At 58.0% G+C, this 57,671-nt stretch carries 48 protein-coding genes and 2 riboswitches (2 of these 50 running past the window's edge); of the genes, 12 read left to right on the forward strand and 36 right to left on the reverse strand.

Going from position 1 to position 57,671, the window contains the following annotated elements:
* The 7 genes from FOI68_RS11255 to FOI68_RS11285 all read right to left on the reverse strand — a co-directional run.
* Positions 1-10, reverse strand: partial view of a 3-hydroxybutyrate dehydrogenase gene (locus tag FOI68_RS11255; protein ID WP_143863229.1) — the 5' end (the start) only. 776 nt of this gene lie to the left of the window's left edge; the window shows 10 of its 786 coding nt (coding positions 1-10); the start codon lies at positions 8-10; its stop codon lies beyond the left edge, outside the window.
* Positions 11-72: 62 nt separating this feature from the next.
* Positions 73-1,458: a GntP family permease gene (locus tag FOI68_RS11260; protein WP_029100473.1), complete on the reverse strand. Its 1,386-nt coding sequence runs from the start codon at positions 1,456-1,458 to the stop codon at positions 73-75.
* A gap of 51 nt (positions 1,459-1,509) precedes the next feature.
* Positions 1,510-2,175, reverse strand: a complete 666-nt coding sequence (locus FOI68_RS11265; RefSeq protein ID WP_029100474.1) for a CoA transferase subunit B — start codon at positions 2,173-2,175, stop codon at positions 1,510-1,512.
* A 12-nt stretch (positions 2,176-2,187) separates the two neighbouring features.
* Complete coding sequence (locus tag FOI68_RS11270) at positions 2,188-2,877, reverse strand: CoA transferase subunit A (protein WP_029100475.1); 690 nt, start codon at positions 2,875-2,877, stop codon at positions 2,188-2,190.
* A 331-nt stretch (positions 2,878-3,208) separates the two neighbouring features.
* Positions 3,209-4,141 carry an aldo/keto reductase gene (locus FOI68_RS11275; protein ID WP_044898541.1) on the reverse strand — a complete coding sequence of 311 codons (933 nt, stop codon included), beginning with the start codon at positions 4,139-4,141 and terminating at the stop codon, positions 3,209-3,211.
* A gap of 21 nt (positions 4,142-4,162) precedes the next feature.
* A complete protein-coding gene (locus FOI68_RS11280) occupies positions 4,163-5,137 on the reverse strand; it encodes a TIGR03571 family LLM class oxidoreductase (protein ID WP_221935118.1) in 975 nt (324 codons plus the stop codon).
* Between the two features lie 8 nt (positions 5,138-5,145).
* On the reverse strand, positions 5,146-6,372 hold the full coding sequence (locus FOI68_RS11285; RefSeq protein WP_255433435.1) for an MFS transporter: 1,227 nt from the start codon (positions 6,370-6,372) through the stop codon (positions 5,146-5,148).
* A gap of 266 nt (positions 6,373-6,638) precedes the next feature.
* On the opposite strand from FOI68_RS11285, the gene FOI68_RS11290 reads away from it, so the two are divergent.
* On the forward strand, positions 6,639-6,977 hold the full coding sequence (locus FOI68_RS11290; protein WP_029100479.1) for a winged helix-turn-helix transcriptional regulator: 339 nt from the start codon (positions 6,639-6,641) through the stop codon (positions 6,975-6,977).
* 111 nt (positions 6,978-7,088) lie between these two features.
* Here the strand turns inward: FOI68_RS11290 and FOI68_RS11295 are convergent, their stop codons facing one another.
* From FOI68_RS11295 to FOI68_RS11395, 21 genes are all read right to left on the reverse strand, one after another.
* On the reverse strand, positions 7,089-8,435 hold the full coding sequence (locus FOI68_RS11295; RefSeq protein ID WP_143863230.1) for a sigma-54 interaction domain-containing protein: 1,347 nt from the start codon (positions 8,433-8,435) through the stop codon (positions 7,089-7,091).
* Positions 8,436-8,703: 268 nt separating this feature from the next.
* The gene (locus tag FOI68_RS11300; RefSeq protein WP_143863231.1) at positions 8,704-10,137 is read right to left on the reverse strand and encodes an NAD(P)/FAD-dependent oxidoreductase; all 1,434 of its coding nucleotides are present in this window, start codon (positions 10,135-10,137) and stop codon (positions 8,704-8,706) included.
* An 88-nt stretch (positions 10,138-10,225) separates the two neighbouring features.
* Positions 10,226-10,325: riboswitch (purine riboswitch) on the reverse strand.
* A 215-nt stretch (positions 10,326-10,540) separates the two neighbouring features.
* The gene (locus FOI68_RS11305; protein ID WP_044897695.1) at positions 10,541-11,962 is read right to left on the reverse strand and encodes an alanine/glycine:cation symporter family protein; all 1,422 of its coding nucleotides are present in this window, start codon (positions 11,960-11,962) and stop codon (positions 10,541-10,543) included.
* A gap of 201 nt (positions 11,963-12,163) precedes the next feature.
* Entirely contained in the window at positions 12,164-13,105 is a 942-nt protein-coding gene (locus tag FOI68_RS11310; RefSeq protein ID WP_143863232.1) for an aminopeptidase, read from the reverse strand.
* 15 nt (positions 13,106-13,120) lie between these two features.
* Complete coding sequence (locus tag FOI68_RS11315; RefSeq protein ID WP_143863233.1) at positions 13,121-13,801, reverse strand: AroM family protein; 681 nt, start codon at positions 13,799-13,801, stop codon at positions 13,121-13,123.
* 41 nt (positions 13,802-13,842) lie between these two features.
* On the reverse strand, positions 13,843-14,775 hold the full coding sequence (locus FOI68_RS11320; protein WP_029100485.1) for a DUF1177 domain-containing protein: 933 nt from the start codon (positions 14,773-14,775) through the stop codon (positions 13,843-13,845).
* Between the two features lie 24 nt (positions 14,776-14,799).
* The gene (locus FOI68_RS11325; protein ID WP_143863234.1) at positions 14,800-15,861 is read right to left on the reverse strand and encodes an S-methyl thiohydantoin desulfurase family protein; all 1,062 of its coding nucleotides are present in this window, start codon (positions 15,859-15,861) and stop codon (positions 14,800-14,802) included.
* 12 nt (positions 15,862-15,873) lie between these two features.
* Positions 15,874-17,487: an OPT/YSL family transporter gene (locus FOI68_RS11330; protein WP_143863235.1), complete on the reverse strand. Its 1,614-nt coding sequence runs from the start codon at positions 17,485-17,487 to the stop codon at positions 15,874-15,876.
* Positions 17,488-17,513: 26 nt separating this feature from the next.
* Positions 17,514-18,263, reverse strand: a complete 750-nt coding sequence (locus FOI68_RS11335; protein WP_143863236.1) for an IclR family transcriptional regulator — start codon at positions 18,261-18,263, stop codon at positions 17,514-17,516.
* Between the two features lie 257 nt (positions 18,264-18,520).
* Positions 18,521-20,059, reverse strand: coding sequence for a PucR family transcriptional regulator (locus FOI68_RS11340; protein ID WP_143863237.1), 1,539 nt, complete (start codon positions 20,057-20,059; stop codon positions 18,521-18,523).
* A gap of 199 nt (positions 20,060-20,258) precedes the next feature.
* The gene (locus tag FOI68_RS11345) at positions 20,259-20,519 is read right to left on the reverse strand and encodes an HPr family phosphocarrier protein (protein WP_029100490.1); all 261 of its coding nucleotides are present in this window, start codon (positions 20,517-20,519) and stop codon (positions 20,259-20,261) included.
* A gap of 15 nt (positions 20,520-20,534) precedes the next feature.
* A complete protein-coding gene (gene ptsP / locus FOI68_RS11350) occupies positions 20,535-22,262 on the reverse strand; it encodes a phosphoenolpyruvate--protein phosphotransferase (RefSeq protein WP_143863238.1) in 1,728 nt (575 codons plus the stop codon).
* 16 nt (positions 22,263-22,278) lie between these two features.
* Positions 22,279-23,439 (reverse strand): mannitol-1-phosphate 5-dehydrogenase, encoded by a 1,161-nt coding sequence (locus FOI68_RS11355; protein ID WP_143863239.1) that lies wholly within the window; start codon positions 23,437-23,439, stop codon positions 22,279-22,281.
* 2 nt (positions 23,440-23,441) lie between these two features.
* Positions 23,442-23,879, reverse strand: a complete 438-nt coding sequence (locus FOI68_RS11360; protein WP_029100493.1) for a PTS mannitol transporter subunit IIA — start codon at positions 23,877-23,879, stop codon at positions 23,442-23,444.
* Between the two features lie 2 nt (positions 23,880-23,881).
* Entirely contained in the window at positions 23,882-25,990 is a 2,109-nt protein-coding gene (locus FOI68_RS11365) for a BglG family transcription antiterminator (protein WP_143863240.1), read from the reverse strand.
* A 60-nt stretch (positions 25,991-26,050) separates the two neighbouring features.
* Positions 26,051-27,445, reverse strand: coding sequence for a PTS mannitol transporter subunit IIBC (locus FOI68_RS11370; RefSeq protein WP_143863241.1), 1,395 nt, complete (start codon positions 27,443-27,445; stop codon positions 26,051-26,053).
* Between the two features lie 751 nt (positions 27,446-28,196).
* Complete coding sequence (locus FOI68_RS11375) at positions 28,197-28,574, reverse strand: PH domain-containing protein (RefSeq protein WP_143863267.1); 378 nt, start codon at positions 28,572-28,574, stop codon at positions 28,197-28,199.
* A 147-nt stretch (positions 28,575-28,721) separates the two neighbouring features.
* Positions 28,722-30,167: a degradosome RNA helicase CshA gene (cshA, locus tag FOI68_RS11380; RefSeq protein WP_081656602.1), complete on the reverse strand. Its 1,446-nt coding sequence runs from the start codon at positions 30,165-30,167 to the stop codon at positions 28,722-28,724.
* A 112-nt stretch (positions 30,168-30,279) separates the two neighbouring features.
* The gene (locus FOI68_RS11385) at positions 30,280-30,495 is read right to left on the reverse strand and encodes a cold shock domain-containing protein (protein ID WP_197058204.1); all 216 of its coding nucleotides are present in this window, start codon (positions 30,493-30,495) and stop codon (positions 30,280-30,282) included.
* A gap of 177 nt (positions 30,496-30,672) precedes the next feature.
* Positions 30,673-31,539: a transporter substrate-binding domain-containing protein gene (locus FOI68_RS11390; protein ID WP_044897677.1), complete on the reverse strand. Its 867-nt coding sequence runs from the start codon at positions 31,537-31,539 to the stop codon at positions 30,673-30,675.
* Between the two features lie 204 nt (positions 31,540-31,743).
* Positions 31,744-33,717 carry a methyl-accepting chemotaxis protein gene (locus FOI68_RS11395; protein WP_143863242.1) on the reverse strand — a complete coding sequence of 658 codons (1,974 nt, stop codon included), beginning with the start codon at positions 33,715-33,717 and terminating at the stop codon, positions 31,744-31,746.
* Between the two features lie 84 nt (positions 33,718-33,801).
* Positions 33,802-33,892, reverse strand: a riboswitch (cyclic di-GMP riboswitch).
* 295 nt (positions 33,893-34,187) lie between these two features.
* Between FOI68_RS11395 and FOI68_RS11400 the strand changes: the two genes are divergently transcribed.
* A complete protein-coding gene (locus tag FOI68_RS11400) occupies positions 34,188-34,880 on the forward strand; it encodes a response regulator transcription factor (protein ID WP_143863268.1) in 693 nt (230 codons plus the stop codon).
* Positions 34,858-37,038 (forward strand): sensor histidine kinase, encoded by a 2,181-nt coding sequence (locus tag FOI68_RS11405; protein WP_143863243.1) that lies wholly within the window; start codon positions 34,858-34,860, stop codon positions 37,036-37,038. Before FOI68_RS11400 ends, FOI68_RS11405 begins: the two co-directional genes overlap by 23 nt.
* A gap of 303 nt (positions 37,039-37,341) precedes the next feature.
* Here the strand turns inward: FOI68_RS11405 and fumC are convergent, their stop codons facing one another.
* Complete coding sequence (gene fumC / locus FOI68_RS11410; protein ID WP_143863244.1) at positions 37,342-38,730, reverse strand: class II fumarate hydratase; 1,389 nt, start codon at positions 38,728-38,730, stop codon at positions 37,342-37,344.
* Between the two features lie 179 nt (positions 38,731-38,909).
* Between fumC and FOI68_RS11415 the strand changes: the two genes are divergently transcribed.
* The 5 genes from FOI68_RS11415 (at position 38,910) to lplT (ending at position 44,945) form a co-directional block, all read left to right on the forward strand.
* Positions 38,910-39,332, forward strand: coding sequence for a DUF4275 family protein (locus FOI68_RS11415; protein ID WP_143863245.1), 423 nt, complete (start codon positions 38,910-38,912; stop codon positions 39,330-39,332).
* 118 nt (positions 39,333-39,450) lie between these two features.
* Positions 39,451-40,836 (forward strand): sensor histidine kinase, encoded by a 1,386-nt coding sequence (locus FOI68_RS11420; RefSeq protein WP_143863246.1) that lies wholly within the window; start codon positions 39,451-39,453, stop codon positions 40,834-40,836.
* Between the two features lie 12 nt (positions 40,837-40,848).
* The gene (locus tag FOI68_RS11425; protein ID WP_029100505.1) at positions 40,849-41,487 is read left to right on the forward strand and encodes a response regulator; all 639 of its coding nucleotides are present in this window, start codon (positions 40,849-40,851) and stop codon (positions 41,485-41,487) included.
* A gap of 129 nt (positions 41,488-41,616) precedes the next feature.
* The gene (locus tag FOI68_RS11430; RefSeq protein WP_143863247.1) at positions 41,617-43,731 is read left to right on the forward strand and encodes an AMP-binding protein; all 2,115 of its coding nucleotides are present in this window, start codon (positions 41,617-41,619) and stop codon (positions 43,729-43,731) included.
* Positions 43,728-44,945, forward strand: a complete 1,218-nt coding sequence (gene lplT, locus FOI68_RS11435; protein WP_044897672.1) for a lysophospholipid transporter LplT — start codon at positions 43,728-43,730, stop codon at positions 44,943-44,945. Before FOI68_RS11430 ends, lplT begins: the two co-directional genes overlap by 4 nt.
* Before the next feature lie 56 nt (positions 44,946-45,001).
* Here the strand turns inward: lplT and recQ are convergent, their stop codons facing one another.
* Both recQ and FOI68_RS11445 read right to left on the reverse strand, forming a co-directional pair.
* Complete coding sequence (recQ, locus tag FOI68_RS11440; RefSeq protein WP_143863248.1) at positions 45,002-46,783, reverse strand: DNA helicase RecQ; 1,782 nt, start codon at positions 46,781-46,783, stop codon at positions 45,002-45,004.
* Between the two features lie 107 nt (positions 46,784-46,890).
* Positions 46,891-48,243, reverse strand: coding sequence for an MATE family efflux transporter (locus FOI68_RS11445; protein ID WP_143863249.1), 1,353 nt, complete (start codon positions 48,241-48,243; stop codon positions 46,891-46,893).
* A 168-nt stretch (positions 48,244-48,411) separates the two neighbouring features.
* Between FOI68_RS11445 and FOI68_RS11450 the strand changes: the two genes are divergently transcribed.
* Positions 48,412-48,591, forward strand: a complete 180-nt coding sequence (locus FOI68_RS11450; RefSeq protein WP_029100510.1) for a small acid-soluble spore protein H — start codon at positions 48,412-48,414, stop codon at positions 48,589-48,591.
* A 69-nt stretch (positions 48,592-48,660) separates the two neighbouring features.
* Here the strand turns inward: FOI68_RS11450 and FOI68_RS11455 are convergent, their stop codons facing one another.
* Positions 48,661-49,434, reverse strand: a complete 774-nt coding sequence (locus FOI68_RS11455) for an ABC transporter substrate-binding protein (RefSeq protein ID WP_255433438.1) — start codon at positions 49,432-49,434, stop codon at positions 48,661-48,663.
* Positions 49,435-49,518: 84 nt separating this feature from the next.
* Between FOI68_RS11455 and FOI68_RS23955 the strand changes: the two genes are divergently transcribed.
* Positions 49,519-50,052, forward strand: a complete 534-nt coding sequence (locus FOI68_RS23955) for a hypothetical protein (RefSeq protein WP_255433439.1) — start codon at positions 49,519-49,521, stop codon at positions 50,050-50,052.
* A gap of 124 nt (positions 50,053-50,176) precedes the next feature.
* Here the strand turns inward: FOI68_RS23955 and FOI68_RS11465 are convergent, their stop codons facing one another.
* Together FOI68_RS11465 and FOI68_RS11470 are read right to left on the reverse strand one after the other, a co-directional pair.
* Positions 50,177-52,285 carry an ABC transporter ATP-binding protein gene (locus FOI68_RS11465; RefSeq protein WP_143863270.1) on the reverse strand — a complete coding sequence of 703 codons (2,109 nt, stop codon included), beginning with the start codon at positions 52,283-52,285 and terminating at the stop codon, positions 50,177-50,179.
* A gap of 14 nt (positions 52,286-52,299) precedes the next feature.
* On the reverse strand, positions 52,300-54,051 hold the full coding sequence (locus tag FOI68_RS11470; RefSeq protein ID WP_143863251.1) for an ABC transporter ATP-binding protein: 1,752 nt from the start codon (positions 54,049-54,051) through the stop codon (positions 52,300-52,302).
* Positions 54,052-54,535: 484 nt separating this feature from the next.
* Here FOI68_RS11470 and FOI68_RS11475 point away from each other — a divergent pair, with 484 nt between their 5' ends.
* On the forward strand, positions 54,536-55,120 hold the full coding sequence (locus FOI68_RS11475; protein ID WP_143863252.1) for a nitroreductase family protein: 585 nt from the start codon (positions 54,536-54,538) through the stop codon (positions 55,118-55,120).
* 14 nt (positions 55,121-55,134) lie between these two features.
* Positions 55,135-56,112 carry an ABC transporter substrate-binding protein gene (locus FOI68_RS11480; RefSeq protein ID WP_143863253.1) on the forward strand — a complete coding sequence of 326 codons (978 nt, stop codon included), beginning with the start codon at positions 55,135-55,137 and terminating at the stop codon, positions 56,110-56,112.
* 168 nt (positions 56,113-56,280) lie between these two features.
* Here the strand turns inward: FOI68_RS11480 and FOI68_RS11485 are convergent, their stop codons facing one another.
* Both FOI68_RS11485 and FOI68_RS11490 read right to left on the reverse strand, forming a co-directional pair.
* Complete coding sequence (locus tag FOI68_RS11485) at positions 56,281-57,105, reverse strand: ABC transporter ATP-binding protein (protein ID WP_044897668.1); 825 nt, start codon at positions 57,103-57,105, stop codon at positions 56,281-56,283.
* Between the two features lie 21 nt (positions 57,106-57,126).
* Positions 57,127-57,671, reverse strand: the 3' portion of a protein-coding gene (locus FOI68_RS11490; protein WP_370512125.1) for a FecCD family ABC transporter permease. Its footprint extends 475 nt past the window's final position; 545 of the gene's 1,020 nt are visible here — the last part of the coding sequence; its start codon lies beyond the right edge, outside the window; it ends in the stop codon at positions 57,127-57,129.

Here is a 57,671-nt window from a genome sequence, read left to right on the forward strand (position 1 = left end):
GCTTGTTCATGATGACACAACTCCTTTTTCCGATTGGTACCTCCGCCGCTTCGTCCCGGATGCGTTCTTGACCTAGACGAAGAGCGAAGCGGCGATTGCCAGAATAAAGACGGTCAGCGTTTTCAACACGGTGATCGCGAAAATGTCCTTGTAGGACTGGCGGTGCGTCAATCCCGTGATCGCCAGCAGGGTGATGACGGCTCCGTTATGCGGCAAGGTATCCATCCCGCCGGAAGCCATCGAGGCAATGCGGTGCAAGAGCTCCGGACTGATGCCGGCCGCCTGCGCCAGTTCCAGATACTGTTTCCCCATCACTTCCAGCGCAATGGACATGCCGCCGGAGGCCGATCCCGTAATCCCCGCGAGCACGTTGACGGCCACGGCTTCGGAGACCAGCGGATGGCTGCTTGCCCCGAGAATCCAGTCTTGAATCAGCTTGAAACCGGGCAGCGTTTTGACCACGTTGCCGAATCCCACCTCGGACGCCGTGTTGAAGATGGCCAGCAGGGCCCCCATCGCGGCGGCGGTCAAACCGGAGGCGAGCTTCGTTTTCACCTGGTTCAGATTGATCAGCACCGCAGCCAGGATGCCGATGCTCAACGCGATGATCAGCGCCCAGGAGGAGGCAACGTTCTTCACCTTGTCGATTTTGAAGCTGTCCTTCAGAAGCTGCGGGTCATACCAGGTTTCCACGGTCAGAAACCCTCTGCTGAACAGGTAGTTCGACACCAGGACCAGCGCCAACGGGAGCACGGCCAGCCAGATGTTCATGTAGGTTTGATCCCGGTTGAGCTCCGGTTCGTTGATGTGGCCTTCCCCGTACCCTTCGCCGGCCGCGGCTGCCTGTTTGCGCCTGCGCTCCAGCCAGAAGATGCCGCCGCAAAAGACCATGATGGCGCCGATAATCCCCACCAGCGGAGCGGCGTACGCATCTGTCCCAAAATAATTGGTGGGGATAATATTCTGAATCTGCGGCGAACCGGGAAGCGCATCCATCGTGTAGGTAAACGCGCCGAGGGCGATCGCGCCCGGAATCAGCCGTTTGGGAATGTTGGCCTCGCGAAAGATGGCGGCGGCAAACGGGTACACCGCAAACGCCACGACAAAGAGCGACACGCCGCCGTAGGTCAAAATGCTGCAGGCCAGCACGACGGCCAGGATCGCCCGGTTGGAGCCGAGCGCCTTTACGATCGACTGGGCGATGGAGGCGGCCGCTCCGTTCATTTCCATCACCTTGCCAAAGATTGCGCCCAACAGGAAGACGGGAAAGAACGATTTCACATAGTTGGCCGCGTTCGTCATGAACGTTTCGGTGTAGCTGGGCAGCAGCGCAAGTCCCGACAGAACGGCGGCCAACAGGGTAAAAATCGGCGCAAACACGATGACAGGGTAGCCGCGGTACGCAAAAAACATCAGCAGTCCCAACGAGACGAGAATCGCCAACACTTCGATTACCATAGAATTCTCCTTTCCTGCCCCTCGCCAAAAAGCTGAGCCCCGTCCGCCACGTTACAGCGCGGCGGACGACAGGACGCGCAGATTGGGGGAGATGATCAGCTCAGGCTCGGTACACGCTTGGATATCGGCCGGGGAATAGCCGTCCACGACTTCCACCAGTTCCAACCCCTGCGGCGTGACGTCAAGGACGGCGCGATCCGTAATGATGCGGTGAACCACCCCTTTGCCGGTCAGGGGGAGCCGGCAGGTTTTCAGGATTTTCGGCTCGCCGTACTTGTTTACATGCTCCATGATCACGACGATCTTCTTGGCCCCGTGCACCAGGTCCATGGCGCCGCCCATTCCCTTGACCATCTTTCCCGGAATCATCCAGTTCGCCAGGTCCCCCCGCTCGGAGACTTCCATCGCGCCCAGTATGGCGACGTCGATGTGGCCGCCGCGAATCATCGCGAACGATTCCGCGCTGTCGAACAGACAGGCGCCGGGAATCATCGTGATCGTCTCCTTGCCGGCGTTGATGCAGTCCGGGTCCACCTCGTCTTCCGTCGGGTACGGTCCGATCCCGAGCAGCCCGTTTTCCGACTGCAGCACGACCTGTTTGTCCGCCGGAATGTAGTTGGCGACCAGCGTGGGAATCCCGATTCCCAGGTTCACGTAGAAACCGTTTTCAATTTCCTGCGCGGCCCTTTTGGCAATCTGTTCTCTCGTTAACATCAGGACAGCTCCCTCCTAGCTTCTCACCGTACGTTTTTCGATGCGTTTCTGATAGTTCTCACAGCGGATGATCCGCTGCACGTAGATGCTGGGGGTATGAACCGCGTCCGGGTCCAGTTGGCCCACGTCCACCAGCTCTTCCACTTCGGCGATGGTGATCGCCCCGGCTGCGGCCATGATCGGATTGAAGTTTCGAGCCGTCTTGTTGTAGATGAGGTTGCCCAGCCGGTCTCCCTTCCAGGCTTTCACCAGGGCAAAATCGGCCCGCAACCCCGTTTCCAGCACGTATTCCTTGCCGTTGAACGTGCGGACTTCCTTGCCCTCCTGGATGGGGGTGCCGACGCCTGCCGGGGTGTAAAAGGCCGGAATGCCGGCTCCGCCCGCCCGGATTCGCTCCGCCAGCGTCCCTTGGGGAACCAGCTCCACTTCCAGCTCTCCGGACAGGAACTGCCGCTCAAACTCCTTGTTTTCTCCCACGTAGGACGCAATCATCTTCCTGATCTGCCTGTTTCGCAGGAGAATCCCCAGTCCCCAGTCATCCACGCCGCAGTTGTTCGAGATGACGGTGAGATTCTTTACCCCTTTTTCGTACAGGCCCATGATCAAATGTTCCGGGATGCCAACGAGGCCAAAGCCGCCCACCATGATGGTCGCCCCGTCCGTGATGCCGGCCAGGGCCTGTTCAATCGATTCGCACACGCTCACGTTTCGCACTCCTCCCAAGACGAGTATATGAAATCGCTTTCAACTTTATTGCAGGGATTGTGCCAAACTGTCGCACTTTTTGCAAAAACCTGTCGAGAGCCGGGTTTCTGCGCTCCACGGCCGTGACCGGCGCCCCCCATATTGACGGAATCATTCCACAATTGCGGAAAGTGACGTCCATGTTTTCGGAAACGCCCTCCGGAAAACGACGGGTTCCCGGCAGATGCCGTGATGGCGGCAGAATCTGCGTTTTCCACCACGACAAAACAAAATGGCTCCTGCTGAACACAGAAGCCATTTCGCACAAGCTGTTCGGTTTTTTTGGGGGGCGTTACCTCGTCATGGCATCCAACGCAGCGACGTCTTCGGGCAGCAGCTTCCATTCTGCCGCCGCCACATTCTGAATCACCTGCTCCTTGTTTTTGGCGCCGGTAATGACTGTGGCTACAGCCGGCTTTGCCAGAAGCCAGTTCACCGCGACTTGCGCCATCGGCTTGCCATAACGATCTGCGATGGTGCGGATTTTCTCTGCTTTCTCCACGTTTGCTTCGAATTCCCCGTCTTTGAAAAGCGGATTGAACTGGCGCCGAACGTCATGTTCGGGAATCTTCGTCTCTTTGGTGAACTTCCCTGTCAGCAGTCCCTGAGCCAGAGGGCTGTACGGAATGAATCCCATGCCGACACGCTCCACGTACGGATACTCGGCTTGCTCCACGCCGCGCTGGAGCAGGTTGTATTGGGATTGAAGCGAAACGACATGGGCGTATTTGCGCGCTTCTTCCATTTGTTCCACGGAGAAGTTGGATACGCCGATATAACGGATTTTTCCGCTTTGGACAAGTTCGTTCAGCGTTTCCATGGTTTCCTGGATCGGTGTCTTGTGATCCGGCCAGTGCACCTGATACAGATCAATGTAGTCGGTGCCCAAGTTTTTCAGGCTTTCATCAATTTCGCGCAGGATGTTTTTTCGGCTGACATCCATCACAAAGCCGCCCTTGTCATCCCAGACGATGCCAAACTTCGTGGCGATGATGACCTTGTCGCGCACCGGTTTGAGCGTTTTTCCCAGGATGCGTTCCGATTCCCCGTATCCGTAGAAAGGTGCCGTGTCAAAGAAGTTCACCCCCAGATCGTACGCGGTCTGGATCGCTTCCACGATCGCCCGTTCGTCAACATCGCCCCACCCCGTTTTTCCAGCGGCCCAGGCCCCAAATCCAATCACAGACGGAAACAGTTCGCTGTCTCCCAACCGTCTGTTTTCCATGATGATTCCTCCTCATTTTTCTTACTCGCGTTCGAACGCTGGCAGTACATATTCGGCCAACTCGTGCAGGACTTCCGGAATCGGACGCTGCGAGTGGCGGAAATGAAACGCGATATGCGCAACCCCAATCTCCTCAAGCCGTTTCAAGTGTCGAATGAGTTCGTTTCTTCCAATCGTGGCCCCGAACTTAAACGGCTCTGCCGGGTGATCCGGATCCTCGTGGAGATCCAGATGATACGCGGAAATATACGGTTTCCTCTCTGTGATGCCAAGATCGTCATGCGCTTTTATCCACTCGGCCATCTGCTGTTCGGTAGCCGCGATTCCTCGGGGATAGTTGAACCAGGCGTCCAGATGCTGAACAATCCAGTCCAGTGTTTGCGTGCCCCGACCCGCCATGACGAGTGGAATCGTTTCTTGAACCGGCTTGGGGAGCAGATCGAGCTGGTTGTCAACCAACATCTGTTCTTTGTTCCACGCGTCCCTGATCAGGCGGACGCTTTGGCGGAAGATTTCCCCTTTCCGTTCTGCTTCCACTCCGAACAGCGGAAACTCCACCGGGCGATCTCCGGTTGCAATCCCCATCACGAAACGCCCGCCGGACAGTTGATCAATGGTGGCGGCGGCTTTGGCGACATGATACGGATGGCGCAGCGGGAGGACAATGGCTCCCGTGGCCAGGATGACCTCATGCGTGATGGCAGCCAGATATCCCAAATACGCAAAGGGGTCAAACAGTTGAGCGGCATCGCCGAAACGATATGGATCAAAAATGGGCACATCCCGCAGCCACATGGATGTGAAGCCAAGCCGATCCACCAATCGGGCATACTCCGCATGGCGCTCCATGTTCGGGACACCGAAGGGACGTCCCTCTTGTTCCGCTTGTTTGAGTCCTGCCGGTGACCAGTCGGTATCCAGGGGAAGCTCGACGCCAAACGTCATGCGACGGGACGGAATCATTTTCTTCAATGCCGAGATACCCAGGCGAACCACCTCCTTTCTCATGCGATGGAATCAACGCGGCTGCTCCGCTCCAGAACCATGCTCCACCGGGATAGAACCACGGCCCCCGCCACCATCAAGGCGCCTACCCATGAAGTATGGAGAAGCCCCAGGGAATCCGTGACCATTCCACCCAGGTAGGACCCGATCGCAATGCCGGCATTGAACGCGGCAATATTGATGGCAGAAGCCACATCCACTGCAGACGGAACGTACTTCTCAGCCAACTGGACCACGTATAGCTGAAGTCCCGGAACGTTCATGAAGGCGAACAGTCCCATGAAAATGATCGTGACAAGCCCCATTACCTTAAAAGGCGCGGTAAACAGCAGGAGAAGCAGCACGATCGCCTGGACGATAAACATGTAGAACAGCGCCTGGATGGGATTGCGATTGGATGCTTTGCCTCCGATGATGTTTCCAATCGCGATCGCGACCCCGTAGACAAGCAGGATGATGCTTACCGTGCCGGCTTGAAATCCCGTAATTTCCTGCAGAATGGGAGAGAGATACGTAAAGACGACGAACGTCCCGCCATACCCCAGCGCCGTGATGATGAAGACAAGAAGCAAGCGGCCGTTTGTGACCAGTTTCAGTTGATCCGCAAATGTGGTGGGCGTTCCCTGACGGAGACGAGCGGGAACCAGAATGGCGTTGGCCAGCAGCGAAATCAGGCCAATCCCGGCAATGCCTGCAAAGGAATACCGCCAGCCGAACGTTTGCCCGATAAACGTACCAAACGGCACACCTGTCACCGTGGCCACCGTCAGACCGGTGAACATGAAGGCGATGGCGCTCGCTCGACGGTCCTCCGGAACCAGATCCGCGGCAATCGTCGACCCGATGGACATAAAGACACCGTGGGAAAAGGCCGAAATGACACGAGCGACGAGCAGGATCTCAAAGCCCGTGGCAGTGGCGGCGATACTGTTCCCGATCACAAAGACAATCATGATCCACATCAGCAGCGTCTTTTTGGACATCGATGACGTCAGGGACGTTAAAATAGGCGCTCCGAACGCCACTCCCAGGGCATAGAGGGACACCGTGAGTCCAGCGGTGGTGACGGGAACGTGCAAATCCTGCGAAATGGATGGCAGCAAGCCCACACTGATAAATTCCGTCGTTCCAATGGCAAAAGCGCTGATGGCCAACGCGAGCAGGGCAAAGAAGCTGTGGCGCTGCATCCCGCTGCCGTTTGCGCGATGGTCATTGTGTACGGCCATATGGCAACCTCCTCAATCAGAAAATATTGTATGTCGATAGGATAAATAGGAATTAATGAAAAGTCGTATAATGAAACCGGAGTCTCCCCTCCAATCTTTTGGCAGAATTTCTTATCGACAACGACAAAACGTATTATGTAACATATACGATTGAATAGAAAGTACGTACTTTTTTGTGCTATTGTTACTATTCAGTGCTATAGGAACCAATCAGTAATATAAACAACAAACAGAAACTGCGATGATGCAAGGAGAGGTGGAACGGCATGAAAAAAGCGGAAAAAACGTACAACATTCCGGTGGAAGCGACATTGGAAGTCATCGGGGGAAAGTGGAAAACGGTGATTCTTTGCCATTTGACCCGTGGGCCGATGCGAACGAGCGAACTGAAAAAAGCCATGCCCGCCATCACGCAAAAAATGCTGACGCAGCAGCTTCGCGAACTGGAGGAAGATGGCGTCATCAACCGCATTGTGTACCATCAGGTCCCGCCGAAAGTGGTCTATGAACTGAATGAGTTCGGGTGGTCGCTGAAGCCTGTCCTGGATCAGTTGTGCGCATGGGGAGAGGAGTACATCAAAAAGGAGCGAGCCAACAAGAAATAAGCAAAAAAAGCAGAGCGTCTGGGGCACGTCGTTTCCCGACACCTCTGCTTTCTTTTGTTTTGCTTCCAGCCCGTTCGGAAATCGGGCGTGCTTTTCCGATTTCCGGACCGCTTACACCGGTTTGTCCCGGTTGTATTTCTCCCATTTTTGATAGAAGCTGGACTTGCTGATCCCGAGGAGTTTCGCCGCTTCCAGCTTGTTTCCGGCAGCCGCCTCCATCGCCCGCATGATCGCCTCGCGTTCCGCCGCTTCCAGCGTCTCCTTCAAGGGGCGAACCGGTGAAACGGGGAGAGCCTTTCCCGATCCGGGCAGCCAGATGTGCTCCTTTTTCAGCACGTCCCCATCCATCAGATGTACCGCCCGCTCCAGGACATTGCGAAGTTCCCGCACGTTCCCCGGCCAGGAGTGGCTGCGCAGCACGTCCCACACCTCTTCGTCGATCTCCCGCACTTGAACTCCGGTTGTCTCGACGATCTGCTTGAGCAGGGTGGAAACGAGCTCCGGCAGATCCTCCAGCCGTTCCCGCAGCGGCGGAATGTTCAGGGACACCACGTTCAGCCGGTAGTACAGGTCCACCCGGAACGCCCCCTCGCGAATGCGGCTGGGCAGGTCCTGATTCGTGCAGGCGATCACCCGCACATCGATGGGAATCGGCCGGACCCCTCCTACCCGCTCCACTTCTTTTTCCTGAAGCACGCGCAGCAATTTTGCCTGCAGCGGCAGCGGCATGTCCCCAATCTCGTCCAGCAGAATCGTGCCGTGGTTGGCCAATTCAAACTTTCCTTTTTTCCCTTTGCGCGCCGCCCCGGTGAACGCCCCCTCTTCGTATCCAAACAGTTCGGACTCCAGCAGGGCATCCGGAATCGCGGCGCAGTTGACCCGGATAAACGGGCCCATTTTTCGCCGGCTCCCCGCGTGAATGGCGTGGGCAAACAGCTCTTTTCCCGTTCCGCTCTCCCCGGTGATCAACACGGTGGAATCGCTCTTCGCCACCTTTTGGCAAAAGGCTTTCAGCTCTTTCATCTTGGGGCTGCGTTCCACGATCTCGTCAAAGTGGTAAATCGCCCCCAGCCGCCGCTGCAGCTCCCGTTTGTAGTAGGTCAGCTCGTCCCGAAGCTGATCCACCACCGCGGCCAATCCCGACAATTCCTGCACGTCCTGAAACAGCACGGTGCCCAGCACGGCGATGACCTTCCCGCCTTCCATGATCGGAATGCGGTTGGCGATCATGTTTTGTCCCTTTATTCGCTGAATTTGCGCAATTTCAGGCCTGCCCTGCTGCGCCACGATGTGCATCCGCGTGTTCTCGATCACCTCGGTGACGTGGCGGCCGACCACGTTGTCCACGCCCAAAAACTCGCGGTAGCTTCGGTTCATGAGAAGGATCTTCCCGTCTCGATCCGTCACGACAATGGCTTCATGAGCATTCTCGAAGACGGCTTCCAGCAGTTCGCCCATGGTTGGGGGATTCTGTTCCGTAAAAGAGCCCTCCCTTCTCCCGATATGTGTCCACTACCAGCCATTATAGAGCAGGTGGCGGCACGGAAGATACTCCTTTTTCTGAGAACCGTTCGCCCCCTCTGATGAAAGAGGGACCCCCAGGGCACGCCGTTCGTGATCAAAAGCAGACGCCCTGTCATGTCGACCGGAACCCCAAACGAAAAGAGCCTGCCCCGTTTTCGACGAGGAAGGCTCAACGCGCTGCGGTGCTCAGGCAGCGGACGGCTTACGACAGCCGCTTGATGATGTTGCGGGCCATCCACACGCCAGCCGCGCCGGCCTGGGCCAATCCGCGGGTGATGCCCGCGCCGTCGCCGCCGCAGAACAGCCCCTTGATTTCCGTCTCAAATTCGTCCGTCAGCTTGGGACGGGCCGAGTAAAACTTCGCCTCGACCCCGTAGAACAGCGTGTGTTCCGACGCGATCCCCGGCGTTACCTTGTCCAGCGCTTCCACCATTTCGATCAGGCTTTTCATCGTGTTGTACGGCAGGACCAGACCGAGGTCGCCCGGCACCGCCTCTTTCAAGGTCGGCTCCAGGAAGCCTTCCTTGATCCGTGCTTCCGTGGAGCGGCGGCCGCGCAGGATGTCCCCGTACTTTTGCACGATGACGCCGCCGTTGGAGAGGTCGTTGGCCCGTTTGCAGATTTCGCGGGCGTACTCGTTCGGCTTGTCAAACGGCTCGGTAAACTTGTGGGACACCAGCAGCGCAAAATTGGTGTTGCTGGAGCCGAGCGCCGGATCTTTGTAGGAGTGGCCGTTGGCCGCCATCACCCCGCTGTGGTTTTCCACCACCACGTGGCCGGACGGGTTGCTGCAGAACGTGCGGACCCGCGTCCCCACCGACGTGTTGAAAATGAATTTTCCCTCGTACAGATGCTCGTTGATCTCCCGCATCACCACATCGGACGTCTCCACGCGCACGCCGACGTCCACCTGGTTGTTGTACATTTTCAGGCGGCGTTTTTTCAGGATGCTGGTCAGCCAGGCGGAACCGTCCCGCCCCGGTCCGATCACCACGTAGTCGCTGTGGTACTCGTCCCCGTTTTTCAGCACCACGCCGGTGACGCGGTACCCGTCCTCTTCCTTCACCGTCAGGATGTCCTCCACTTCCGTCTTGAACATCATGTCGATCCGCTCGTTCAGGTACTCGTAGATGGACTGCAGAATCTGCAGGTTTTGCTCCGTGCCCAGGTGGCGCACCCGCGCCCGCAGCAGCTTCAGCCCGGCGGCGTACGCGCGCTGCTCGATGCTCTTGATCGTCTCCGTGGTCGGGTCGGTGATCGTCGTCGTCGCGCCGTGCTTCAGGTTGATCTGGTCGACGTACGTGATCAGTTCCAGCACCTGGGACGGATTGAGGTAATCGGTCATCCAGCCGCCAAACTCGGTGGTAATGTTGAACTTCCCGTCGCTGTATGCGCCCGCTCCGCCAAAACCGCTGGTGATGGAGCAGGCGGGCAGACAGCCGGCGTACTCCTTTTTGCCGGCCGGCGGCGGACACAGCTTGATCTTCTCCTCCAGGATCGGGCATCGCCTGGAGTAGATGTCGTGCCCTTTATCAATCAACAGCACTTTGGCGCCCGGCGCCTTCAGCGTGAACTCATAGCTGGCGAAAATTCCCGCAGGGCCCGCCCCTACGACAATGACATCGTACTTGTTCATGATCGCAACCTCCTCCATGTCGGAACATCCCTTGGAAAATCCTGTTGACTGAACCGCTGCACAAAAAAATCCTGACCGACGAACGGGTATGTCAGTGACACCCATTCGTAGCCAGGAATTTACGGTTCCTTGTAGAGACCCCCAAACCCTATTATTGAGGATATACGAATCGTGCGAAATGTATGCGTATGTGGTTTGGCAACACTTTGCATAATAACGCACGATGTTAATTATGTCAACCACTTTGATCGATTTTATTCGTCTTTCACGAAAAACAGGCGAATAACATTTGAGAGATCAGTCGTCTGACAACTAAAATCCGAACATTAAAATCGACGCACTTGCTTCTGCCGAATAAAAAAAGCGGGATTGCTCCCGCTTTTTCCACCCGGCTATCCGGCTGTCACGACACCGCAGTGTTCTCCGCAGCTTCTTCCCGCCAGCACTCCACCTCAGGCAGTCCAGGAATGACGCTTGCACGGAAAACCGGATTTTGGCCGGCTTTCTTTTGCTTCGTATAATCTTTCAGCGCGGCGAAGGCGATTTTTCCCAACAACGCGATCGCAGCGAGATTCAACAGCGCCATCAACGCCATAAACAGGTCGGCCAGATCCCAGACGATGCTGATTTTCGCCACGGACCCGAACATCACCATGCCGACCACGGCCAGGCGGTAGAGTGTCAACCAGGTGTTGTCGGTCTTGATGAACTCGATGTTGGTCTCCCCGTAATAGTAGTTGCCGATGACCGAACTGAAGGCGAACAGGAACACGATCACGGCGATAAACACACTCGCCCATGCGCCCACATGGGAACTGAGCGCCGCCTGCGTCAGAGCGATGCCGTCCAGCCCTTCCGTCGTGTACATGCCGGACAGAAGCACGATAAACGCCGTCGCGCTGCAAACCAGCAGCGTGTCGACAAACACGCCCAGCGCTTGAATCAGCCCTTGTTTGGCCGGGTGGGTCACATCGGCGGTGGCCGCAGCGTTGGCCGCGCTCCCCATCCCCGCCTCGTTGGAGAAGAGACCGCGCTTGATTCCCTGCATCAGCGCAGCGCCCATCCCGCCGCCGGCAACCTGTTCCAGGCCGAACGCGGATTTGACGATCAGAAGCAGAATGCCCGGCAGTTGGGTGATGTTGGTCACGACCACGTACAGCGCGACCAAGACGTACGCGCCCGCCATGACCGGCACGAGGAATTCGGCGACCTTTGCCACGCGCTTGACGCCGCCGAAGACGATGAGGCCCGTGATGGCCGCCAGGATCAGCCCCATCGCGACAGGAGGAACTCCGTACGCCGTTTGAAACGCCTGCGAAATCGTGTTGGCCTGCACGGCATTGAAGACGAGACCAAAACTGAACGTGATCAGTATGGCGAACAGAACGCCCATCCAGCGCTTTTTCAGCCCCTTTTCCATGTAGTAGGCAGGGCCACCGCGGAAACTGTCTTTATCTTTCACTTTAAAAATTTGCGCCAGCGTGCTTTCCACAAAGGCGGACGCGGACCCGATCAGGGCGATCAGCCACATCCAGAACACCGCACCGGGACCGCCGACGGAAATCGCCATGGCCACACCAGCCAGATTCCCGGTCCCGACCCGGGATGCGGTGCTGATACAGAATGCCTGAAAGGACGAGATGCTCCCCTTTTTCTTGTCCGCTGCGCCTTCGCCGAGGAGACGGAACATTTCTCCCGCCAATCGGAACTGAACAAACTTTGTCCGCAACGTAAAATAGACGCCCAACACAATCAACAGGGCGATCAGAATCTTGGACCAGAGCAAATCGTTTGCCGCCGCCACAGCTTTCTCCAATAATCCCAAAAGGATCGACACTTGCCCACACACCCCCACAGCCTGAATATATCAAAAGGCAATACGCAAGATAGTTTATCACAAAACATTCAAAAAGAAACCCTGCCAACATGAATGTTCGCTGGAAGGAAAAAAGCCCCAAGCAGGAACAGCCAATCGAGGATGGCATAACAAAACCCGGTCCCATCCGGAACCGGGCAGCACCGTCCGCTAGAACAGCAGCTTTCCCCTTTTCATGATCAACTTGTCGTCCAGGTACACGTCCGGCTCCTTCACGACCAGATCGATGTGCACGCCTGCGGCAATCGTTCCGCCAAAGGTGTTGTTGCTGCCAAATGCCACGTGTATCGTGCCGTACACCTTTTCGTCTTCCAGGACCACACCAGTGATGCGGGCCTTGTCGTTGGTGCCAATGCCAAACTCGCCAAGCAGGCGGCCGTCTCCATCGCCGAGGGTTTGCAGCAGCCGTTCCGCTTCCGCTCCTGCCGCGTCGACGATGCGTCCCTGGCGAACGGTCAGCACGAGCGGGCTGTCGATTTTGCCGATGCCGGAAATCGAGCCGTCCACCACGATCTGCCCCTCAGCCGTTCCCTCCACCGGAGCCACATACGCTTCTCCGGACGGCAGGTTGCCCGACTCGCCTGGATTGACGTAGACACCGGTGCTGGCGATCCCGCTCCGCCCGGCGATGGAAAACGCGAGCGCCTTCCCTTCCTTTTCAATGCGCACCGTTTGCGCCCTGCTGAGCAGATCGGCCACTTTTTCTGTCAAGGCTTTCACCTGGCTGTAATCGGCCGTGATGGCTCCCTCCCGAAACATGTCCGGAGTGATCGCCGGCATCGTCGCCAAACGGGCTCCGTTCGCAACGGCCTCTTTGCGCGCCCGGGTATGGGTGAGGGAATGCTCCGTGACACAGACCACGACGTCGGAGCGCTTCATCGCCTCACTGACAGCCGCCGGGGGCTCCTGGCCGGATTTCTCCCGCTGGGTCATGACCATCAGCACCGCTTCCGCCCCCAACTGTCGGCCGGCTTCCCACAGCGCTTCTCCCAACTCCCGTTTGGCGTCGTCGGCGACTACCAAAAAGGATTCGCCCGGCTTGAGGGCCATGCAGTTGGTCAATAGTCCCTTGCTGATGTCGGTCAGCTTCACGTCTCATCATCCTTTTCAAATCATTTCCGATACGAGCTTGGCCATGATGGCGTTGGACAACATCACCGGAAGGCCCGTCTGTTCCGCCACCAGCCGGCGGGCCTCCTCCGTGTATCCCATGCAGTCGAGCAGGACGATGTCCGCCTTGTCCTTGAGCGCTTCGGACGCCGCGCGAAGCGATTCTTCGTCGCGATCGTACGGCGAAGCGACGGCAAACACGGGATCCAGGCCATGCGGAAGATACTTGGGCCGCAGCGCCTCGGCCTGCACCTTGAGCGGCACCATCACGCCCAGACGCCGTGATCGTACCATCGCCGCCACGGTCGGCGGGATCACGCGGTCCGGTTCGATCAAAAACGCCTTCTCTGCCGAGAGGCCGGGGAACACCCCGGTGCAGAACAGCAGGATCGTGCGGATGCCCGTCTCCTCCATCTCGTGGATCTTTCGCTGCAACATCGGTTGAATCCGCTCGCGCGATACGACGACCGCTTCCCCGTTGGCCATGCGGGAGGTCAGTACGTATTCGCCCGGACCGGGGGCCAGATGGGCCTCAATGTCTTGCTTCGTCATGCCGTCCAATACTCCTGCCTGCACCAGTTCCGCCCGACCGGCGAGATGCGTCTCCAGCATGGGAGCCGCATCGGGACGGGGGGCCTGCCCAATCGTGATCATTCCCAGACGTTTCACGGTGATCATCTCCCTTGGAAAAAATGACAGGGGGCCTCCCCCCTGCCTGTTTACCTGCCCATCGTCTGCAGCACTTTCATCGAACCGTAGAGCGACGTGATCCGCTCAAACTCGTCGGCGTCGTAGAAGCGGCAGGTGCCGTTGGTAAACTCCTTGGCCACCTCCACCGCGAACTTCACGGCCAGGGCGATGTCCGTCTCGTGGCTGGCCCCGGTACCGCAGCCGGGCACGGCCGACTGGGCGGTGATGGCCAGGCCGACCACCGGCGCGTCCGTCGCCACGCACGGCTGCAGGATGCTGTTGATGTGGTACAAGCCGTTTCCGTACGGCGTGATATCCTGTGTGGTGATCGGGAAGGTGACGGGGAGCTGTCCCGTGGTCATCTCCATAATGCGCAGCAGGTCATCGCTGACGCGCAGGATGTATCCTTCCTTGACCGTCGGGGAAATGGCAATGCCCTTGTGATTGATGACGCGATTCCCCTTGGTCGTGTCGATCGACAGGACCGCTTCCATCTCGGGAACGATCTCATGCCGGTTCATCGTCAGAATGTCGACCGGAGAGTCCATGAAGTCGACCGGTTCATGCGGCCGCGTGGGGGCGTTCGGGCAGATGTGCGTGGTCACGATGACGTCGCCGTTCAGCACATCCCCCTGCTGCTGCATGTCGGCCAGCTTGAGCGCGCTCGCCACGGCAGCCACGGCTCCGTCGGCATCCGATACCAGGCCGATCCTGCTTGGACGGGCGCCGATGCCGCCGAGGCGGCCGACGATCCCCAACGTGGGTGCCGTGCCTCCCCTGGACTTGCCGTTCCTGCCCGGAATGACGATTTTCACGAAATCGGTGCTGCCTTTTTCGCCCGATACGGTCTGCACGCTGACCTGAATCTCCGGATAGGCGGCAAACAGTTTGTTGATGGCTTCTCCGCTGACATACGCGCTGTCCATGGTTTCAAATACGGTGATCGTCTGCTTCAACGACATGAGTATCCCCTCCACACAATGTTGTCACGATTCGAGATAGGGCAGGATCGGCTTGCCGATGACGTCTTCAATCGGCTTCAGCAAGCTCCGGTTGCGCATGGTGGTGCTCAGGATCAGATTCCGGGCCGGCACGTGGATGACCGTGACCGCCTGTCCTTTTTCAATGGCTGCCGAGACAATCGGGCGGGCTGTCCGGGCGTCCAGCGTCATGATCAGGTCGGGGAATGTGGCCAGGCGTTCGCCGTCGTGTTCCAGCGTCATGTACTCGTTCCAGAACGTCAGCTCGCTATCGCCGATCACCACCCGGCCGACGTCAAACCCGCCGGTCGTTTCCAGCGTGTATTCACGGACGTCCCCTTCCACGACCACCCGGCCGCCGAGTGCGACACAGACGGCTTCGATCGCCGCTTCTCCCTTGTGGTCAAGCAGGGCCTCGCCCACTTTGATGGCCTGCCGGATCCCACCCGGCGCGCCGTTTTCCCTGGCGTATGCCACGGTCACCGGGTTGCGGGCCACGGCCACCAGTCCGCCCGCCTGAACCGAGACGCTGCGGATCAGCGAAGCGGCCTGTTCAATCGTGGACGAGACGCTCATCTCCACGTATCGGCTGCCTCGGCCGCCCACCGCCGCCTGATGCGAGACGTAGCCGGGCTGTTCGTGCAGATTCAACGAGCCCATCGTTCCCGTCGGGTGAGCCCGCCCGTTGCACGGCAGATCCACCACGGGAAGTCCGGTGACGGCGGCCTGAAACCAGCCGTTTACGGTGGTGCCCGCGCCGTTCTCGTTGGTATGGATGCCTTTCAACGGCTGCTTGACTGCTGCGGAGAGCAGCTCCAGCGCCCGCACGTAGTGAATCGGCTTGACGAATTTCTCTTTGGCGGCGGGAGCCCCGACCAGCGAGACCGTCACCAGCAGGTCGTCGTCCGCCAGTTCGTCCGGCGTGACGAGCCGCGGCTGCCCCACTTCCAGGGCGAGCCGGCCGATCTGCAGCCCGTCCTCAATCCACCCGCCACCGCCGCCGCCGAGAACGGCCCCGCCGTACACGGCGGCCTCCATCATCCGTCCGTCCAACAGGATTGTCGCCATATTCGCATCCCCTTACTTTTTGCTGAATTTGAATACGGAGGTAAAGAAGCTGTACAGCGCATCCCCGGCGATGAAGCCGGCCGCGAGAATGCTCATCGGCGTCTCCGCTTCCCTGCCTTTTACCTTCAGCACGATGGTGCGGATCAGAATCCCGGCAATGACCGCCCAGCCGGCCCCCGGGTTGAGAATCAGCAGGCCCGTCGCAAACAGGACACCCAACTGGCGGCTGGATCCGCCCAGGAACTGCAGGATGGCGCCGGGAATCGCCCAGAGAAAGAGCTGCTTCGCCACTTCCGGCGACGTCCCCGCTTCGATCGTCTTGACGTACACGGTGTCGACCGGCGGAACCAACCCTGCGGCAAAGTACCCTTTGTAGGTGAAGAGGACGGCGACCAGCGCCACGCCAAAGGCGATCATGCCGGTGATGTACTGCTGCTTGCGGCCGTGCAGCTCGAACTCCCTGTCTTTGCCGCCGCCGCGCAGGATGTGGCCGGTTTTCAGGTCGTAGCCCATATCGGCAAAGGCGGGGCCGGTCGCTGCGCTGAACCCGACCAGGAGGCCCAGCGCCACCGGCGGAAAGCCGATCAGCATCCCGATTATCAAGGTAATCAGGGCCACGGCAAAGGCCGGGAACCAGCCCGAGTGCATCGCCGCGATCCCGACGATCAGCTCGTGAACGTAGGCGGCAAAGGCGGCAAACAGCAGAAAGGCGACAAACATGCCGGCCGACATCTCGGTCATCAATCCGCCCAGCACGGCAAGAACCAGGGCGACGGCCAGGTAGGCGGCAAAGCCCAATCCCAGCGTCCGCGTCGTTTCCCGGTCGCTGCGGGTATAGGTCTCCTCCTCTGTGGTGGCCGTTCCGGACGAAGCCGGAGCCTCCTGTTTCTTGCGCTTCATGATGATCATCGTGACCTGGACGAGGGCGACCAGACCGGCGCCGATCATGAAGCCGTGCGGGATGAACATCTTGTTGACGTCAATCCCGAACAGCGGCACCGAGTACTGCCGCAGCAGAAGGCCGATGCCGAACATCGTCAGGGCCCAGATGTTTCCGATAAAGGCCACGCCAAAAGCGGACATCGAGACGCCCAGATAGGAACCGAGCAGACCGCCGGCGGCCCCCACTCCGAGCAGGGCTGCCCGCTTGCCCCCTCTGTCCCCGGCGATGATCGATTCGGCCGTAGCCACGCCGGGCGGCCACGTGCCCGAGGCGGGGAAAATCCGGGAGTCAAACAGTTTGTAGAGCAGTGCGGCGTCCACAAACATCGCCAGCGCCGCGCCGATCAGCATCGGCATGATCAGGTCCGTCTCTCCCATCACAAACGGAATGCCGATCGGGATCAGCAGGCTGTTGGCCGCCCCGAACGTAGCCGACGAGATGGAGGTCTGCACCAGATTTTGGCGGTGAATCGATTTGTACTTGGCAAACATCCTGATGGGAATGCGGGCGATCAGCATCGCCACCAGCGCGCCGATAATCGCCGTGTTGGGGGTAATCCCCAGTGTGGTTACGAGCTGCATGCCGATGACGGCGCCGATCACGGCGGTGGCGATGTTCAAGAACAAGGCAAACGGTTCAAAAATGGACGGATGTTTCTCCTTGTCCGTCTTGTGTTGCTGCATGATGAATACAACCCCCTTCTCCTGACTTACTGAATGCGCTGCAGCAGCGTCTGTATCTCCTGCTGCGCCTCTTTCAATGCGCGCAGCGCCGCCGGCACCGCGTCCGCCGGCATCCGGTAATCCGGTCCGGCAATCGTCAGCGAGGCGACGACCCGCTTGTCGTAAGCAAACAGCGGCACGGCGATGCCAAACACATTTTCCGTATACTCGCCCACGGAATACGCCCATCCCTCCGACCTGATGCGCGCCAGATCGCGCAGCAGCTCGTCCTTGTCGAGGATCGTCCTGTCCGTTTTCGGTTTCAGCCCTCTGGTTATGATCGCTTCCTGCACGTGGGGCGGCAGGTAGGCCATGATCACCTTGTTGGAGGCGCCGGCGTACAGCAGGGTCCGGCTTCCCACCGACATGGCGTATTTGACCCGCTGTGTGCTCTCCGCCATCTCCAGGCAGATCCCCTCCATCCCGTCGAGCCAGGTCAGGATGACGGATTCTCCCGTTGTTTCGGCCAGCCGTTTCATGACCGGATAGATGATTTGCGTAATGCTCAGATGGTCCCGCAAAATGGCCCCGTACTCCAAAAACGTAATCCCCAGTTCATACTTTTGCGTTTGTTCGTCCTGCCGCAGAAACCCGTGCCGCTCAAACGTCGCCAGCATCCGGTAGACGACAGGGTGGCTGATGTTCATCTCCCGGGCCAGCTCCCTGACGCCCCACTGCGGCCGCTCCCGCGTGAAATACCTGAGCAGGTGCAAAGCGTTGTCCAGCGTTTTCAGCACATTTCATCCGCCCTTTGTTTCGCATATCGAACCGGTGTTTCGTTTTACAGACGCAGCATGCGTACGGGGAAGCCTCGCGGGCAAGGGTAATCGCTGTGGATTCATCTGCTGGAAAGCCCTTCCCTCCCTTGGTTGGCAATCCATTTTTTATTATTTTGTTAATTGCCACTATAACAAAAACGGGTCATCTCCCCCTATGGGAAGCGACCCAAAAGTAAGCGCTTATTTTTTGGCGGCGTCACAAATCGTTCGGCCGCTCAAGCGCGAGCGGCCATCTTCCACGCCCTGATCGCCAGGTCCAGCCGCAAACGGGTTTCCGCATCGTTCAAGTCCACCCCGAGAATGCCCCGGATCCGCTCCAACCGGTACAGGACCGAATTGCGATGGATGTACAGCTCTTCACCTACCCGCTTGGTCTGACCGCCTGTCCGCAAAAACGATTCCAGCGTGGGCAGCAATTCTGTGCCGTACTCCCGATCGTACGCCGCGAGCGGTTCGATCAGCGTCTGCGTCAGCACGGCCAGGGACGGATGTCCGGTGGCGTCCTGCAGCAGGTCTTCCACCAGCACGTCGTGAAAGTGGACAATCCGCTCCCTGGGCCGCACGAGGCTGCCGATCCGAAGCGCTTTTTGGGCCTCGCGGTAGCTCTCGGTGATCTCCTCCAGGCGCTCGCGAACGCCTCCCACGCCACACACCAACCGCTTGCGATCGGCCGACTGTTTTCCCGATTGGGTCAGCGCCCGCAGATAGTCAACCGCTTCCTCGCGCTGCCGGGCCACATCCCGGTGCGCCGTGGTGCAGAGCAGGGCAATCTCGCCGCCGACCAGCACGCCCCTGCGCGTCGTTTTTTCGCCGGCCTGGATGTCCTTCAGCAGGTCGTGCAGCAGGTCGTCCATCGTTTCCCCCTGCCGCTCTTCCTCCCGGCACGGCCGAATCACCATCACGTACTGATGGGCACCGTGCGGAATCCCCAACTGCTTGGCCCGGTAGCGGAGCAGTTCCTCCTCGCCGGACGTGCCGGACAGCAGGTCGACGAGAAACGACTCCTGTTCCCGCTCCCGCTGCAATTGCAGCGACTGGCGAATGGTGAATTCGATCGCCAGGATCGTGACTGCCTGTTCCAGACACATGTGCGCAAACCGGTCCTGCTCCTCCAGCCTGCGGCTGATCGCCAGATAGCCGAGCACCCGGCTGCCCACCTGCACGCTGCGCTTCTCCGCGATTTCCCGCTCCGAAAAGCGTGACGTGCTGCTCTCCACGTTTCCCTCCTGATCGAGCACGGCCGCTTCGCAGTGCAGAAGCTGCCCGATCAAGACAACCAGTTCCGTCGTCCGCCGGTTCAGCACCAGGTTGGTGAACTGCTGGTTGACCTCCTGCACTTCCCGCAGCACGGCCGCCTGCCGGTTGACAAGCACCTCCATCACGGAGTGGGTCAGATCGATGGACGGAATCTCCGCCGGAATATCGATCAGCGGAATGCGGTACGCGTCGCTTTTGCGGAGCGCGTCCGCCGGGACATCCTGCAAAAAGCGTTTGGTCTTGATCGCAACAGCCGCCCCACCCACCCGATGCATCTCGTCCAGCAGGCGGCACAGCAGGAACGGCTCATGGCGGACCGAATACCCGGTAGTCACGATCAGTTCGTTGGGACGCAGCCACCCGGTCAAATCGGGAATCTCCATCGCATCCACGTAGTAGATTTCGTTTGTCAGCCCGCCGCTCCCGGCCAGCACCTTGGCTTGCCGGAAGACGGGCAGCTGCAGCAGTTGTTCGACCGTAAAAGGAGAGGTCGCCATCCGTTCACCTCATCTCTCCGTTTTATCCCGATGCTATCATGATTCCCGTTTTTGTTCCTATGAAAAATTGCGAAAAAGAGCCGGTACGTTTCCGCCGCCATTCTTTTACCGCCTCCCCGCCTGCGGCCGGCCCGCCAACAAAAAACACCCTGTCCTCACTGGACAGAGTGTTCTTTGCGCCGCAACCGGCAGGGTGTCGTCACGCTTCCTGCTCCTTCAGCGCCTTCTCCAAAGCGGCGATGGCTTCCGCTTCGTCGGCACCGTCGGCAATCAGTGTAATTTCCTCGCCTTTGGCGACCGCCATGGACATAATGCCCATGATGCTTTTTCCGTTGGCTGTTTTTTCGTTTTTGACAATCTTGATCTCACTGGCGAAAGACGACGCCAGGCGCACAAAATTGGCTGCCGGTCTGGCATGCAGACCGTGCGGCAGCTCGACGACCACTTTCTTTTCGATCATGGGGGTACACCTTCCTTACATGCCGTTTCCTGCAAAGGTTTTTCGAACAAACGCTTCCACTTCTTGCGACGTGCTCATCGACAAGATGGTGTCCGTGTAAGCGGCCGCCGTCTCCTTGGACAAGCGGCTGATCTGATAGCGGGCGGGCAGGATGCTGCCGGCGCTCATGCTGAACTCGTCCAGTCCCATTCCCAGCAGAATCGGGATGGCCACCGGATCTCCGGCCATTTCGCCGCACATGCCGACCCACTTGCCTTCCGCATGAGCCGCCTGGATGACGCGGTGAATCAGGCGCAGAACAGCGGGATGATAGGGCTGGTACAGGTACGAGACCCGCTCGTTCATCCGGTCGGCCGCCATCGTGTACTGGATCAGATCGTTGGTGCCGATGCTGAAGAAGTCCACTTCCTTGGCAAATTGATCGGCGATCAGCGCTGCCGCCGGGATCTCAATCATGATGCCCACTTCCAGCCGATCCGATACGGCGATGCCCTTGTCCAGCAGGGCTTGTTTCTCCTCTGCCAGCACCGCTTTGGCCTGACGAAACTCTTCCAGGGTGGCAATCATCGGGAACATGATTTTCAGGTTGCCATAAGCGCTCGCCCGCAGCAGGGCGCGAAGCTGCGTCCGAAACAGGTCCTGCTGCTCCAGGCAGAGGCGAATGGCGCGGAATCCCAGGAACGGGTTCATCTCCTGCGGCAGGTTCATGTACGCCAAGTGCTTGTCCCCGCCGATGTCAAGAGTGCGGATGACGACGGGCTTTTCGCCCATTTGCTCCAGCACCTGCTTGTAGGCCTGGAACTGCTCGTCCTCCGACGGAAAATCATCCCGCCCCATGTAGAGGAATTCCGTGCGGAACAGCCCGACGCCTTCCGCTCCGTTCTCCAGAGCGCCGGCCAGATCCTGCACACTGCCGATGTTGGCGGCCAGCTCGACGTGAACGCCGTCCTGGCTTGTGGTAGCGGTATGGACCAGTTTGGCCAGCTCGCTCTTTTGTCTCTCGTACTCGGCCTGTTTCTTCCGGTAGGCCTCGATCTCTTCCGGGGTGGGGTCGATGATGACGAGACCTTCATGCCCGTCCAGAATGATCGTCGCCCCGGCCGCTGCCTCCCGGGTCACGTCCGTCGTCCCCACCACCGCGGGGATTTCCAGGGAGCGGGCCATGATCGCGGAGTGGGAGGTACGGCCCCCGATGTCCGTGACAAAGCCTTTGACATAGCGGCGATCCAGTTGGGCGGTATCCGACGGCGTCAGGTCCTCCGCCACGAGAATCACTTCTTCGGCCAGATCGCTCGGCGCCGCAAACTCCACGCCCAGCAGATGGCAGAGCACCCGCTTGGTCACGTCGCGAATATCCGCCGCCCGCTCTTTCATGTACTCGTTGTCCATCTGCTCAAACAGCTCGATGAAGGTCTGCGCCGTCTCGTGCAGCGCACTTTCCGCGTTTACCTTTTCCGCGGCGATTTTTCCCTTCACCGTCTCCACCAGTTCAGGATCTTCCAGGACCAGGAGATGGGCTTGAAAAATTGCCGCCTTGTCCGGCCCCATTTCCCTTTCTGCGCGCTCGCTGATCTCCCGCAGATCTGCCTTCGCCTGTTCCAGGGCATCCGTCAAACGCTTGATTTCGCTCGACGGGTCCTCGACCGAGACCGTTTCGATCTGCAAGTGGGGATTGGCGAGCAAAAACGCCTTGCCAATCGCCACCCCGGACGATGCGGCAACGCCAACGATTGTTTTGGACACATGCCCTCCTCCTCTCTTAGTTTGTCTTTCTTCTGGCCTGCAACTCCCGGGCGTGGTTCATCACGATGGAAAAGAGGGCGTGATTCACGCGAATGCCGGTGTACGTCTTGAGAACGTGTTCCAGTCCGAACCGCTGGATATCTTCCGTCAATTGGACCGCCTCGGGGTCCTCCCGGAAGTCAAACAGCAGGGCGGCTGCGATCCCCAGCCCCAGATGCTCCGGCACGATTCCGTGATCGAAGCACTGCATCGCCGGACCAACCAGCCGGTCTTGCGGGGCCAGTTTGCGAATGGGCGAACGTCCCACGCGCGTCACCTGGTCGGTGATGTACGGGTTGGCGAATCGGCCAAGAATCTTTTCCACGTACTCCTCATGCTGCCCCTTGTCAAAACCGTGCTTGGCGACCAGGAGCGCTCCCGTCTCCTGCAGGGCCTGCCGGGTCGCGCGGAGAATCTCGTCGTCCCGAATCGCTTCGTCAATGGCGGCATACCCCATCTGATAGCCCAGATAGGCGATCATCGCATGCCCCGTATTTACAGTATACAACTTCCGCTCGATATAGGGCGTCAAGTCATTTACATAAGTGACACCTTCGATTTGCGGGATGTCCCCGATGATGTGCGATTGATCGACGGCCCATTCGAAAAACGGCTCTACCGTTACCAGCAGCTTGTCCTCGTGTTTTTGCAGGGGCACGATGCGGTCGACGGCCGCGTTGGGGAAGCCGACCAGCTCCTCCGCCTTTGCCCGGACCGCTTCATCGAGCTGCGCGAACACGTGGGTTTTCAACTGCGCACTGCCGCCGATCATGTTTTCGCAGGCGATGACGTTCAGCGGCCGATCGGTGTGTGTGATCCGCCGAGTGATGCCTGCCGCGATGGCGGGAGCGATATGGGGCAGCACATTGGGCCCCACGGCCGTGGTGACCAGATCGGCATCCGCGATCGCCCGGGCGACGGCCTCCGTATCCTGGCCGTGGATGGCCCGGACACCTTCCACGACGGAAACCGGTGTTCCTTCCATCGCCAGTTGAACCGAGTACGCTTTCCGGCTGTTGATCTCATCGACGAGCTCCTGATTGACATCGATGAAGCAGACCTCGTACCCAGCCTGGTGAAGCAGTTGACCGATAAAGCCTCTTCCGATGTTCCCCGCTCCAAAATGAACAGCCAGCATGATTACATCCCCTCTTCAAACAGTGCGATGATCTCTTCCGCCGTCTTCGCTTGAACAACGCGGTTGACGTTCGCCTCGTCGGAGCAGATCACGGCGATATTGGACAGAAGCTCCAGGTGTTCGTCACCGACAGCGGCGATCCCGATCAGCAGGTACGCCGTGTTTCCTTCCCCAAAATCGACGCCGTCCGGTATCTGCACCACGGAGATGCCGGTCGAGCGAATGGCCTCTTTGGATTCGTTGGTGCCGTGCGGGATGGCTACGCCGCTTCCGATATAGGTGGTCACGATCTCTTCCCGCTCCAGCATTTTGTCCACATAGTCCGCCGTGACGTGGCCCGCCTTCACCAGCAGCTCGCCGGCCAGGCGGATGGCTTCCGTCTTGTCGGCCACTTTTGCATTCAGCATGATTTTTTCTGCGGATAATACCTTGGTTGCCATACTCATTGTTGCGCTCTCTCCATTCCCGTTTTTTTTCGACAAAACTGATAGAGTCTCTCCGCCAGGCAGTCGGCAATCCGCTGCCGGTCGCCCGCTTCCAGCGCGGCGATCATCTCTTCCTCGATCAAGAGGGAGCTGATCTCGCTCAGCACTTCCAATCCTTCTTTGGGCACATCCCTTGGCCCCAGGAGCAGGAGCAGGTTTTTGATCGGCATCTCCCGTTCGTCCATCGACCTCAGCCGGATCGGCTGGCGCAGCACATGCACCGTAAACGACGGCCGGACTACCTGTTCGTGTTTGCCGTGAAACAGCGCCAGCGTCGTGCCCGGAATGCCCAAGCCGCCCAGTCTCTCCCGTTCCAGGAGCTGCCGGACGACCGGTTCGGCTTCCCGAATGGCGCCAAGTTGGACCAAATCGCCGCAAATCCGGTCCAGAATCTCCCGGATGTCCCCGCTGTGATTTTCCATCCGCCGCACCTGAAACCCGTCCAAGAGTTCGACCGCATATCCCGCATACCGGTGCATCGCTTTCAACCGTTGCTCCGGCCCTTCCCCGCCCGCACGAACGGCCTCTGTGGCACGGGATGCACGCGACCGACTCAGGTTGTGAAGATGGTAGGCGATCTTCTGGATGTCCTCCTTTGGCAGCAGGGGGCTGACCACAACGTACTCGCTCGGGTCCATCGGCAAGGGGATGGTGGAAATGATGACGTCATATTCGCTTTTGGGGATTCGCCCCACCTCGAACAACGACAGGTTCTGCAGGCTGACGATCTCCGGAATCTCCTTTTTGATCCGGGTCGCCAGAATCTTGGAAGACCCGATCCCGCTGGAGCAGACAACCAGCGCCCGATAGCGCTGATGCGCCTGTGACGTCCGTTCCACGGCCGCGCCAATGTGCATCACCAGATAGCCGATCTCTTCGTCCGGCACATGCAGCTCGGGAAACACCTCCGAGACCGCTTCCCGGACGACGCGGAACAATTCCGGGTAATTGTCCCGGATCTGCTCCAGAATCGGATTGCGGATTTCCATCTGGCGCTTGAGCCGGTACAGGGCCGGCTCCATGTGCGTCAGCAGTCCGTGAAACAGGGACGAATCGTACCGCAGGGGAATCTGCAGCCGATCTTCGCAGAGCCGGATAAACCGCTGCGTCTTGGCCATCAGCTCCACATTTCCCGGCCAGTAGAGGTCCTCATGGGCGCTTCGCAGCTTGGCCCCCCGCAGGTGCATGGTGATGTACCCGATCTCCGCGGCGGGAATCTCCATCTGGAAAATGTGCGTCAGCCGCTCCATGATCCTCTCCGCCGCCTGATACTCCGGCGTGCCCTGCAGCTCGCTCAGGGTATGTTCGTCAAAGTGGATGCTCTCTCCCTTTTCGATCCGCTCGACAGCGAGCGCGAGGTGAATCACCAGACCGATGTAGGCGCTGTCCGCCAGCGGGTAAGGCAGGTCGTCCTCCACGTGCTTCAGGGCGTTTTCCACCTTGATCAGCTTTTCCTTGTCGACCAGCCCCAACAGGCGCTCCGAGATGGAGTCGATGTCGCGCAGCGATTTGTTCTGGATGTTTTCCTTGATCAGCCCGATCAGTTCGTGTTCATTCAAATGTTCCGCGATCAGCCGGCTGATCGCCTGCCGCTTGGCCGACTCGGAGCCCTGGATTTCCACGCCGTAGCCCCGCTTGCGCACCAGCGACAGACCGTATTTGTCCAGCACGTCCTCCAGATCGTCCAGGTCATGGCTGATCGTGGCCGTCGTCACTTTCAGGTCGAGCGCCAGCGAGATCAGCTTGACCGGCTCGGTCGCCTCCAGCAGCGTGCACAAAATGATCACTTTCCGCTCTTCCGCGGTGTACTCGGTCGTCGTCAGGTCAAACAGCGCCAGGCGCAGCGCTTCCTTTTGCTCCGGCGGACCATGCAGCTCCACGCCCAATCCCGACTTCCTCACCAGCTCCAGGCCGTGCTCGCGGACCGTGTCTTCCAAGGCGTCCAGTTCCCGGTGGATCGTCCGGGCGCTGACCCCAATCCGCTCGGCGATCGCGCCCACGGTAAGCCCCGGCCCGTCCTGCAGCAGCATGTCGAGGATCGTCCGTTGTCTCGAGGATACACTCATCGTTCCATCCCCTTTTGTACAAAGCCGGAAAACGCTAGTTTGCACTAGCGTTTATTCCTCTTAGCCTAAACGTTTGACCAATTTGTCATACTCCGGGCTGTTCAGGAAGTTGTCGATGGAAATGTGTTCCGCCTGCGGCGCCTTCAACTTGGCCCGTTCCGTCAGCGACTTGTGCGTGATGACAATGTCCGCGTCGTCCGGGATGTCGTTGATCGCCGTATTGATGACGGTGATGTCGATTCCTGCATCTTTGAACTTCTTGCGCAGGGACGCTGCTCCCATCGCGCTGGAACCCATGCCGGCGTCGCAGGAGAAGACGACTTTCTTGACTTCTTTTTTCTCCGCCACCGCCGTGTCGGCCTGAGCTTCCTCCTGCTTTTTGCCTTTGAGCTGCTGCATTTTTTCCGTCGCTTTTTCCAGCTCGTCCGCATCCTCAGCTTGCCCGCCCAGTTTCAGCAGGAATGCCGCGATAAAGAAGGAGACGGCGGCTGCCGCGACGACACCGGTCAGGACCGGGAGCAGCCCATCCTTGGGTGCCATGGCGCTCAGCGCGAATACGCTTCCCGGCGATGGCGGCGCCACCAGGCCGGCGTTTAACAGTGTAAAGGTAAAGACACCGGTCATCCCGCCGCCGATGACGGCCAGAATCAGGCGCGGATTCATCAGGATGTACGGGAAGTAGATCTCGTGAATGCCGCCCAGGAAGTGGATGATCGCCGCACCCGGCGCCGATTGTTTCGCCGTGCCTCTGCCCACCAGCCAGTAGGCCAGCAGGATGCCAAGCCCCGGACCCGGGTTGGTCTCCAGCAGGAAGAAGATCGACTTTCCGGTCTTCGCCGCCTGATCCAGTCCGATCGGACTCAGAATGCCGTGGTTGATCGCGTTGTTCAGGAACAGAACCTTGGCCGGTTCGATCAGGATGCTGGCCAAGGGCAGCAGTCCGGCATCCACAATCGTTTGTACGCCGGAAGCCAGCGCTTTGCTCAAGCCGGCCACGACCGGCCCGATCGCGTTGAACGCCAGCAGCGTCAACAGCCCCCCGACAATGCCGGCGGAGAAGTTGTTGACCAGCATCTCAAAGCCGGAGCGCACTTTCCCTTCGATCAACTGGTCCACCTTTTTCATGACCCAGCCGCCAAGCGGCCCCATGATCATGGCACCCAGAAACATCGGGATGTCGGCCCCCACGACGACACCCATGGTGGCCACCGCACCAACGACTCCGCCGCGCACGTCGTGGATCATCTTGCCGCCCGTATAACCGATCAACAGCGGCAGCAGATAGGTAATCATCGGGCCAACCAGTTTGGCCATATTTTCATTGGGCAGCCAGCCCGTCGGAATAAACAGCGCCGTAATCAAGCCCCAGGCGATAAACGCGCCAATGTTGGGCATGACCATGCCGCTTAAAAAACGCCCAAACTTTTGCACAGAGACGCGCAGTCCGCTCTCCATCTTGTTGCATCCCCCTTCATCTTTTTCTTTATTGTTGACAGAATTTAATTGTATGACTCCTGATACAAATATAAAGCGTTTACATTTCTGTCTCAATAAAATGTAAGTGGGAATTTGTCCGTTGAGTTGTTGACAAAAGTTAATAGAGCCAATTGGTATTTTTTGCAGGAAAGCGGATGCGGCTGCTTGTGACGGAGGTTCGCGATATTTCCTGGTGTGTCAGACGTCTGTTGGAGTATGTGCACTCTCACACCACGGCATTCATCGTCCGGCTGGCTCTCCTCTGTTGTTTTCTCTTTATATATACTGCCCACATTCGGCTAGAGCGTATTTTCCATCATGCTTATGATTTGGACTCAGGTAGAACATCTGCCTGCTGTTACACTGGAGTTTTTAGGCGGGGAGATAAGGTAAAAAAAGGCCCACAATTTGGAGGAAAACCGAAGCAACAACGACACGTAACCGTCTATGTAAATGGGGAGTGTTACCATTCAAGTGAAACGGAGGAAAACAGTAACAATGAGACACAAACGAACCGCATTGTGGCTTGCCATTCAGGAGCAATTTTCAAAGATTTCTCCGGAGCGGCTATCAAGGAGGTAGTAAAGCCGTCCTTTTAAGAAAAAAAGTGGCGAGCTCACATGCCAACCACAAAAAACGCCCAATCGTTGTACCGGGCGCAGGTTACATCATGCTAATAATCGAGACGATCTGTCCTCTCCTTGATTACAGGTGAAGGCTCTCCATTGCCTTACCGCAGCACGTAGGTGGCAAGCACGCGCTGCAGTTCGTAAATGTCCAGGCTTCTGTTGAACTGCTTGATGATCGGCGTCTCACTCCCCGATATCCAGAGCTTCAGCTCCGCGTCCAGATCGAAATGGCCCGCCGTCTCAATGCTGAAATGATGAATGCTTCTGTAGGGAATGGAATGGTACCCCACCTTTTTTCCGGTCACTCCCTGCCGGTCGACCAGGATCAACCGTTTGTCCGTGAAAAGGAACATGTCCCGAATCAGTTTATACGCCTTTTCAATACGCTCGTGGTCCGCCAGGATGTTGGCAAACTCCTTTTGCACCTCCGCGATGCTGACCTCTGACGCGTTTCCCATCAGACCGTCAAAAATGCCCATCATCCCGCCCCCTCGTTTTACTCTTTTCACTTGCACATGCCTATATTATCATTCATTACTCCAAAATCAACCGGCCAAACGCCGTTCGGAAAGGAACCAGGAGGAAAACATGAACCCAGCCGCGATCCTGACAGCTGGGTGTATTGATTATGAACTAAAACGGCCGCTCATCCCGTCTCTTTCCAACCGTCGGCCGTCCTTTCCCAGGGCCGGCCTCGCTTGCCGCTCCGATACCCTCTTGCTCTGCCGCTGTCGGTACCCTTTTTTCGCAACCCTCAGCGGCTTCTCGTCAGTCAGGCGGACCGGTGTGGTGTCCGGTTCCTTGGTCAGCATCTTGAGGGCGGCGGAAACCAATGTCACGGAATCCACCTCGTTGAGTAACTGCTCGGCCATCGCTTTGTAGAGGTTCAAATTGCCTTCTCCCGTCGCTTCCAACAGTTTCTCCACGGCCAACCGCTTCTGGCCCTCGAACGCCTCGGCCATGCTCGGGACCGGACGCCGTTCCATTTTGCGGATAGTGGTCTTCTCGATGTACCGCAGATGATCCGCTTCACGCGGCGTGACAAAGGTAATCGCCAAGCCCGTCTTGCCCGCCCGGCCCGTCCTGCCGATCCGGTGGACGTAGCTTTCCGCGCCCTGCGGAATATCAAAGTTATACACGTGGGTAACCCCGCTGATATCCAGACCTCTGGCGGCCACATCGGTGGCGACCAACACTTCGATCGTCCCTTCCTTAAACCGACGCAGCACGCTGTCCCGCTTGGCCTGGTTCAAGTCGCCGTGGATCCCCTCCGCGCCGTATCCCCGTTTGGTCAGCGCTTCCGACAGTTCGTCCACCCGCCGTTTGGTCCGTCCGAAGACGATGGCCAACTCCGGCATGTGAATATCGAGCAAACGGCACAGCACGTCGAATTTTTGCTTCTCCGTCACTTCCATGTACTGCTGCCGGATGTTGGAGACCGTCACTTCCTTGGGTTGGATGGAAATGGTCACGGGGTCATGCATGAATCGGCGGGCAATCTCCTGGATGGCCTTGGGCATGGTGGCGGAAAACAGCAGGGTTTGCCGTTGTGTCGGCATTTCCTTCAGGATCACCTTGATGTCGTCGATGAATCCCATGTTCAGCATCTCATCCGCTTCGTCCAGCACAACCATTTTCACGGACTGAAGCCGGATCGTTTTCCGGTTCATGTGATCCATGAAACGGCCCGGTGTCGCGACGATGATCTGTGGCCGTTTTTTCAGCGCCGCAATCTGCCGTTGAATATCCTGCCCTCCGTAGATAGGCAGGGCCACCACCCCTTTGTACCGGGCGATCTTGTTCAGCTCTTCCGCTACCTGAACCGCCAATTCGCGCGTCGGCGTCAACACGACCGCCTGGATTTGTTCCTGGTCTACGTTCGCCTTCTCCACCAGGGGAATGCCAAAGGCGGCGGTTTTTCCCGTCCCGGTCTGCGCCTGACCGATCAGGTCCTTGCCCGTCAAGGCGATGGGAATGGTTTGGTCCTGAATCGGGGTCGCTTCTGCGTACCCCACTTCTTTTAGGGCCCGTGTCACCAGGTGGTGCAGCCCAAACTCATAAAACGTTGTCAATGATCGTCAATCTCCTTTTTCTTCATTTCGCTTTCCCGTTTCACGAAAAAGAGGGCATGATTCCTTACGCCGGAACATGCCCTCATTTCCCGTGTCATCTCAATGATACCAATTACAAGCGGATGACGTTTGCCGCCTGCGGTCCGCGGTTGCCCTGCACAACGTCAAATTCCACCTTTTGCCCTTCTTCCAGGCTCTTGAATCCGGTTCCCGTAATCGCGGAGAAATGGACAAACACGTCGTCCCCGTCTTCACGTTCAATGAAACCAAATCCTTTTTCCGCATTAAACCATTTGACTTTTCCGATCACGATTGTGGCCTCCCACATGAGAATTTTGATAAAAAGCAAGAAAACCGCAAAACCGTTTCCGCCCCACATCTCAGCACGAGGCAGCAAAATCGTTCTCGGGTATTCATGTCTTTTTAACGTGGTCTCATCATACCATTTTTTTGCCGAAGAAGCAATCATCGCCGCTTCCGGAAGAAAGCAGCGATGAACCGGGTGCTACTCGACCCACTTTTTGTACAGCTCGTCAAATTTGCCCTGCAGCTTCATTTCGTCGAGCCATACGTCCAGGTAGCTGGCGAAGATGAAGTCGCCGCGCTGGATCATGTAGGCTTTTTCGCTTTTGGTGAACGGATCGTCCACGCGGGCGGCGTACAGACGCGGATCGTTTTTCGCGTACACAATCGCTTCAAAGGTGTCGGTGATCATGACGTCGTAGGTGCCGTTGGCCACCAGACCCGGGATGTCCAGGTTGTTTTGCACCACGGTCACGTTTGCGTTCGGCAGATATTCACGCACGAACTTTTCGTTGGTTCCGCCCGGGTTGACGCCGATGCGGACGCTCGGTTTGTTGATGTCCTCGATCGTTTTGTACTTGTCCTTGTCTTCCGCGCGGATGAGCGGCACTTTGCCGAACTGCACGTACCCCTCGCTCAAGTGGGCTGTTTTCTGTCTGTCGGTGTTGCGGGTCACGCCGCCCACGGCAATGTCAAACTTGTCGGCGAGCAGATCGTTCATCAGCGTCGGCCAGGAGGTTTGCACAAAGCGGGCTTCCACGCCAAGGCTTTTGGCGAACTCTTTCATCGCGTCGATGTCGTACCCTTCGTATTGGCCTGTTTTCGGGTTGAGATATGTAAACGGCTTGTAATCTCCGGTGGTTCCGATGCGGATGTACCCTCTCGCGATGATTTCATCCAGCCGGGATTCGTATTTTTTCTTGGCTTCCTGCTTTGCGGCGCTGTCCGCGACGGTCGCCGCCGGTTGGGCCTGTTGGGCACCTGCGGCGGACACATGAGCGGCCAAGCCCGTTCCCAGCAGCGAAACCGCCACTGTTCCTGCAATCAGCATGCTTTTCCATTTTTTCATTGTCGTTCTCCTCCCATGGTAGCCGTTTTGTCGGTTTCTCTTGTCGATCTTGCTTGCGGGGCGTCACTGCCCAAGCAGGGGCTCTCTCCTCCCTACATAGGCATCCCCCCTTTTGTCCATCCTGTGTGCGGCTTGAGCCGGCCGGCTGACCCCGACCTGTGAGGCTTGTGCTGACAGGGGGGCCGCTTCCGTTCCCGCCTCCCGTTACAGCTTGAACTTCCCGAGTCCTTGCTGCAGCTCGCCCACGACCTCTTTCAACTGCTGTACCGACTCGGCGATCTCCTGAATGGCCCGGAGCTGGTCATCCGCCGCATCGGCCACGTTCTTCGCGTCTTCGGAAGCGTGTTTGGCGATGGTGTGCATCTCTTCCACGGAGGCGCTGACCTCCTCGGACCCGGCCGACATCTGTTCCGACGCCGCCGACACTTCGAGGATGTGGTCGGCCACATTGCGGGAAGCCTCCAGGATATGGACGAATTTTTCGCGCACTTCCTCGATCAGTTTCACCCCGTCCTGCACATCCTGCTGCCCCGCGTTTATCGTGTCGACCGCGTTCGCCGTGTCCTGCTGGATTTCGGCGATCAATTGAGCGATCTTGGCGGCCGACTCTTCCGACTGGTTGGCCAGCTTCTTCACTTCGCCGGCCACGACGGCAAAGCCCCGGCCGTGCTCCCCTGCCCGCGCCGCTTCGATGGAGGCGTTCAAGGCGAGCAGATTGATCTGCGACGTGAGCCCGGTAATCGTGTCCAAAATGCTCTCGATCTCCTGGGAGCGGCCGTTCAGCCGCTCAATGGCCGACGACACTTTCAAGGTGCCTTCCCCGATGCTGTTCATCTGCCGCACGGCCTGCTCGACGACCGCCGTGCCTTCTTCCGCCTGCTGGGCCGCCTCCCGTGCCGCTTCGGACACCCGCGAGGACGTCTCGGCAATCTTGACGATCCCGCTGGCCATGTCGTTCATGGAGATGGACACTTCCTGGGAACTGCCGGCCTGCGCTTTGGCCCCGTCGGCGATTTGGCGAATGGACGTCCCGATCCGGTGAATCGTATTGGTCGCGTTCTCGATGCCGGCGGACACCTCGCTGGTGACCCGAAGCACCTGATCGGAGGACAGCGTGACGCCGCGAATCAGGTCCTTCAGATGAGACACCGTCTGGTTGAAATCGCGGGACAAAACGGCGATTTCATCCTTACCCTGGACGGTGACGGATTCCGTCAGATCGCCGCCGGCCACCACTTTGACCGCTTGATTCAGCCGCTGAATCGGGCGGACCAGGCGAACCGCCAGCAGATAGACCAGAGCGATGCCGACGACCAAGGTCACGACAGAGATGGCCAGCAGGTTGACCGAGAGCTTGTCCACCGGCGCGTGCAGCTCACCGGCGGGAGCGGTGATGAACACGCCCCAGTTCAACATCGTCGAAGCATAGGACGCAAACTGGTCGACGTTGTCCCTTTTATACTGAAGAATGCCGTGCCCGCCTTCCTGAATGGCCTGGAAAGCGGATTGGTACTCCGGAATGTTGGAGTTGAGAATGGATTCCTTCAGCACGAGGTCTTTCTGCGGATGCCAGATGTACGTTCCCTTCTTGCTCACCAAAAAGGCGTAGCCGCTCTGGCCGAACGTCTCGGCGGACACCGTCTTTTGGATCTCGTTGATCGGGATGGTCGAGCCCATGTACCCGTACTGGACGTTGTTTTTCATCAGCGGAACGATGATGGTTACGATGTTGTTGCCCGTCCGCTTGGAGACGACCGGTTCGGAGACGACGATTTTTCCTTCCCCTTTGCCCGCTTCCTGGAAATGGGCCCGGTCGGACACGTCTGTCACGTCCCCTTGGAAGTTGATGACCTTTTTCCCGCTCAAGTCATAGGAAAAGAAGAACGTCTCAAATTCCGGATAGTTCTTCTGGGCCTGCTGGATCAGCTTCAAGTCATGCTCCTTGTTGTTGTCTTCGGACATCAGCTTGCCGATCGTTTCAATCACGGCAATTTTCTGCTGGAAAAACTGGTCGATCTTCATCGACAGATTGGACGCGGTCAGTTCGGCTTCTTTATCCAGACTGGATTCCAGCAGACGCGAGGAGCTCCAGTAGCTAGCCGCACAAACCGAAACAAGGCTGGCGATGAGCAGCAGGCACATCACATACAACAGTTTTTGCTTCAGGCTGGTTCCCATGGTGATCCCTCCTAGTGGCGGAAAGTGCGTGAACGGCTTGCCAAAAAAAGCAGACTGCCATCCGACAGCCTGCGATGCCTGCGGTTTGGCAACCCGGCTGTCATAGCTGCAGCACTGCAACTTTAGACCCGTGGCTTTGCGTCCCCGCCTTTCAACGGGTTTGCTTTTTGTCACTTTTTTCCGTGTTAAAATATGCTAAAAGAACTATAGCACAATTTGAAAAAAGAGGGACAGAAAATCTAAAAGATTTCATAAATTTTTAAAATCTGCGCGCTGACGGAACGAAACGCGACCTTCGCACTGTCCTCTTTTCTCCCCTGTCGACCTGCCTCCCAACGAATGAGGAATGATGGAACGATTTTCTTAAGAATTTTGTAAGGATTTTTACAGCCGATTTGTAAAATATTCTCGGTAAGATAGAGCTGGCTCCGCTACACGACGAAATTGACGAGGGAAGACGGGTGATGATCATGCCAACGTACAATGTCCTGGTCGTGGACGACGAAGCGGAAATCCGGGACGCGATCGAGATTTATCTGAAAAGCGAAGACATCCACGTGCTGAAAGCAGGTAACGGGCAGGAGGCCCTGGCGGTTTTGGAGCAGGAAGAGGTTCATCTGATCATCCTGGACATCATGATGCCGCAGATGGACGGATTGAAAGCGACGTTTGCCATTCGGGAAAGCAAAAACATCCCGATTATCATGCTGTCGGCCAAATCGGAAGATACCGACAAGATTCTGGGGCTGACCATCGGTGCCGACGATTACGTGACCAAACCGTTCAATCCGCTGGAGCTTGTTGCCCGGGTGAAATCGCAGTTGAGGCGATACACCTATCTGGGCAACTACACCGCCCGCGAAGACGAAATCCGGGTGCGGGGACTCGTCTTGAACAAGCGGGAAAAAACCGTGTATGTGGACGGCGAGGAAGCAAGGCTCACCCCTACGGAATACAAGATTTTGGAGCTTTTGATGGAGAACAGGGGCAGGGTCTTTTCGATCGAAGAGATTTACGAAAAAGTGTGGAAGGAGCCCTGCCTGAACGCGGATAACACGGTGGCCGTGCACGTGAGAAGAATTCGCGAAAAAATCGAGATCAACCCGAAAGAACCTCAATATCTCAAGGTGGTGTGGGGCATTGGCTACAAGATTGAAAAATAAATACGGGCCGGTCATCGCGCTGGTCCTGCTTTTCCACCTGTCGGCTCTGGCCTTGCTTGCGGCGGCCGATGTGATCCGGCACCGAGAATACCTGGACAAGGATTATTACTTTCGCAGCCCTTCCTTTCACCAACAGTTGACGGAAGTCGTTAACCTGGCCATAACGGTTCATTTCAAGGAGAAGAATGATCCCAAACTGACCGTGACTGAAAAGGTTGGCGCCGATACGCTGGAGCAAATCCGAGAGACGTTTGCGGCCGATCTCCGGGAGAAAGAAGCGGAGATTAAGGGACGCTATGAGGCCAACATCATGGAGGCGGAGCGCAGCGGCAATCACGCCGAAGCTGGCAGACTCGCGCAGGCGCGCGATCAGGAACTGGCCCGAGTGAAGCAGGAAAATCAAAAGCAGATGGATGAGCGAATCATGACATTGGCAGCCGCCCGGGATCAGGAGTATGAACAGGCGAAAAAAGCGTTGGCCGTCAGAGGCGACACCATCAAATACTACATCAAGGATCGGAATACGGGCGAGGTATACACCAACCATTCCTACGACCTCAACATCATCAGGAACCTGCAGAAAAAGGCGGCCTATTCGATCCATTTCCCACTGGCTTCGCCGAGCGATTACCAGATACAGCAGGCAAATGAATTCTTTCTCGCCAACAATCTCGAGGGGTATTTGATTATCCCCCAAGCGGCCGCGGGTTACTCCCGGTTTCAAGACGATTACGCCTATGCGCTCGGCATACGGGAGCGACTGCTGAACGAATGTATCCTGTTGGCCGTAAGTGTTATCGCGGCAGTTGGACTCTTCGTTTATCTGCGGAAGCGCAGTCCGTTGGATTTTCCGCTTGCCGACAGATGCGCCTCCTTGTTGCGGCGGGTTCCCCTCGATGCAAGAGGCGCGACAGTTCTCGCGGTCGGGCTGGTCACACTGAGCTGGGTCAGGGACGAATCGTTCTTCTATTTTCCCATCGGCCTGGAACATGTGACGACGCTTTCCTTTACGGCGGCATGCATCGCCTATCTGGGGCTAAACGCAAAAGAGGCATGGCGTTTGATCAACGACCACACGCTCCTCCGGCAGCAATGGGAGTCCAGCTTGTATCGAAAATTCCGCACGCTTCTGGCAGAGAGCTTCGCCAATCGATCCGTATTTTTCAAGGCCAGCCTCATCTTTGTGCTGACGATCGGCCTGGGAACGGGCATGGGTTTTGTTCTGATAGGCCTTCATTATGGATCGGAGCGGCTGTTTTTGGTGGGGGCATGCTATTCGCTGCTGTACCTTGCAGCCGTGCTGCCGTACATCCTCCGCCGGGTCGCCCTGCTGAACAACATTCTCCGGGGGGCGGACGAAATGGCGGCCGGCAATCTGGATTCTCTCATCGAAGAACGCGGCAAAGGGAATCTCGCCCATCTGGCCCGCTGCCTGAACAATATCAAGCTGGGACTGGGCCACGCCCTGGAAAGCCAGATGAAGAGCGAGCGCCTCAAAACGGAGCTGATCAGCAACGTTTCGCACGATTTGAAAACGCCGCTCACCTCCATCGTCAACTACGTGAATCTGCTGAAACGCCCCGATCTGTCGCCGGAAGAGGTCAGCAGCTACGTCAATGTGCTGGAACGCAAAACCCACAGGCTGAAGGTGCTGATCGACGACCTCTTTGAAGCGTCCAAAATGGCGAGCGGGTCCGTCGAGCTGCATATGGAGCGGGTCAATGTGGCCGCCCTGCTCAATCAGGCCCTGGCGGAGTTCAGCGATGCCATCGCCGAATCCTCGTTGACGTTCCGGGTCCAGACGGAGAAGCCGCACATCCACGCGCTGGCCGACGGGAAAAAAACCTGGCGGGTCTTTGAAAATCTCATCGGCAACGTCCTAAAGTACGCGCTGCCCCACACCAGGGTCTACATCTCGCTGACCGAACAGGCGAACAGCGTCGTGCTGACGATGAAAAACGTCTCCGCCTACGAGATTGAGTTTGACCCGGACGAACTGTTTGAACGCTTCAAACGAGGCGACCAATCGCGCCACACGGAAGGCTCCGGTCTGGGACTGGCCATCGCCAAAAGCATCATGGAACTGCAGGGAGGGCGGCTGGCCATCGAGCTGGACGGCGATCTGTTCAAAGTGATCGTCGAGTTTCAAAAGGCGTGACGAAGGGGGCATCTTGATGCCCCTCAGTGTGCAGACAAAGTGACTGCTGGGAGGAGAAGCACGTTTCCGGCATCCGCTCCGTGCTCGCCCAGCCGGGAAGCCGGACTGCACGCTCCGCACCGATTTGCGGGGGATCGACAAAGCCGCACCGCTTCGCAGCCCATTCCAAGGTGGCGCTCCTTTTTCCCGCAATTCGCTGCTCCGCTCGGTAGGGCTCACAAGTCGCTCTGCCTGGAAACATGCTTCTCCTTCGATCCAATTGGTTTGTCTTCGGTCTTGGGGCATCTTGATGCCCCCTGCTTGCTATTCTTTCGGATGAATCATGTTCTCCGGCCGAACGATCCGGTCGAACTCCTCCGCCGTCAACATCCCGCTTTTGACCGCCGCCTCCCGCAGCGTGATCCCTTCCTGGTGGGCCAGCTTCGCGACGGTCGCCGCCTTTTCGTAGCCGATGTGCGGGTTCAGCGCGGTGACCAGCATCAGCGAGCGTTCCAGATTCCGCTCGATCACCGGCCGGTTCGGTTCGATTCCGACTGCGCAGTTGTCGCAAAACGAGCGCATGGCGTCAGCCAGCAGCCGAGCCGATTGCAGGAAATTGTAGATGATCACCGGCTTGAACACGTTCAGCTCAAAGTTGCCCTGGCTGGCGGCAAATCCGATCGCCGCGTCGTTGCCCATCACCTGGCAGACGACCATCGTGAGCGCTTCGCTCTGCGTCGGATTCACCTTGCCGGGCATGATGGAGCTGCCCGGCTCATTGGTCGGAATCGTGATCTCGCCGATGCCGGAGCGCGGACCGCTGGCCAGCCACCTGACGTCGTTGGCGATTTTCATCAGATCGGCGGCAAGCGCTTTGAACGCGCCGTGGACGTGAACCAGCTCATCGTGGCTGGTCAAGGCGTGGAACTTGTTGACCGCGGAGACAAAGCGCTTCCCCGTCAGCCTGCTGATCTCTTCCGCCACCATTTCGCCGAACCGGGGATGAGCGTTGATGCCGGTGCCGACGGCCGTGCCGCCGATCGCCAGCTCCCGGAGGTATTCCGCGCTCTCCGTGATCATCCGTTCGCTTTTTTCCAGCATGCGGTGCCAGCCGCTGATCTCCTGTCCCAGCGTCAGCGGGGTGGCGTCCTGCAGATGGGTGCGGCCGATCTTGATCACGTCCCGGTACTCCTCGCTCTTCTGGCGCAGCGTTTCCTTGAGGGCGGCCAGAGCGGGCAGCACCTGGTCTTCGACGGCGATCAGCCCGGCGACGTGCATCGCCGTCGGAAACGTGTCATTGGAGCTTTGCGCCTTGTTGACATCGTCGTTGGGATGGACCCGCAGGGCGCTTCCCCGCTGCTCCAGAAGCTGGTTGGCCCGGTTGGCGATCACTTCGTTCACGTTCATGTTGGACTGCGTGCCGCTGCCGGTCTGCCAGACCACCAGGGGAAAATGCTCGTCCCACTTCCCCTGCAGCACCTCATCGGCCGCCGCCGCGATGGCCTCCGCCTTGTCGCTGTCCAGTTTGCCCAGCCGCTGATTGACCAAAGCCGCGCTTTTCTTCAATACGGCAAACACCCGAATGATCTCCCGGGGCATCCGTTCCGTGCCGATCCGGAAGTTCTGGTAGCTGCGCTGCGTCTGCGCCCCCCACAGTTTGTCCGCGGGCACCCTCATTTCTCCCAGGGTATCCCTTTCGATTCTGTACTCCATGCGGCTTCCTCCTTAATGGGATATGCACAGTATATGATGTCCAACGCGCCTCTTTTCACATGTTTCTTTTCTTGCATGCCTCGGCACCGTTTTTACGGAATGAACGGATGTTTCGTTCAACAATGTTGACGCCAATGGTACGATAAATGCGTCAGTTCATGAGAATGTGGAGGTCGTGTATGGATCTTGTTGATTTGCTTCGCATGAAAAAAGTAAGGGTTACGGACATACCAAAATGGGGAACGTACCTGCGAAACCAATGGGAACATCACTTTGCCAATCATCTGAGTGATGACGAGAAACGCTCCATTTATCTGAATGTTGCCCATGGCTATTTATGGCACTTGTTCAGTTACGGGAAAAAAGCGTGTTTGGAGGGAGATAGCGCCGAAAAAGCCTTCAACGAAGAGCCAAAGAAGGCGTGTTTCTTGTTTTATCAAAATTCGGACGATGCGTTCATTCTGGAGAACTCCTCCATGCTAACCGCGGATGACCTCCTGAACGAAATGGATGTGTACGTTGTCGATAAAGAATTTACCTGGACGTATGTGCGAACACACGAGACCGGCTGGTGCGGTCCTTACTTTAGCCGCAAATCGTAACGGAAGCAAGCGAACGCGGCACCGCCCGCAGCGCGAACGCCTGCCCGGAATCTGCCGTCTCCCCCTTCTCCCCCGTTGCGGTATAATAAGCGTAGACGAATGACAGGAGACTTCCGCGATGATGATCTTGATCTTGCTGGCCATCTGGGCCTTCGGGTTATTTGTCCTCTTTACCGATCCGAAAAGCACGTCCGCCCGCTGGGGGAGCGCGACCGCGTTTGTCGGGGGAGGCGGCTTTTTCTCCGCCGTAATCGACGAGACGCTGTATCCGCTGGTGCAGGACTACGCGGCCCGCTATCCGGCGCTGGCGTTTTTGCTGCTGTTCACCAGCCGAAGCGCCTCCTTTCTCTGTCAGGTGGGGCTGCCGTACACGTATCTCATGTTCGCCGTCCACTCCGGCGATTGGTTCACGCGTAAGACGAAGCGGCTGATTCAGTACGCCGCCCTCGTCCCGCCGCTGGTCATGTGGGCGATCACGCCGATCTACCCGGTGCTCGCGTTCAACTACTGGATCATGGTCGCCTGGGTCTTTCCCTATTTCATCGCGGCCAGTCTGATGCTCGTGCTGCTGTACCGGAAGGAAAAGGACCCGCTCGTCAAAAAGAGCCGTCTGTTTACCAACATGCTCGTCATCATTCCCCTGCTGTTCGTGTTCATCCTGATCTACGTGATGCGGACGCAAAACCTGTACGACGCCTGGCGGTACAACAGCCTGGTCGTCGGAATTCAGTTTTTTCTGATTTTATTCATCAGCGTGAAGTACGGGTTTCTCGGCGTGAAGCTGCGCGTGGAAAAGCGGCGCCTGGACAGCACGCTGCGGGCGATGACCTCCGGGGCGCAGATCGTCAACCACACGATCAAGAACGAAGTGGGCAAAATCCTGCTCTACGCCGACCGGATTCAATCCCGCGCCGCCGAGACCAACCAGCCGGCCCTGCAGGAAGACGCGCGGATTTTGACCCAATCGGCCCAGCATATTCTGAATATGGCCAACCGGATTCAGGGACAACTGCAGGACATCGTGCTGCGCGAGGAAACCGTGAACCCCGGCGAAGTGATTGCCCAGGTGCTGCACGTGCTAAAGCCTTGCGCCGACAAGCAGCGCGTCCACATCGTCACCGAGTTGGACGAGACGCTGCGGCTCACCTGTGATCCGGTGCAGCTCAGGGAGATTCTCACCAACCTCTGCATGAATGCCCTGGAGGCGATGAAAGCGGGCGGCACGCTCACGCTGCAGATGTTCTTGTCCAACAAGCACCTGGTCATCGCGGTGGCCGATACGGGCGTGGGCATTGCCCAGGAGCATCTGCCCTACGTGTTCGACCCGTTTTTTTCCACCAAGAAGACCGGCCAAAACTTCGGCCTGGGGCTGTCCTACTGCTACAACGTGATGCAAAAGCACCAGGGCATGCTGGAGATATACAGCGTCAAGGACAAAGGTACGACCGCGTTTCTGTTCTTCCCGCGCAGGCGTGTCGCACGAGCCGGCAGAGCGGAGGCCTAGGAGGTGAAAACGATGGAAAAAATCCGCGTGTTTCTCGTGGAGGACGACCCGGCCTGGCGAACAGGCCTGGCCGATTATCTCAACCGGGAAGCCGACATCGCCGTCGTCGGCGAAGCCGGGTCCAAGGAAGAGGCGATCGAGCGGTTTGAACGCTGCGAAGCCGACGTGGTCCTGATGGACATCAATTTGAGCGAAAACAATCTGGACGGTATCGACACCGCGCTTGCCTTCGCCGACATGCGGGACGACTGCTGCATCATCATGCTGACCTCCCTGACGGCGCAAGACGTGATCGTCGAGTCCTTTTCCGCGGGTGCCGTCAATTACATCAGCAAGGCAAACTTCAAGGAGATCCCCGATGCCATCCGGGCGGCCCACCACCGCCAATCGGCGATCCACCCCACCGCGGCCGCCGCTTTGCGCAGCGAGTTTCTGCGCTTGAAACAGGAAGAGGCCCAAAAGCTGCTCTCCCCGGCGGAGAAAGACATCCTGCGGCTGATCGACCAGGGCCGCACCCAGTCCCAGATTGAACAGACCCTGCACATCACCAGGCGGACGATCAAAAATCACATCAACCGAATTTTGAAAAAAATGGGCGTCAAAACAAGCAAGGAAGCGGCCGCCAAAGCGAAGCAGAAAAAGATGCTCTGAGGCGCGTCCACCATGCCCCCAGCAGGTGTTATGACCAGGTACCAATGAAAGTTGGTACTTTTTTTGCCGGGGCCACTCCTTAGAATGAAAGCTGCAAGCACTTATTTTTTCGTAAAGGTGTGGTCCGTAATGGCACTCATGTATGGATTCGTCAAGTGGATTCTTTATCTCTGGTTCCGCCCCCGCTTCCGGGGCCTCGACAAACTGGACGTCTCCCGGCCCTGCATCATCATCCCCAACCACGTCTCGCTCCTGGACGCGGTCCTGCTGGCCTTTGTCCTGCCGTCCACCACCACTTTTGTGGCCAACACCGAAATCGCCAAAAGATTCGCCTTTTTCCTTCGCTTCCGCAAGCACGTTACGGTCGACCCGCTCAACCCCTACTCGATTCGGCACATGCTGCGGGTGCTCAAAAACGGTGAATCGCTGGTGATTTTTCCGGAAGGACGGATCACCACCACCGGCGGCCTGATGAAAATCTACAGCGGCGTCGGCTATCTGGCCATGCGCACCGGCGCTCCCGTCTATCCGGTCATCATCCAGGGGCTGGAACGGTCGGTGTTCTCCTATCTGAAAGGCAAAGTGCGGATCGCCTGGTTCCCGAAAGTGACCATTTCCGTCGGCACGCCGTTCACCCTGCAGAAGAACGAACACGAATCGATGCGCGAGCAGAAGGCGGCGGCGAGCGACTTGATCCTGCGCACGCTGCAGACCGAGCTGTTCCGGGCGCGGATGAAGCAGGACGTCAACCTGTTTGACGAAGTGCTGGAAGCGGCCCGCATCCACGGCGCCAGGCAGATGATCGCCAAGGATCTGACCTCCTCCGTCAGCTATCGCACCCTGCTGATCGCCAGCTACCTGCTCGGCGACAAGTGGAACACGCTCTTGGCCGGCAAACGGACCGTCGGCGTGCTCCTGCCCAACTCGGTCGGTCATCTGGTCACCCTGCTCTCCCTGTTTCGGGTGGGAATCACCCCCGCGATCCTGAATTTCTCGCTCGGCGTCCGGTCACTCCTGGACTGCTGCGAGACGGCGGGCATCCACACGGTCCTGACCTCCCGCGTGTTTATCGAAAAAGGGAAGCTGGAGCATCTGATCCAGGGCCTTTCCGAGCGCGTCGCGATCATCTACCTGGAGGATGTGAAAGCCTCCGCGACCACCGGCAACAAGCTCACCGCCCTTTTCCGCTACCTGACCGGCCAGCGGTCGCAGGCAGGCGCCAACGAACTGATCCTGTTCACCTCGGGCAGCGAAAGCAAACCGAAAGGCGTCGTCCTGACGCACACCAATGTGTACGCCAATATCCAGCAGGTGACCAGCGTGATCGACATCACCGCCCGCGACAAGATTTTCAACGCGCTGCCGATGTTTCACAGCTTTGGGCTGACGGCAGGCACCCTGCTTCCGGTCGTCGCCGGGGTCCCGGTCTTTCTGTACCCCAGCCCGCTGCATTACAAGGTGATCTCCGAACTGTGCTACGACCAGAATGCGACGATCCTGTTCGGCACTTCCACCTTCCTGGCCGGGTACGGCAAAGCCGCCCATCCCTACAACTTCTATTCGCTCCGCTACGTCTTCGCCGGTGCGGAGAAGCTGAAACCGGATGTCCGGCAGTTGTGGATGGAGAAATTCGGGGTGCGGATTTTTGAAGGCTACGGCGCGACGGAGACGTCTCCGATCCTGTCGCTCAATACGCCGCTGGCCAACAGGCCGGGTACCGTCGGACGGCTGCTGCCCGGCATCGAATCCCGTCTGGAGCCGGTGGAGGGCATCGCCCGAGGCGGCCATCTGCTGGTCAAAGGGCCCAACGTGATGAAAGGGTACCTGATTCACGGCAAGGGTTTCCTCCCGGCAGACGACTGGTACCCGACAGGCGATCTGGTGGAACAGGATGCCGACGGCTTTCTCACGATCCAGTCGCGGTTGAAGCGCTTCGCCAAAATCGCCGGCGAGATGGTCTCGCTCAACCTGGTGGAAGAATTGGCCGCCCAGTGTTTCGGCCACTCCGAGCTGGCCGCCATCGCCGTCAGCGACCCGCGCAGGGGCGAAAAAATCGTGCTGTACACGACCGACGAATCCGTGCGCACGGACCGGCTGCGGGCGTACCTGGCAGAGAGGCAGTTTTCTCCCCTGCTGCTGCCGTCCGCCGTGCACGTCATCAAACAACTGCCGCTCCTGGGCAGCGGCAAAACCGATTACGTCGCGCTGAAACAGTTGGCCGAACAAGGGAGGAACGCGTCGTGAAGACGAGATGGCAGCCGCTTCAGGCCCTGTACGTTACGCAGTTTTTGTCCGCGTTTGCCGACAACATGATTTTGTTCGTGATCGCCAATCTGCTGCGGGAGAACGGCTTTTCTCCCGCGATGCTCGCACTCGTCTCGATGTCGTTTTTCCTGCCGTACATTGTCCTCGCCCCGGTCGTCGGCCCGTTTGCCGACAAGCATCCCAAATCGGTGGTGCTGGTGATCGGCAACCTGATCAAGGCGCTCGGCGTCCTGCTGCTGCTGGTGACCGACCACGCCAGCATCCTGATGCTGATGCTCAGCTACTTCACGGTCGGGGTGGGGGCTGTCGTCTACTCCCCGGCCAAGTACGGGATTCTGCCGGAGCTGACGCACAGCGAAGACGACCTGTTCCGCGCCAACGCCCGAATCGAAGCGTACACGATCATCGCCATTTTGACCGGGATCGGCGGCGGAGGGGCCATCGCCTCGATGACGCCTCCCCTGATCTCCTCGTTGATCTGCATGGCCCTGTACGTCTGTTCCGTGGCGATGACGTTTTTTATCCCGCGCCTCAACGGCAACCCCCGGATTCGCTACGGCGCGGAGGCGCGGCGGTTCTTCCACAACTTCCGGCAGTTGATGGGACGGCCGGAGACCAGCTTCTCCCTGATCGGCACCGGCGCGTTCTGGATGAGCTCGGCCGTTCTGCGGGTCGCGGTGCTAGCCTGGATTCCCGCCGCGCTCGGCATCCATCCGGAGAGCTTTTCCGTCTCGCTGATCCTGGCCACCACCTCGATCGGGATCATCTTCGGCGCGTTTCTCGCGCCCCGGCTGATCCCGCTGAACCGGTTCTACCGTTCGGTTGTCTACGGATTCGGGATGTTCCTGCTGATTCTGCTGTTCCCCTGGTTTCACGTCACGGCGATCGCCATCCTGTTCCTGCTTTTGGTCGGCTTCATGGGCGGCGTGTTTATCGTCCCGATGAACACCGTCCTGCAGGAGGAAGGAAAAAAGGTCGTCGGTACCGGGCAGACGATCGCGATCCAGAATTTCGTCGAAAACATCCTCATGCTGGTCGGCTCCGGCCTCTACTACATCATCGTCTACCTCGGCGCCTCCGTATCGGCCGCAATCGTGGCACAGGGGCTCCTGCTGCTGATCTTTCTGCTCTATCTCAACGGTCAGACGAAGCGGCTTGCCCGCGGCCGGGCGGAAAGCAGCGCGGGCCTGTAATGGGAAAAGCCGTGACGCGCTTCGTGTCACGGCTTTTTGCTGTGCGGGCGGCGTGTTCACACACCGGCCTTCTCATTGGCGTACGCCTGCAAGCACGCCAAAAACATCGCGCCGTACTTCTCAAACTTCGACTCGCCGACGCCTTTGACGCCAAGCATCGCCCGTTTGTCGGTCGGACACAGCCGGCTCATTTCCTGCAAGGTGCTGTCGTGGAAGATGACGTAGGGCGGCACGCCTTCACGCTGGGAAATCTCCTTGCGAAGCCGCCGCAGCCGCTCAAACAGCTCGTCGTCTTCTTCCTGCCTGGAGGGGCGGACCCATACCTTTTGCCACACCTTTTCTTCCCCTCTCAGCACGGGGATCGCCTTTTCCGCCAGCGTCACGACCGGGTAACGGCTTTCCGTCATGCCCAGATATCCCTCGGCAATCAGCAGATGGATCAGGTCGGCAATCTCCTGCTCCGTGTACTCGCTCATCACCCCATAGGTGGGCATCTTGTCAAAGCCGAACTGGGCCACTTTCTTGTTTTTCGAGCCTTTCAATACCTGGGCCGTCAGCGAGACGCCGAAGCGTTCCCTCATCCGCTTGACGCAGGAAAAGATCTTTTGCGCCTCCACCGTGATGTCCGCCAGTTCCGCCTCGTTGGTGCAGTTGCCGCATCGGCCGCAGACCTGCGCCGACGTCTCGCCGAAGTACTGCACGATGTGCTGCTGCAGGCACCGGGGCGTCCGGCAGTAATCGATCATCGCGTACAGCCTTTTGTATTCGGCTTCTTTCCGCTCGTCCGCGAGCTGGTTCTGCTCGATCAAAAACGTTTGCGTCTGGATATCCTGCGGGTGAAACAGCAGGATGCACTCGCTTGTGGCGCCGTCCCTGCCCGCCCGTCCGGCTTCCTGGTAGTAGGCTTCCAGATTTTTCGGCATGTTGTAGTGGATCACGTAGCGGACGTTGGACTTGTCGATGCCCATGCCAAACGCGTTGGTGGCGATCATCGTCCGGACGTCGTCAAACAGAAACGCCTCCTGGTTGCCCGCCCGCTCCGCTTCACTCAGGCCGGCGTGGTAGCGGGTGACGGACAACCCTCGCTCCCGCAAGTACTCGTACAGCCCGTCCACCTCTTTGCGGGTCGCCGCATAGACGATACCGGCCTGCTCTGGATGGGCCCGCAGATAGTCCAGCACAAAGCGGCGGCGGTCCTCACCTTTGCGCACGGACAAGACCAGGTTGTCCCGGGCAAAGCCGGAGATGAAGACGGCTTCGTCCCGCAGCCCGAGCAGCCGGCGGATGTCCTCCGTCACTTCGGGCGTAGCCGTAGCCGTCAGCGCCGCCACGACGGGCCGTTTCGGCAGCGATTGGACGAACCGGGCAACCGCCAGATAGCTGGGGCGGAAATCGTGCCCCCACTGCGAGACGCAGTGGGCTTCATCGACCGCGACAAACGACACGGGCAGTTCGTTGGCCCAGGTAAGAAAGTGTTCCGACTCCAGCCGCTCCGGCGCCAGATACAGCAGCTTGTACGCCCCTTGGCGGGCGTGCTCCAGCCGGCGGCGCACTTCCGCGTAATCCAGCGTGCTGTTGATCTGGGTGGCGGGAATCCCCGCGCTGACCAGCCCGTCCACCTGGTCTTTCATCAGCGAGATGAGCGGGGAGATGACGATCGTCAGCCCGTCAAACAGCAGGGCCGGGACCTGATAGCAGATGGACTTCCCGCCCCCGGTCGGCATGATGCCCACGGTATCGCGGCCGGACAGCAGGCTGTGGACGATCTGTTTTTGCCCCTCCCGAAACGACGGGTAGCCGAAGTGCTTGTGCAGGATGTCTTCTGCTTGTTTCAACAACGTGATCCACCCCTTTACTTTTCATGAGTCTGCGCAAAAAAGCATCCGAGAGCGCTTGGGGACTGCTCTCGGATTGCTTATACCATGCGAGACAGGGATAAAAACAGCTACGTCGCTTTGACCGTCCGCCGCTGCATCAGAAGCAGCCGGCCGAACAAAAACACGGCGCCCGCAGCCAGGCCGGCGATCAGGCCGATCCAATACCCGAACGCGGCCCGGGAGGTGTAGTTGGCCAAGAGATAGCCGAGCGGCAGGCCAATCACCCAGTAGGAGACAAGCGCGGCGACGAACGGGACCGTCACGTCCTTGTACCCGCGCAAAATGCCCTGGATCGGGGCAGCCACCGCGTCCGACAGGAGAAACAGAATTGAGTACATCAGGAACTGCTGCGTAAGCTGAAGCACGTCCGGGTCGGTCGTGTAAAAGCCGGCCACCTGTTCGCTAAACAGGAACAGCCCGACGGCGAACAAGCTCGCCATCACCAGGGCGATCCCGATTCCCAGGTAGCTGTACTGGCGCGCGTCCCGGAACCGTTCCGCCCCCACTTCAAACCCGACCACGATGGTGAGCGCCATGGAGATGCTCAGCGGCACCATGTAAATAAACGAAGCGAAGTTCATCGCCGCCTGGTGAGCCGCGATCGTGACCGTGTTGAACTGGCTCATCAGCAGCGTGACGGCGGCAAAAATGCTCACCTCGAAAAAGATCGAGAAGCCGATCGGCACGCCCAGCCGGAGCAGCTCTTTCCACGCGGGCAAGGACACGCGGAACAGCCGCGAAAACATCCTGTATTCGGTAAACGGCTCGACGCGATGCACCACGTACAAGCTGATCAGGGCAATGCACCAATAGGTGATGGCCGATGCCACCCCCGCACCGACGCCCCCGAGCCGGGGAAACCCGAAATTCCCGAAAATGAGCACGTAGTTCAACGCGACGTTGATCGGCAGGGAAATCAGCGTAATGACCATCGTCACCCGCGTCATGCCGAGCGCGTCGATAAAACAGCGCAGCACGGTGTAGACAAACATGGGCACGATGCCAAACGACAGCGCGATCAGGAATCGCCGGGCAATGTCGCGAACGTCCGTCTCCAGATTCATGCTGTTCAAAATCGGCTGGAGAACCAGCGCGCCGCACAGGATGACGGCGACGGCGATCACGACGGACAAATAGAGCGCCTGCATGACCGTAAACGGCACCTGATCCTTCCGCATGGCGCCGACCAGTTGGGCCACCATCGGCGTCACCGCCAGCAGGATACCGGTCAGCCCCGACTGAATCGGGACCCAGATGCTCGACCCGATCGCCACGCCCGCCAGATCGACGGGACTGGCGTGGCCCGACATGATGGTGTCAAAGAAGGTCATGGCAAACAGGGCCAACTGCGAGACCAGAATCGGCAGCAGAACGGACAGGAACTGACGCAGTTTTTCTTGGAGCGTGTGCGTTTGATGCATGGTTTGTTCATCCTCCGAAAACGGCAGACGCGGCGAAATCGATCCGCCCCGCTCTCATCCAAAAGATGGCTCCGCTCTATTCTACCATGCGATCCCGTCCGCGTCCGCATATGAATAACGCCGGGGGCACACAATATCACTGGCAACAACGACAAGGAGGGCAGGACGATGAACAAACAACGGGCAAAAGAAATTGCCGCTTCCCCCGTCATGGCAAACGTGACCTGCGACGGCACTCCCGTCTACATCCAGCATGTCGATGAACAGAACGAAACGGCCCGCATCTATCCCCTGGGTGAGCCGGAAAAGGAACAGACGGTGCCGTTGAATCGTTTGATTGAGCATTAAGATAGGCAAAGAACGAAGAAACCTCCGGATAAGGAGGTTTCTTCGTTGTTCGCGGTGAAACGCCAACGGTCATTTGCTGCCCTTCATGATGCTTTCGATCACGTCCAGACCCTTGTACTGCCCCATCGCCAACGGGCCCATGATTTCAGTATCCACAACGAACACGCGGTTGTTCTTCACAGCGCGCAGATTCTTCCAGACCGGATTTTGCTCCAGTTCCTTCAGCGCTACGTCCGCCGAGCGGGTAAAGTCCTCCCCCAGAAAAATGTAATCCGGATTCAACTCGCTTACGCCCTCCAGGCTGATTTCGCCGTAATCCCCCATTTTGTCAAATGGCGTAAAGCCGAGCTCCTTGTAATATGGAGACATGCGCACCCCGCCATAGTAGTTAAATCCTTTGCCCCACGTCATCAAAAACAGGGCCGTTTTTCCCTTCTCGCCGGATTGTTCCATCAACGAGGCGACGTCCTTCAGTTTTTGGCGATAGCTGTCTATGTATTGCTGCGCCTTTTCCTCTTCGCCCATGACGGCAGCGACCTGCATGATCGTCACCTGCCAATTTTCCGATGACGGGATCAGGATCGTCGGCGCAATTTTGGACAACTGCTCGTACCGGTTTTCGTCTCCTTCCCAGGCAATAATCACATCCGGATTCAACTCCAGGATTTTTTCCAAATGGGGCTCATCGCCCAGATCGGCAATCTTCCCCTCTTTTGTATACGCCTCGTAGACGGGAAAATTTCTGAGCGATTTCAGCCCGGCCACACCCTTGACCGCCGCAGTCTCACCGATGGCAAACAAGTGATCGGCGTAGGGCGTGGGGAGATCACACGGATGCGGCACGATGGATATCAGTGATGATTGATGTATAATCAAAACAAGGATGCTGATGAACGGAACCCATGATGGAAGCGGAGGATCAGAGAAATGCGTACTGATGAAACCGTGTACTATCGCGAAGTCCAGCGTTTTCGGCAGATATGGCTGTGGGCGATTGTGATTGCCATCGATATCTTGATGGTGTCCACCTTTTCGTACGATTTCTACCAGCGGATTTTTTTGGGAAGAACGGTTGATGAGCCAATGTCCGCGGCGGAAGCGTGGATCACCTGGATGTTGTTGGGTATTGTGCTTCCGTTCCTGATCACCGCGATGTTCTTGTCCAAACTGGTGGTGGAGGTAACGGAACAGGGGGTGTCGATCCGCTATTTCCCCTTCGTCCGCCGCCGCATCCCCTACGCGGACATTGCGTCGCATGACGTGTGCCAATTCAGCCCGTTCTGGGATTTTGGCGGATGGGGCATCAGATGGTTTCCCGGCGGATGGGCCTACATCGTCAGCGGAAATCGCGGGGTCAAACTGCGGTTGAACGACAACAAACTGCTGATTATCGGCTCCCACCATCCCGAAAAGCTGGCGGAAGCCATCGCCGAGGCGATGGGAGACAGGCGGGACGGGTGAAAAAGGTTCCCGTCCGATCCGGCACGTCCTTCCCCCATGCGCGCGCATGAACGTGATCCCCTCTTGCTTGCAGGCAAACTCCCTCTGCCGGCTGCGGCTGCGAGGGAGTTTGTTCTTGCGCGGTTTACACCATGCCCGGAGACAGTGTCCCCGTCGTCTCGCTGAATGACACCCGCTCTCCCTGCTGAAGCTGATACATGTGATAATAGCGGCCGCCCAGCTTCATCAGCGTCTCGTGGTCTCCCCGCTCCACGATTTCGCCCCGGTCCAGGACGAGAATCAGATCGGCGTGTTTGATCGTCGACAGCCGATGCGCGATGATAAACGTCGTCCGCCCCTTTTTCACCACGTCCAACGCCTCTTGGATGATCGCTTCCGTTTCCGTGTCGATGTTGGAGGTGGCTTCGTCCAGGATCAGGATGGCGGGATCAAATGCAAGCGCGCGGGCAAACGAAATGAGCTGCCGCTGGCCCGCCGACAGGGTGCTGCCTTTTTCCACCACGGGCTCGTCGATGCCGTTGGGCAAATGCTTGAGCAGGCGATCCGCTCCAATCTCGCTCAGCACCTTTTCCACGCGCTCCCGGGAGATGGCAGGATCACCCAGCGACACGTTGGACGCGATCGTTCCCGTAAACAGGAACGGGTCCTGCAGCACGATGCCCATGTGCTCCCGCACGGTCTGCCGGGGCATCTCGCGAATGTCCCGATCGTCGATGGCAATGCGTCCGCGGCTTGCGTCATAAAAACGGAAGAGCAGATTCAGGATGGAGCTTTTCCCGGACCCCGTATGTCCGACCAGCGCCACCGTCTGTCCCGGCATCGCCTCGAACGAAATGCCTTTGAGCACATACTCGTCATCCTTGTAGGCGAACCATACGTCTTCGAAGGTCACTTTCCCCCGGTACCGCTCCATCTTCTGGTCCGAGACGTCTTCGCCCTCCTCGTCGAGCAGGACGAATACCCGCTCTGCGGAGACAAGCGCGGTCTCCAGGTTGGGCAGTTGATTCACAATACCGACAATCGGCTGGAACAGCCGGTTCAGATAATCGACAAACGCATACAGCACGCCGAGCGAGATCGCTCCCTCCGCTCCGGCGATGGAGACGCCGCCAAAATACCAGATCAGCGCCACAAAGGCGATCGTCCGAATCACCCCGACCAGATTGTGGCCGGTCAGGGCGTTCAAGCTGAGCAGCTTGCTCCGGTACGTGAAGTGGCGGGTATTGTACTCCTCGAACTCCCGCTCCGTTTGTTTCTCCCGGCGAAACGCCTTAATCACCGCAATCCCCTGGATCGATTCGTTGATCATGGCGTTGATTTCGCTGACGGTGGAGCGAATGACGCGGTTGTACCGCTTGGCGAACAGCCGGTAGGCGTACATCCACACCGCCAGCACGGGCACGATGAACAGGCAGATCGCCGCCAGCCGGACATCCAGCACGAAAAGCGCGGCAAACACCCCGATCATGTAAATCGAACCGGTAAAAAAGTTGGCCAACACCGATACGTACAGCTCGCGTATCGATTCCGTGTCGTTGGTGATCCGCGACACGACCTTTCCCGCCGGCAGGTTGTCAAAATAGCGGATTGGCAGCCGGTGAATGTGAGCGAACACGTCCGTCCGCATTTTTCGGATGATCCGGTTGGCCGTGGCCTGCAGCAGGTACCGCTGACCGTAACTGAACAGCGCCGAGATGACGAGCAGCCCGAAATAGACCCGGCAGAGATCAAGCAGCCCGTTCATCTCCGGGCGGAAAAACATGAACATCTCCCCGGCAGTCAGCCTGCGCGCTTCATAGGTTTTCGTCTGCTCCCCCTTTGTGATCGCCAAGAGACCGTTTTCCGTGATGGATCGATCGCCGTCAAAAGCAAGCGGGCTTTCGACAAAATAGTAATCCCGGTTCACCTGCAGCACCCTGACCTCCGCACCGCGCGGCTCGTCGGCGGCAAAGCGGTCCGCCCGTTTGTACAGCGTTTCGCCGTACGCGACCGCATACGGCCCTTCCGCCTTCGTCTCATACCAGGGCTGCTCGATGCCGGAAATGTGCACATCGATCATCCGCTTGGCGATGAGCGGCCCGGCCAGGTCCGTGCCCACGGCGACGGCCAGCATGAGCAGCGCCAGGATCAGCGAGGTTTTGAAATGCAGCGCGTAACGCATCAACCGCCTGCCTGTTTTGGCCAGGCTGCCGGCGGTCCGGTCCATCTCCAAATCGAACTGTTCCTTCTCCATACTCACGTTTTGTTTCACCCGCTCCCGGTCAGTTTTGCTTCCACTTGCTGGCGTTCAAACTGTTCCTTGTACCAGCCGCCTTGTTCCATAAGCTGATCGTGCGTGCCCCGCTCCACAATCCGTCCCTCGTCGAGCACCAGGATAAGATCGGCGTGTTGAACGGCGGAGAGCCGGTGCGCCGTGATGATCGTCGTTTTGCCGGCACGCGCCCGGCGGATGTTGGCGATGATCTCCGCTTCCGTCCGCGCGTCCACCGCCGACATCGCATCGTCCAGGATGAGAATGGGCGGATCGGCAATCAGCGCCCGCGCGATGGAGACCCGCTGTTTCTGTCCGCCCGAGAGCGCGACGCCTTTTTCCCCGACAAGCGTTTCCAACCCGTGCGGGAGGTAAGCCAAATCCTTTTGGAAGGCCGATGCCGCGATCGCGTCGTCCAACTGCTCCGCTGTCGCGCCGCCATTGCCAAATACAATATTGTTCCTCACCGTTCTTGAGAACAGAAACTGCTCCTGCGGCACATACCCGTACCACGATTTCAGCCGGTCCATGTCGATCCGGTCGATCGGGATGCCGGAGATGGTGACGACCCCTTCTCCCGGCGGATATTCCCGCAGCAACTGCTTGACGAGCGTCGTTTTGCCGCTGCCGGTGCGTCCCACCAGCCCCAGCGTCTGCCCCTTTTCCAGGGTAAAGGTCACGTCCTCCAAATTGTTGACGGCAGACGTCGGATAGCGAAACGTCACGTGTTTGAATGCGATCCGTTCGGGACGTTCCACCGCGATCGTCTCCTCCGGTTCGGGAACGTCAGGCGGACAGCCGAGCGTTTCATTGACCCGGTCCAGAGAGGCATTGCCCCGCTGCATCACGTTGATCATCTCGCCGATCGCGAACATCGGCCAAATCAGCATGCCCAGGTACACGTTGAAGGACACCAGCCCGCCGATCGTCAATTCGTTGTGAAAGACCAGGGAGGCCCCGTACCCAAGCCCGATCAGGTAACTGGCCCCGACAAACATCTTGATCGTGGGCTCGAACAGGGAGTCGATCCTGGCGACGGCCAGATTCTTCTCCAGCACGTCCCGGGTCACGTCGGCAAAATGCTTCTCCGCCGCCCGCTCCTGCACGTAGGCCCGGATCACACGAATGCCCGAGATCGTCTCCAGCACTCCGTCATTCATATCCCCGAACGCGTCCTGCGCCGCCGTAAACCGCGCATGCATCCATTTCCCGTAAAAACGGATCAGGACCGCCATGATCGGCAGCGGCAAAATGGCCGCCAGCGTCAGCTTCCAGGAGACAAACGCAATCATCGTCACCAGGAGCGTCGCCATCCAAACCGTGGAGTCAATGAACGTCAAAATCCCAAAGCCGGCCGTTTGCGAAATCGCCTGCAGGTCGTTCGTCGCCCGCGCCATCAGGTCACCCGTGCGGTTCCGTTCAAAAAAGGGCGGGCTCATCTTGAGAAAATGGCGCATCAGCCGGGACCGCATCAGCCGCTCCACCACGAACGCCCCTCCAAACAACTGATACATCCACACGTAGGTGATGAGGTACACGACCACCGCGATGCCGACCAGCAAGAGCAGCGTCTGCGTCATCCCTGCCCACGTCAGCGTCCCGTGCTGAATGGCGTCAATCGAGCGGCCCACCATCATCGGCGGCATCACCTCCAGGATGCCGACAAAAATGAGCAGCGACACGGCCAGCGTATACCGCTTCCACTCCTGCCTGAAAAACCATCCGAGCTTTCGTATGACCGACAGCATGTTGTTCCCCTCCTCATTCATTTCCAGACAAAAAAGCACACCACTCGGAAGCGGTGTGCTTTGTCACAGCGAGTCAACGATAGGAAAAGCGCATGCCACGAGGGTGCGTGACCTGCGCCTGCTTACGCTTACGTAGCGAAAAGGGCTCGTGTGCACCGTACTGCTCTTCGCGTCAGGAGGGAGGTCACGTCATGAGATATGGAGTTGCGACCGGCATCAAACGGAATCCAAATCCTGATCATGACAGACAGCCCCCTTTCCAGAAAATTTCATCCTTTGCGTATACTGGTACGGTATCACGAATGGATGAATCTGTCAATTGATTTTCCCGTGTTCCCGTGACCGGCCATCGCCACTGTTCACTGCCCCGGCAGTTGAGGCGAATGCGAGAACCCCTATCATTTCTTGCTTGTTTCTTGGCATGAACCCCATTATAATGGATTCGTAATAATGATTTTCATTATCAGTGAAAGGTGGTGGCGGAATGGTGAAGCACGTGCGAGCGGCAGAACCAACTTCCATAGCCAAAATCATTCGTGAAAGACGAACGATACGTTCCTTTACGAATGAGCCTGTTACCAAGGAACTGATCATCGATCTTCTCAATGACGCCGTCTGGGCCCCCACTCACGGGTTGAGGCAGCCTTGGCGCTTTCTGTTCGTGTCCACAGACGAAAAGGAACGCTTCATCGAGTATCTTCTTCAGGCCTTTCCGAACGATCAGCAGGACAAGATGCGCACCTATTTTCACGCGCAGGCTTCCGCCTTTTTGATTGTCATCATGTCGGAAGACCCTCGACCGAAACAATGGGAAGAAGACTTTGCGGCATCAGCCGCCATGATCCAGAACTTTCAGCTGCTGGCATGGGAACGGAAACTTGGCGTCGTGTGGAAAACCAACAACCACAACTGGGACCCCAAGGTTCGCCAACTGCTGGGTGTAAAACCCGGAGAGAAAATCGTCGGGTTTCTGCATCTGGGATTTTTCGACAGCGAACAGATTCCGGAACCAAAACCGCGTACGCCCGCTGAAGAGAAACTCACCCTGTTTGAAAATCTGAAGCCATAACACGGAGGAACCTGATGTTGCTTTATTCACGTCAACCATGGATTGGCCTGCTTCTTTGCGCGCTCATCATTCTCCTGACGGCCTGCAGCGGCGTTTCGGAGACAGCAGCCCCCGCTGCGACAACCGAACCGAAAGCGCCAGCCCAGGAAGAATCCCGAACCATCCAGCATGAGATGGGAGAAACGGTGATCAAGGCCAAACCTGAAAAAATTGCAGTCCTGTTTCCTTCGATGATCGATTTTCTTCTGTCCGTGAACGAAACACCCTACGCGGCCGTTAGCGGCGGACCGAAAAGTAAAGAGTTTTCCTGGTATTTGAAGGATCGCATGACCAATACCGTCAATTTGGGCTGGCTGGTCAATTCTACGAATCTGGAAGCGGTCGTGGATGCCCAGCCCGACTTGATCGTGGCAAGCGATGCTTTTGCCAAAGCCTACGAACAGTTGTCCAAAATTGCGCCAACCGTCATCATCAAGCCCGCTGAAACCAAAGACGGCGTGAAGGATTGGCGGCAAACGTTCATTAAGACGGCTGAAATCGTAGGAAAAGAAGACGAGGCCAAACAAGTCATTGCAGCCTATGAGCAGAAAGCCAAAGACGCACGGGAAAAAATCGCCAAAGCGATCGGCAATGAAACCGTTATGTTCTTGCGTGTAACGGCCAAGGAACTTCGTTATTACGGCGCGAAAAACTTCGATGTGCTGTACAATGACCTGGGGTTACATAAACCTGCGCATTTCCCGGATAACAGCGCAACCTTCCAACCGCTGTCCCTGGAGGTCCTGCCGGAAATCAATCCCGATCACATTTTTCTGTTGACGGAAAGTCCTGAAAAACTGGCGGAGATCCAAAAAACGCCTCTCTGGAACAAACTCACGGCTGTTCAAAAAAACCAGGTGTATCCGGTTGATTACGACTTGTGGTTCCAAGGATTCGGCCCGATTGCCAACAACCTGATCATCGATGAAGCAGTTGAAAAATTAACCAAGTAACAGCCTTTGCATATTGTGCCTTGTGCCCTTCCACCGAACGCGTGGAAGGGTTTTTCTGTGCCTTACGCTTTCCCGGACGAGGAACCCGTTCCCTATTCCTAGAAGAAAAACACGGTACATCCAACCTTTTTCCGTCGAATGTACCGTGTTCGTTTGATGGCATCGGGGTCATGCCCCTTTTTCATGCGAATGCGCTCGTTCAACCGATGCATGCGCCAACCCATACGGCAGGCACAGCGGCACCCCCGTTCGGGGGTCGGCAACAATATCCGCTTCAATCCCGAATACTTCACGCAGCACGTCATGCGTCATCACCTGATCGGGAGCGCCTTCGCAAACGACCTTGCCCTTTTTGATCGCGATCATGTGCTGGGCGTAACGCGCCGCATGGTTCAGGTCATGAACCACCATGACAATCGTGCGCTGTTCCTCTTGATTCAGCTTGTGCAGCAGTTCGAGAACTTCCAGTTGGTGAGCCATGTCCAGGAACGTCGTGGGCTCATCGAGAAACAAGAAATCGGTTTGCTGGGCCAGCGCCATGGCGATCCATGCCCGCTGCCGCTGCCCACCGGACAGTTGTTCAACCGGGCGGTCACGAAATTCCACGATGCCTGTGACCTCAATCGCCCACTGAATGATTCGCTTGTCCTCCTGCGTCAACGAACCGAATCCTCTCTGGTGAGGAAACCGCCCGTAGCCGACCAGCTCGGAGACGGTAAGCCCGTCGGGGGCCGTTGGATTTTGCGGCAAAATGGCAAGCTGCTTCGCCACTTCCTTGGTCGACTGGCTGTGAATGGCCTTCCCGTCCAGGAAAACGGCCCCGTCTTTCGGCTTCATAATCCGCGCCAGCGTCTTGAGAATCGTAGACTTCCCGGAACCGTTGGCACCGACAAGAGCCGTGATTTTCCCCGTAGGAATGGTCAGATTCAACTGTTCCACAATGATGCGATCACCATAGGCGATATCTACCTGCTTTGCGTACAGACGTCCCATAAATACTTACGCCTCCATTCATCAGGTCTTCATCAGCAAATAGATGAAGTATGGTGCGCCAATAATGGCCACGACAATGCCGACGGGAATCTCCGAAGGCTGCAGAATCCAGCGGGCCAGTGTGTCCGCAACGATCAGGAGCAGCCCTCCCGCCAGTGCGGAAGCGGGGATCAGATACTGGTGATGGGGACCGACCAGCCGCCTCGCCAGATGAGGCCCAATGAGACCGACAAAGCCGATGCCACCTCCGACCGCCACACTTGCGCCCGCTAAACCAACCGCTGCGGCAAGCAGTCTGATCCGTTCCCGTTCCGTGGAAGTTCCGAGGCCAATCGCGAGCGGTTCTCCCAAGCGAAGAATATCCAATACCCGTGCCTTCACCATGACATAGGGAAGCAGGATCATGAGCCAGGGCAGCAAAGCCATGACAAAGTGCCAGTTCGCTCCCCAGATGCTGCCGGCCAGCCAAACGGAAACAAATTGGAATTTTTCGGGATTCAGTTTGATCGTGAGGACGATCATGGCGGCGCTAATGCCCGCGGAAACCGCAATCCCCACCAGAATGA

Origin of the sequence: Brevibacillus sp. LEMMJ03 (genome assembly GCF_007197875.1) — a bacterium.
In the GTDB taxonomy this organism is placed as follows: Bacteria; Bacillota; Bacilli; order Brevibacillales; family Brevibacillaceae; genus Brevibacillus; species Brevibacillus thermoruber.

Coding starts and splice junctions, on each gene's coding strand:
- FOI68_RS11260 (WP_029100473.1), bottom strand. CDS start 1,458: ATGGTAATCGAAGTGTTGGCGATTCTCGTCTCGTTGGGACTGCTGATG.
- FOI68_RS11275 (WP_044898541.1), bottom strand. CDS start 4,141: ATGGAAAACAGACGGTTGGGAGACAGCGAACTGTTTCCGTCTGTGATT.
- FOI68_RS11285 (WP_255433435.1), bottom strand. CDS start 6,372: ATGGCCGTACACAATGACCATCGCGCAAACGGCAGCGGGATGCAGCGC.
- FOI68_RS11290 (WP_029100479.1), top strand. CDS start 6,639: ATGAAAAAAGCGGAAAAAACGTACAACATTCCGGTGGAAGCGACATTG.
- FOI68_RS11295 (WP_143863230.1), bottom strand. CDS start 8,435: ATGGGCGAACTGCTGGAAGCCGTCTTCGAGAATGCTCATGAAGCCATT.
- FOI68_RS11300 (WP_143863231.1), bottom strand. CDS start 10,137: ATGAACAAGTACGATGTCATTGTCGTAGGGGCGGGCCCTGCGGGAATT.
- FOI68_RS11315 (WP_143863233.1), bottom strand. CDS start 13,801: ATGATCACCGTGAAACGTCTGGGAATGATCACGATTGGGCAGGCCCCC.
- FOI68_RS11320 (WP_029100485.1), bottom strand. CDS start 14,775: ATGTCGTTGAAGCAGACGATCACCGTATTTGAAACCATGGACAGCGCG.
- FOI68_RS11325 (WP_143863234.1), bottom strand. CDS start 15,861: ATGGCGACAATCCTGTTGGACGGACGGATGATGGAGGCCGCCGTGTAC.
- FOI68_RS11330 (WP_143863235.1), bottom strand. CDS start 17,487: ATGCAGCAACACAAGACGGACAAGGAGAAACATCCGTCCATTTTTGAA.
- FOI68_RS11340 (WP_143863237.1), bottom strand. CDS start 20,059: ATGGCGACCTCTCCTTTTACGGTCGAACAACTGCTGCAGCTGCCCGTC.
- FOI68_RS11345 (WP_029100490.1), bottom strand. CDS start 20,519: ATGATCGAAAAGAAAGTGGTCGTCGAGCTGCCGCACGGTCTGCATGCC.
- FOI68_RS11355 (WP_143863239.1), bottom strand. CDS start 23,439: ATGCTGGCTGTTCATTTTGGAGCGGGGAACATCGGAAGAGGCTTTATC.
- FOI68_RS11360 (WP_029100493.1), bottom strand. CDS start 23,879: ATGGCAACCAAGGTATTATCCGCAGAAAAAATCATGCTGAATGCAAAA.
- FOI68_RS11365 (WP_143863240.1), bottom strand. CDS start 25,990: ATGAGTGTATCCTCGAGACAACGGACGATCCTCGACATGCTGCTGCAG.
- FOI68_RS11370 (WP_143863241.1), bottom strand. CDS start 27,445: ATGGAGAGCGGACTGCGCGTCTCTGTGCAAAAGTTTGGGCGTTTTTTA.
- FOI68_RS11375 (WP_143863267.1), bottom strand. CDS start 28,574: ATGGGCATTTTTGACGGTCTGATGGGAAACGCGTCAGAGGTCAGCATC.
- FOI68_RS11385 (WP_197058204.1), bottom strand. CDS start 30,495: ATGTGGGAGGCCACAATCGTGATCGGAAAAGTCAAATGGTTTAATGCG.
- FOI68_RS11390 (WP_044897677.1), bottom strand. CDS start 31,539: ATGAAAAAATGGAAAAGCATGCTGATTGCAGGAACAGTGGCGGTTTCG.
- FOI68_RS11395 (WP_143863242.1), bottom strand. CDS start 33,717: ATGGGAACCAGCCTGAAGCAAAAACTGTTGTATGTGATGTGCCTGCTG.
- FOI68_RS11400 (WP_143863268.1), top strand. CDS start 34,188: ATGCCAACGTACAATGTCCTGGTCGTGGACGACGAAGCGGAAATCCGG.
- fumC (WP_143863244.1), bottom strand. CDS start 38,730: ATGGAGTACAGAATCGAAAGGGATACCCTGGGAGAAATGAGGGTGCCC.
- FOI68_RS11415 (WP_143863245.1), top strand. CDS start 38,910: ATGGATCTTGTTGATTTGCTTCGCATGAAAAAAGTAAGGGTTACGGAC.
- FOI68_RS11420 (WP_143863246.1), top strand. CDS start 39,451: ATGATGATCTTGATCTTGCTGGCCATCTGGGCCTTCGGGTTATTTGTC.
- FOI68_RS11425 (WP_029100505.1), top strand. CDS start 40,849: ATGGAAAAAATCCGCGTGTTTCTCGTGGAGGACGACCCGGCCTGGCGA.
- FOI68_RS11430 (WP_143863247.1), top strand. CDS start 41,617: ATGGCACTCATGTATGGATTCGTCAAGTGGATTCTTTATCTCTGGTTC.
- FOI68_RS11445 (WP_143863249.1), bottom strand. CDS start 48,243: ATGCATCAAACGCACACGCTCCAAGAAAAACTGCGTCAGTTCCTGTCC.
- FOI68_RS11450 (WP_029100510.1), top strand. CDS start 48,412: ATGAACAAACAACGGGCAAAAGAAATTGCCGCTTCCCCCGTCATGGCA.
- FOI68_RS23955 (WP_255433439.1), top strand. CDS start 49,519: ATGCGTACTGATGAAACCGTGTACTATCGCGAAGTCCAGCGTTTTCGG.
- FOI68_RS11465 (WP_143863270.1), bottom strand. CDS start 52,285: ATGGAGAAGGAACAGTTCGATTTGGAGATGGACCGGACCGCCGGCAGC.
- FOI68_RS11470 (WP_143863251.1), bottom strand. CDS start 54,051: ATGCTGTCGGTCATACGAAAGCTCGGATGGTTTTTCAGGCAGGAGTGG.
- FOI68_RS11475 (WP_143863252.1), top strand. CDS start 54,536: ATGGTGAAGCACGTGCGAGCGGCAGAACCAACTTCCATAGCCAAAATC.
- FOI68_RS11480 (WP_143863253.1), top strand. CDS start 55,135: ATGTTGCTTTATTCACGTCAACCATGGATTGGCCTGCTTCTTTGCGCG.
- FOI68_RS11485 (WP_044897668.1), bottom strand. CDS start 57,105: ATGGGACGTCTGTACGCAAAGCAGGTAGATATCGCCTATGGTGATCGC.